General features: G+C 42.1%; 52 protein-coding genes and 4 tRNA genes (1 of these 56 running past the window's edge). 27 read left to right on the top strand and 29 right to left on the bottom strand.

The annotated features are described in order from the left end of the window. The 8 genes from L3V41_RS17725 to L3V41_RS17690 form a co-directional block, all read right to left on the bottom strand. Positions 1–832, bottom strand: partial view of a HAMP domain-containing sensor histidine kinase gene (locus L3V41_RS17725; RefSeq protein WP_237128207.1) — the 5' portion only. It extends 446 nt beyond the left edge of the window; the window shows 832 of its 1,278 coding nt (coding positions 1–832); it begins with the start codon at positions 830–832; the stop codon falls past the left edge of the window. Further along, a complete protein-coding gene (locus tag L3V41_RS17720; RefSeq protein ID WP_237128206.1) occupies positions 833–2,209 on the bottom strand; it encodes a sigma-54 dependent transcriptional regulator in 1,377 nt (458 codons plus the stop codon). Positions 2,210–2,271: 62 nt separating this feature from the next. Then, complete coding sequence (locus L3V41_RS17715; RefSeq protein ID WP_237128205.1) at positions 2,272–4,722, bottom strand: ABC transporter permease; 2,451 nt, start codon at positions 4,720–4,722, stop codon at positions 2,272–2,274. Beyond that, complete coding sequence (locus tag L3V41_RS17710) at positions 4,722–5,474, bottom strand: ABC transporter ATP-binding protein (protein WP_237114594.1); 753 nt, start codon at positions 5,472–5,474, stop codon at positions 4,722–4,724. The genes L3V41_RS17715 and L3V41_RS17710 overlap by 1 nt, the downstream gene beginning before the upstream one ends. Beyond that, positions 5,471–6,748 (bottom strand): HlyD family efflux transporter periplasmic adaptor subunit, encoded by a 1,278-nt coding sequence (locus L3V41_RS17705; protein ID WP_237128204.1) that lies wholly within the window; start codon positions 6,746–6,748, stop codon positions 5,471–5,473. Before L3V41_RS17705 ends, L3V41_RS17710 begins: the two co-directional genes overlap by 4 nt. A gap of 161 nt (positions 6,749–6,909) precedes the next feature. Next, positions 6,910–8,394: a beta-lactamase family protein gene (locus L3V41_RS17700; protein ID WP_237128203.1), complete on the bottom strand. Its 1,485-nt coding sequence runs from the start codon at positions 8,392–8,394 to the stop codon at positions 6,910–6,912. Between the two features lie 183 nt (positions 8,395–8,577). Beyond that, positions 8,578–9,240: a response regulator transcription factor gene (locus tag L3V41_RS17695; protein WP_054562939.1), complete on the bottom strand. Its 663-nt coding sequence runs from the start codon at positions 9,238–9,240 to the stop codon at positions 8,578–8,580. A gap of 112 nt (positions 9,241–9,352) precedes the next feature. After that, the gene (locus L3V41_RS17690; protein WP_237128202.1) at positions 9,353–11,644 is read right to left on the bottom strand and encodes a TonB-dependent receptor; all 2,292 of its coding nucleotides are present in this window, start codon (positions 11,642–11,644) and stop codon (positions 9,353–9,355) included. 295 nt (positions 11,645–11,939) lie between these two features. Between L3V41_RS17690 and L3V41_RS17685 the strand changes: the two genes are divergently transcribed. The 12 genes from L3V41_RS17685 to fusA all read left to right on the top strand — a co-directional run bounded on the left by L3V41_RS17685 (position 11,940) and on the right by fusA (position 25,757). Continuing rightward, positions 11,940–13,241, top strand: a complete 1,302-nt coding sequence (locus tag L3V41_RS17685) for a GntP family permease (RefSeq protein ID WP_237128201.1) — start codon at positions 11,940–11,942, stop codon at positions 13,239–13,241. Positions 13,242–13,250: 9 nt separating this feature from the next. After that, on the top strand, positions 13,251–14,438 hold the full coding sequence (locus tag L3V41_RS17680; protein WP_237114590.1) for a homoserine O-acetyltransferase: 1,188 nt from the start codon (positions 13,251–13,253) through the stop codon (positions 14,436–14,438). Positions 14,439–14,442: 4 nt separating this feature from the next. Next, positions 14,443–15,204, top strand: coding sequence for a 3-hydroxybutyrate dehydrogenase (locus tag L3V41_RS17675; RefSeq protein ID WP_062567505.1), 762 nt, complete (start codon positions 14,443–14,445; stop codon positions 15,202–15,204). Between the two features lie 9 nt (positions 15,205–15,213). After that, positions 15,214–15,921, top strand: a complete 708-nt coding sequence (locus tag L3V41_RS17670; RefSeq protein ID WP_119853699.1) for a CoA transferase subunit A — start codon at positions 15,214–15,216, stop codon at positions 15,919–15,921. An 11-nt stretch (positions 15,922–15,932) separates the two neighbouring features. Next, positions 15,933–16,592 (top strand): CoA transferase subunit B, encoded by a 660-nt coding sequence (locus L3V41_RS17665; RefSeq protein ID WP_193987998.1) that lies wholly within the window; start codon positions 15,933–15,935, stop codon positions 16,590–16,592. A gap of 219 nt (positions 16,593–16,811) precedes the next feature. Then, positions 16,812–18,053: a porin gene (locus L3V41_RS17660; protein ID WP_237128200.1), complete on the top strand. Its 1,242-nt coding sequence runs from the start codon at positions 16,812–16,814 to the stop codon at positions 18,051–18,053. A gap of 18 nt (positions 18,054–18,071) precedes the next feature. Further along, positions 18,072–19,037, top strand: coding sequence for a tripartite tricarboxylate transporter substrate-binding protein (locus tag L3V41_RS17655; RefSeq protein WP_062567551.1), 966 nt, complete (start codon positions 18,072–18,074; stop codon positions 19,035–19,037). 13 nt (positions 19,038–19,050) lie between these two features. Continuing rightward, on the top strand, positions 19,051–19,515 hold the full coding sequence (locus tag L3V41_RS17650; RefSeq protein WP_062567509.1) for a tripartite tricarboxylate transporter TctB family protein: 465 nt from the start codon (positions 19,051–19,053) through the stop codon (positions 19,513–19,515). Between the two features lie 3 nt (positions 19,516–19,518). Further along, entirely contained in the window at positions 19,519–21,057 is a 1,539-nt protein-coding gene (locus L3V41_RS17645) for a tripartite tricarboxylate transporter permease (RefSeq protein WP_062567510.1), read from the top strand. Between the two features lie 14 nt (positions 21,058–21,071). Continuing rightward, the gene (locus L3V41_RS17640) at positions 21,072–22,694 is read left to right on the top strand and encodes a sensor histidine kinase (protein WP_237128199.1); all 1,623 of its coding nucleotides are present in this window, start codon (positions 21,072–21,074) and stop codon (positions 22,692–22,694) included. Between the two features lie 36 nt (positions 22,695–22,730). Continuing rightward, complete coding sequence (locus tag L3V41_RS17635; protein WP_237128198.1) at positions 22,731–23,459, top strand: response regulator; 729 nt, start codon at positions 22,731–22,733, stop codon at positions 23,457–23,459. A gap of 210 nt (positions 23,460–23,669) precedes the next feature. Next, positions 23,670–25,757: an elongation factor G gene (gene fusA, locus L3V41_RS17630; RefSeq protein ID WP_062567513.1), complete on the top strand. Its 2,088-nt coding sequence runs from the start codon at positions 23,670–23,672 to the stop codon at positions 25,755–25,757. A gap of 76 nt (positions 25,758–25,833) precedes the next feature. Here the strand turns inward: fusA and hemB are convergent, their stop codons facing one another. The 11 genes from hemB to L3V41_RS17575 all read right to left on the bottom strand — a co-directional run bounded on the left by hemB (position 25,834) and on the right by L3V41_RS17575 (position 35,572). Continuing rightward, positions 25,834–26,847, bottom strand: coding sequence for a porphobilinogen synthase (gene hemB, locus L3V41_RS17625; RefSeq protein WP_062567514.1), 1,014 nt, complete (start codon positions 26,845–26,847; stop codon positions 25,834–25,836). 12 nt (positions 26,848–26,859) lie between these two features. Continuing rightward, a complete protein-coding gene (locus L3V41_RS17620) occupies positions 26,860–28,707 on the bottom strand; it encodes a diguanylate cyclase (protein ID WP_237128197.1) in 1,848 nt (615 codons plus the stop codon). 1 nt (position 28,708) lies between these two features. Next, positions 28,709–29,491: a TatD family hydrolase gene (locus L3V41_RS17615; protein WP_062567516.1), complete on the bottom strand. Its 783-nt coding sequence runs from the start codon at positions 29,489–29,491 to the stop codon at positions 28,709–28,711. Next, the gene (locus tag L3V41_RS17610; protein WP_062567517.1) at positions 29,491–30,027 is read right to left on the bottom strand and encodes a hypothetical protein; all 537 of its coding nucleotides are present in this window, start codon (positions 30,025–30,027) and stop codon (positions 29,491–29,493) included. Before L3V41_RS17610 ends, L3V41_RS17615 begins: the two co-directional genes overlap by 1 nt. A gap of 1 nt (position 30,028) precedes the next feature. Then, entirely contained in the window at positions 30,029–30,769 is a 741-nt protein-coding gene (tatC, locus tag L3V41_RS17605) for a twin-arginine translocase subunit TatC (RefSeq protein ID WP_062567518.1), read from the bottom strand. 50 nt (positions 30,770–30,819) lie between these two features. Continuing rightward, entirely contained in the window at positions 30,820–31,152 is a 333-nt protein-coding gene (gene tatB, locus L3V41_RS17600; protein WP_062567519.1) for a Sec-independent protein translocase protein TatB, read from the bottom strand. Positions 31,153–31,157: 5 nt separating this feature from the next. Further along, positions 31,158–31,400, bottom strand: a complete 243-nt coding sequence (tatA, locus tag L3V41_RS17595) for a Sec-independent protein translocase subunit TatA (protein ID WP_062567520.1) — start codon at positions 31,398–31,400, stop codon at positions 31,158–31,160. Between the two features lie 78 nt (positions 31,401–31,478). Further along, on the bottom strand, positions 31,479–33,080 hold the full coding sequence (gene ubiB, locus L3V41_RS17590) for a ubiquinone biosynthesis regulatory protein kinase UbiB (protein ID WP_062567521.1): 1,602 nt from the start codon (positions 33,078–33,080) through the stop codon (positions 31,479–31,481). Positions 33,081–33,097: 17 nt separating this feature from the next. Next, positions 33,098–33,703 carry an SCP2 sterol-binding domain-containing protein gene (locus L3V41_RS17585; protein ID WP_062567522.1) on the bottom strand — a complete coding sequence of 202 codons (606 nt, stop codon included), beginning with the start codon at positions 33,701–33,703 and terminating at the stop codon, positions 33,098–33,100. 12 nt (positions 33,704–33,715) lie between these two features. Continuing rightward, positions 33,716–34,471 carry a bifunctional demethylmenaquinone methyltransferase/2-methoxy-6-polyprenyl-1,4-benzoquinol methylase UbiE gene (gene ubiE / locus L3V41_RS17580; protein WP_062567523.1) on the bottom strand — a complete coding sequence of 252 codons (756 nt, stop codon included), beginning with the start codon at positions 34,469–34,471 and terminating at the stop codon, positions 33,716–33,718. Positions 34,472–34,585: 114 nt separating this feature from the next. After that, positions 34,586–35,572 carry a GGDEF domain-containing protein gene (locus L3V41_RS17575; RefSeq protein WP_062567552.1) on the bottom strand — a complete coding sequence of 329 codons (987 nt, stop codon included), beginning with the start codon at positions 35,570–35,572 and terminating at the stop codon, positions 34,586–34,588. A gap of 401 nt (positions 35,573–35,973) precedes the next feature. On the opposite strand from L3V41_RS17575, the gene L3V41_RS17570 reads away from it, so the two are divergent. Together L3V41_RS17570 and L3V41_RS17565 are read left to right on the top strand one after the other, a co-directional pair. Further along, positions 35,974–37,749: a DUF885 domain-containing protein gene (locus tag L3V41_RS17570; protein WP_062567524.1), complete on the top strand. Its 1,776-nt coding sequence runs from the start codon at positions 35,974–35,976 to the stop codon at positions 37,747–37,749. Positions 37,750–37,860: 111 nt separating this feature from the next. After that, the gene (locus tag L3V41_RS17565; RefSeq protein ID WP_062567525.1) at positions 37,861–39,342 is read left to right on the top strand and encodes an FMN-binding glutamate synthase family protein; all 1,482 of its coding nucleotides are present in this window, start codon (positions 37,861–37,863) and stop codon (positions 39,340–39,342) included. Between the two features lie 28 nt (positions 39,343–39,370). Here the strand turns inward: L3V41_RS17565 and mtnK are convergent, their stop codons facing one another. Further along, positions 39,371–40,588, bottom strand: coding sequence for an S-methyl-5-thioribose kinase (gene mtnK, locus L3V41_RS17560; protein ID WP_062567526.1), 1,218 nt, complete (start codon positions 40,586–40,588; stop codon positions 39,371–39,373). A gap of 132 nt (positions 40,589–40,720) precedes the next feature. On the opposite strand from mtnK, the gene mtnA reads away from it, so the two are divergent. Next, on the top strand, positions 40,721–41,746 hold the full coding sequence (gene mtnA / locus L3V41_RS17555) for an S-methyl-5-thioribose-1-phosphate isomerase (RefSeq protein WP_237128195.1): 1,026 nt from the start codon (positions 40,721–40,723) through the stop codon (positions 41,744–41,746). Positions 41,747–41,777: 31 nt separating this feature from the next. Here the strand turns inward: mtnA and L3V41_RS17550 are convergent, their stop codons facing one another. Genes L3V41_RS17550 through L3V41_RS17535 form a run of 4 tightly spaced genes read right to left on the bottom strand, consistent with a single transcriptional unit; the run spans position 41,778 to position 43,981 of the window. Then, on the bottom strand, positions 41,778–42,128 hold the full coding sequence (locus L3V41_RS17550; RefSeq protein WP_193987986.1) for a gamma-glutamylcyclotransferase family protein: 351 nt from the start codon (positions 42,126–42,128) through the stop codon (positions 41,778–41,780). 1 nt (position 42,129) lies between these two features. Continuing rightward, a complete protein-coding gene (locus L3V41_RS17545; RefSeq protein WP_062567529.1) occupies positions 42,130–42,672 on the bottom strand; it encodes an acireductone dioxygenase in 543 nt (180 codons plus the stop codon). Further along, positions 42,669–43,355: an acireductone synthase gene (gene mtnC / locus L3V41_RS17540; protein WP_062567530.1), complete on the bottom strand. Its 687-nt coding sequence runs from the start codon at positions 43,353–43,355 to the stop codon at positions 42,669–42,671. The genes L3V41_RS17545 and mtnC overlap by 4 nt, the downstream gene beginning before the upstream one ends. Next, the gene (locus tag L3V41_RS17535; RefSeq protein ID WP_062567531.1) at positions 43,352–43,981 is read right to left on the bottom strand and encodes a methylthioribulose 1-phosphate dehydratase; all 630 of its coding nucleotides are present in this window, start codon (positions 43,979–43,981) and stop codon (positions 43,352–43,354) included. Before L3V41_RS17535 ends, mtnC begins: the two co-directional genes overlap by 4 nt. 99 nt (positions 43,982–44,080) lie before the next feature. On the opposite strand from L3V41_RS17535, the gene L3V41_RS17530 reads away from it, so the two are divergent. From L3V41_RS17530 to L3V41_RS17520, 3 genes are read left to right on the top strand one after another with little or no spacing between them, the layout of a single operon-like run. After that, on the top strand, positions 44,081–45,223 hold the full coding sequence (locus L3V41_RS17530; RefSeq protein WP_193987985.1) for a methionine aminotransferase: 1,143 nt from the start codon (positions 44,081–44,083) through the stop codon (positions 45,221–45,223). Further along, positions 45,211–45,984: an amidohydrolase gene (locus L3V41_RS17525; protein ID WP_237128194.1), complete on the top strand. Its 774-nt coding sequence runs from the start codon at positions 45,211–45,213 to the stop codon at positions 45,982–45,984. The genes L3V41_RS17530 and L3V41_RS17525 overlap by 13 nt, the downstream gene beginning before the upstream one ends. A gap of 56 nt (positions 45,985–46,040) precedes the next feature. After that, complete coding sequence (locus L3V41_RS17520; protein WP_237128193.1) at positions 46,041–47,468, top strand: mannose-1-phosphate guanylyltransferase/mannose-6-phosphate isomerase; 1,428 nt, start codon at positions 46,041–46,043, stop codon at positions 47,466–47,468. 58 nt (positions 47,469–47,526) lie between these two features. Here the strand turns inward: L3V41_RS17520 and L3V41_RS17515 are convergent, their stop codons facing one another. The 4 genes from L3V41_RS17515 to L3V41_RS17500 all read right to left on the bottom strand — a co-directional run bounded on the left by L3V41_RS17515 (position 47,527) and on the right by L3V41_RS17500 (position 51,411). Next, entirely contained in the window at positions 47,527–47,790 is a 264-nt protein-coding gene (locus L3V41_RS17515) for a hypothetical protein (protein ID WP_237114582.1), read from the bottom strand. Positions 47,791–47,886: 96 nt separating this feature from the next. Next, positions 47,887–50,043 (bottom strand): ATP-binding protein, encoded by a 2,157-nt coding sequence (locus L3V41_RS17510; RefSeq protein WP_237128192.1) that lies wholly within the window; start codon positions 50,041–50,043, stop codon positions 47,887–47,889. A 109-nt stretch (positions 50,044–50,152) separates the two neighbouring features. After that, entirely contained in the window at positions 50,153–50,809 is a 657-nt protein-coding gene (locus L3V41_RS17505) for a response regulator transcription factor (protein ID WP_062567537.1), read from the bottom strand. Between the two features lie 230 nt (positions 50,810–51,039). Beyond that, a complete protein-coding gene (locus L3V41_RS17500; RefSeq protein ID WP_062567538.1) occupies positions 51,040–51,411 on the bottom strand; it encodes a histidine triad nucleotide-binding protein in 372 nt (123 codons plus the stop codon). A 104-nt stretch (positions 51,412–51,515) separates the two neighbouring features. On the opposite strand from L3V41_RS17500, the gene L3V41_RS17495 reads away from it, so the two are divergent. Continuing rightward, entirely contained in the window at positions 51,516–52,145 is a 630-nt protein-coding gene (locus L3V41_RS17495; protein ID WP_237128191.1) for a DUF2057 domain-containing protein, read from the top strand. A 54-nt stretch (positions 52,146–52,199) separates the two neighbouring features. On the opposite strand, the gene L3V41_RS17490 is transcribed toward L3V41_RS17495, so the two are convergent. Further along, positions 52,200–54,044 (bottom strand): M1 family metallopeptidase, encoded by a 1,845-nt coding sequence (locus tag L3V41_RS17490; RefSeq protein ID WP_237128190.1) that lies wholly within the window; start codon positions 54,042–54,044, stop codon positions 52,200–52,202. 144 nt (positions 54,045–54,188) lie between these two features. Between L3V41_RS17490 and murB the strand changes: the two genes are divergently transcribed. The 8 genes from murB to L3V41_RS17450 all read left to right on the top strand — a co-directional run. Next, on the top strand, positions 54,189–55,199 hold the full coding sequence (murB, locus tag L3V41_RS17485) for a UDP-N-acetylmuramate dehydrogenase (protein WP_237128189.1): 1,011 nt from the start codon (positions 54,189–54,191) through the stop codon (positions 55,197–55,199). Then, positions 55,196–56,188 carry a bifunctional biotin--[acetyl-CoA-carboxylase] ligase/biotin operon repressor BirA gene (gene birA, locus L3V41_RS17480; RefSeq protein ID WP_062567542.1) on the top strand — a complete coding sequence of 331 codons (993 nt, stop codon included), beginning with the start codon at positions 55,196–55,198 and terminating at the stop codon, positions 56,186–56,188. Before murB ends, birA begins: the two co-directional genes overlap by 4 nt. Beyond that, positions 56,185–56,883: a type III pantothenate kinase gene (locus L3V41_RS17475; RefSeq protein ID WP_237128188.1), complete on the top strand. Its 699-nt coding sequence runs from the start codon at positions 56,185–56,187 to the stop codon at positions 56,881–56,883. The genes birA and L3V41_RS17475 overlap by 4 nt, the downstream gene beginning before the upstream one ends. A 117-nt stretch (positions 56,884–57,000) precedes the next feature. After that, a tRNA-Thr gene (locus L3V41_RS17470) sits at positions 57,001–57,076 on the top strand. 40 nt (positions 57,077–57,116) lie between these two features. Then, a tRNA-Tyr gene (locus tag L3V41_RS17465) sits at positions 57,117–57,201 on the top strand. A 44-nt stretch (positions 57,202–57,245) separates the two neighbouring features. Continuing rightward, positions 57,246–57,320: transfer RNA gene (locus tag L3V41_RS17460), tRNA-Gly, on the top strand. Between the two features lie 12 nt (positions 57,321–57,332). Further along, positions 57,333–57,408, top strand: a tRNA-Thr gene (locus L3V41_RS17455). A gap of 136 nt (positions 57,409–57,544) precedes the next feature. After that, the coding region (locus L3V41_RS17450) for a GTP-binding protein (RefSeq protein ID WP_033023824.1) at positions 57,545–57,671 on the top strand (127 nt) is incomplete at its 3' end.

Here is a 57,671-nt window from a genome sequence, read left to right as displayed (position 1 = left end):
CAAGTAAATGCTGAGCGCGTTTTTCTATTACTTGCAGCATATCTTGGGCGAGATCATCGTGACTGCTAATTTGTCCTTGGCGCTTAAGGGTTTGCAATGACTGACTCATGGAATAAATCGGCGTGAGTGAATTACGCACTTCATGATTTAACACGCGAATTAAACGTTGCCAAACAAGTTGTTCGTTATCGCGAAGCTGTTGCTCAATTGAAAAGAAGGTTAGTAATTCAAAGTTTCTGCCAGTCCGCCAAAAAGTCTGCGATGAGATTTGAAAGCGTTGTTTAAACAGGGAGTCACTGTTTTGTTGCCATTCGCCATCATGCAGTGCAATGCCTAAGTCGCTGGCCGATTTACCTTCAATCTGGCGATGGCTAATACTGTTTTTAAACGCCTTATTACTAAAGTAAATCAAGCCATGGGGGTCTAGTATAACGATGGGTAAGTCCAGCATGCTGGCAAACTCAAACACAAACTCTTCTGTTTGCATGTAATGGCGTTTGTTCTTGGCTATTTTATTGCTGAGCTTGGCAAAATCTTGCTTAAGCGCTGCGACTCGTCCACTTTGATAAGACGCTAAATGCCAACTATTACTTTCGTCATTTGCCAGTGCATCTAGTTGCAGACCAAAGCGTTCAACCACATCGGTGATCACTCGGTAGCTTTTAATTAAAGCAAAAGCGCTTATTCCGATGAACGGCAATAATAGACTGATACTGGCAAACCAATCTAGTTTTAAGCTGAGCGAAAGGGCAATACCAAGCGTTAATAGCACCGCTATAACCAGATAAAAATAGCGTCGAACACGCTGCTCTAACGACAACTTGCTACTCATTTAGCGTTCAACTTCTTTTAAATCGAGCTGATGTTTATCAATGCGACGATAAATCGCCGATTTACTTAATCCTAAAAATTCTCCTGCGGCGATAACATTACCATTAAATTGCAGCAGCGCTTTTTGAATCATTTGTTTTTCAAGTTCTTCAAGGGGCAATAGTGGCAAAGCTTGTTCTGCATTACTATTCGTTTGCTCGCAACTTGGTTGATCTAAAATGAGGTCATTGGCTTGAATATTGTTGTTATCGCTCATGATCACCGCACGTTCAATGCAGTGGCTTAGCTCACGAATATTACCAGGCCAGCAATAATTTTTTAGCGCGTTTAGGGCATCATCACTGAGCGCCATATTCGCTCGTTGGTATTTTTTACCATGCACCAATAATAAGTGTTCTGCTAAAGGAGCGATGTCGTCTTTTCTGTCACGAAGCGGTGGAATGTGCAGTTCAATGGTATTGAGTCTAAATAATAAATCACGGCGGAACTCACCCTGCTCAATGGCCGTAGCTAATTCACTATTGGTGGCAGAAATAATGCGAACATCGGCGGTCTTGGTTTGGCTTGAGCCTAGCACTTCAAATTCTTTGCTTTCTAGCACGCGGAGCATTTTACTTTGCAGCTCGAGGCTTAAAGTCGCAATTTCATCTAAAAATAAGGTGCCGCCTTCGGCAATTTCAAAACGCCCTAAGCGGTCTTCTTTGGCATCAGTGAAAGCGCCTTTTTTATGGCCAAATAGTTCACTTTCGAATAGCGTTGGCGCAATAGCGCCAATATTCACGCTTACATAGCGTTTATCACATCTGAGAGAATGCTTATGAATATAATGTGCTAATAAGCTTTTGCCTGTACCATTTTCGCCGGTAATTAAGATGCTGGCATCGGTTTTTGCTGCGCGCTCAGCTTTGGCAAGCAACAGTTGCATGATTTCTGATTTAGCTATGTAATGTGCTTGTGTGTCACTGGTAAGCGCCTTTAAGCACGCGTTGTCGTGATTACTTTGCTTGAGCTTGAGTTGTTGTTGCACAACGGCGGTTAAGCGTAAGTTATTCCATGGCTTTTCAACAAAGTCGACAGCCCCTAATTGCATGGCTTTAACGGCAACATCAATGCTAGCCCATGCGGTCATCACAATGACAGGTATGGTCGATCCTAATTGATTTAGTTGCTTTAAAAAGCGTAACCCTTCTTCACCTGAGGTGGTGTCGAGCTTGTAGTTCATATCGAGCAAAATCAGGCTAATGTGCTCTGATTTTAATAACTCAAGGGCATGTTCAGGGCCTTCGGCCTCAAGGCAATGTAAGCCAAGTTGTTGTAATGCAACAGTAGCAGCCAGACGTACATCAGCTTGATCGTCTATGACTAAGATTTTATCCATGATTCTTCTTATTATCCTGTTGAGGTAGCTTAAGCCAAAACTTAAGCCACCATTTTGTGCTGTTAATCGTTACGCAGAGCGGCCATAGGTTTTGCTTTAAGCAGTAAAACCAAAGGTCTAAAGCAAGCGAATAGCGCAATACATAAGGTAATACTCCAAGCGAGTAATTGCAGTCTTACATCAAGTATCAGCCAAGACATTAGCTGGCCTTGTAACATGTAAAAACCCATCGTTACCACAGCGAGTGCAACCGCAAAGCCAACGAGCACAGGGATAATAGCTTCAACACTCATCAGCTTGAATAAGCGTGCTTTTTTCGCACCTAATGCCATACGAATACCAAACTCATAACGGCGTAGACCAAGGTTATAGCTCAGTACCCCAAAAATACCGATTGCTGCTAATAATAGAGTAAATAACGCTAAGGTACTACACAGAACCACGGTCAGACGGCTCATATACAGTAAATTGTCGTACTCTTGCTGTAAGTCGTTAAACTGCCACATGGTTAAGTCGCTGTTCTTTTCTTTTAGCGTATTAAGTATTTGTTTATTAGTCAGCTTAACGCCTTCAGAAGCTTTAATAGTAAACATGTAGCTATACGGTGTCGCTGGCCACCAAATGTGACGACCAAACGACTCGTCGTAGTATTTAGGGTGATTAAAATCTTCGGTTACACCCACCACTTCATACATCTTTTCTTCTAAGCCTTGGTAGCTCTTGCCGATAATATTTCGATAATCTTGGCCTGGTAATAAGTTTTCTGCAACGCTGACTGATACCAGTATCTCGTTGGTTTCACCACGTATTGCTTGCTCGGTAAAGGTGCGGCCAGCGAGAATTTTGGTATTAACTAACGCAAAGTAATCAGGTCCTACCCACTGACTAGGGAAGAAAACTGAGCTTTTACCGTTTACATCTGTCAGGGTGTTGGCGTTTTGTCTTTGCGAAACAGGGCTGTGACCTAGGGCAACATCATCAATGCCTTGGCTATCAAGTAAAACCTGCTTGTATTGCAGCATATGTTCGTAGCGCTCAGCCAACGACATTTGATTATTTGGCTGGAAAAGGTTGGCAAAATATAGGTTTTCGGTATCACTACCGAGTGGGCGGTTAATCGTGCCCATGGCTTTACTGACTACCATCACAGAAAAACTAACAAGCAGCGCGGCAACAAACATTTGTGAGCCAATTAAAATACGCACTGTGCGGCCTGATACCTGCGAAACCCCGCCTTTACCACTGTTTTGCATTTGCGTATTTAGGGTTTTGTAATTTACCAAACGTGCTGTAATTACAGAGAAAATATAAGCAAGAGCAATACACAGTATAATGGCAACAATAACTAACGTGGTATCAACGGCTAAGCTATTCACCAGTGGTAAACGCCCTTCTGCCAATACTTTAAATAAACGTATGCCCCATACCGATAAAAACAGCGCAATGCTGACCGATAAGGTCATTAAAATCAGTGACTGTAAAAAGATACTTTTAAATAACGTGCTGCGTTTTGCACCTAACACCGCCTGCAAGGCGAGGGTTTTATGTTGGGCAAGAGCGCGAGAGAAGAATAAAGTGCTTACATTAAGTACCGCAATAATCAGTAGCCCTACTGCACCAGCTAACATCATCAAGCTTAAGTCATCGTTATTACCCAGCTCAACGTCGCGATACGGGGTTACTTCAGGTTTTACATCGGTGATCCCCCCGTTGTTGAGCCACTCTGATTTAACCGTATCAATTTGTTGTTTTAAATCGACTTTAACTTGATCTATGGTGACCCCAGGCTTTAAAACTGCAATGAGTTTTAGGTTTTTGAACGTGTTTGTCCATGGGCTTTGCCAATCGTCATTGTGAAAGAAACGGCGGTCAGCACTTGATGGAAACCACACTTCAACATCACTTGCTTTAAACATGTAAGGTGGGCTAAATGAGTCATCAACAACACCGACGATACGGTGAACGTAATCGGTTTCACCCGCCATAACTGAAAGTGTTTTACCAATAATGTTCGGGTCGCTGTTGTAATGTTTGCGCCAGAAGTTAGCAGATATAACAACCCGATCATCAGGAGTTTCTAGCGTTTCTCCAAGGTCAAAACCTTGTCCCATTAAAAATGCTGTATTTAATAAGTCAAAATAGTTGCCGCCAACATACAGCACTGGCTCTTTCGGTTCGCCATCTAGGTTTGCAAAGATTTGTTCACCCGCATTGATCATCATACTTTGTTCAAAGCTTTGACTATGTTTAAGCCAATGCACCATCGATTGATAGCTTTGAAAGCCGGTGGCATCGTAGTCATCATAAGTAAGTGATTGCTCAACCACCACCATGCGGCTTTCATCGTATACATCAAGGGGCTTTAAAAAGTAGCTGTTAACAAGGCTAAGCACCACAAACAAGGTTGCCAGTGTTAAAGCAAGCGTTGCGATAACCGCAGTGACAAAGCCCGGTGCATTCATTAATGATGCCCACGCTAAGCTCAGTTGGGCGCGTGTTTTGGTTAATTTCATTACATCACCTCGGCGCTTTCGAGTGCATGCTCAGCAGTGTCGCTGCTAGGTGCTTGGCGAGCTTCAGAGTAGGAAACAATTTCACCATCTAGCAATTTAAGTTGCGTTTTTGCACGTCCGGCATAACGTAAATCATGGGTTACCATACAAATCGTGGTGCCTTTTTTATTCAGCTCATCAAGCAAGTCCATAACTGCATCACCATTTTTTGAATCTAAGTTACCAGTTGGCTCATCCACCAATAAAATGCTTGGCTTGCCAGCCAATGCACGGGCAATGGCAATACGCTGTTGTTGACCACCGGATAATTGGTTTGGTTTATGCTGAGCACGGTGACCCATTTCAACTTCATCAAGGGCCTGCTTTACCGCAAGCTCAATTTCGCTTGGGCTCATGGCTGGCTCTCGGTACGTGAGCGGCAGTGCCACGTTGTCAAATACCGATAATTCATCAATTAGGTTAAACGACTGAAATATAAAACCAATGTGACGGTTTCTAAGTTCAGCTTGCTGATCCATATCGAGGGTTTTTGTGTCGACTTCTTTAATGAAATAGTCGCCAGCAGTTGGGCTATCGAGTAAGCCTAATAATGACAGCAGCGTCGATTTACCACAGCCTGAAGGGCCGCTAATGCAAATATAGTCACCTTGGTTAATGTTTAGGCTGATGTCTTTTAATGCATAGGTTTCAACATTTTGGCCGCGATAAACTTTGGCGATTTTGTTTAATGAGATAAGCGTGTTGGTTTTCATAAACTGTCCTGTTCGATTTTTATTGTTGCCAAATGCTGCCATTTAGAAAGGTCTGAAATGATCAGCTGTTCGCCCACGGTGGCACCGCTCAAAAGTTGAATTTGATTGTCACTGAGTGTACCAAATTCGATATTGGTTGGCGTTGCTAACTGGGTATTTGGATTAAGTTTAAACAGCGTGGCTTCGCTGTATGCTTGTGCTTTTTGTGGCACGTTAATGGTTAACGCATTGGGAATAATGTTGCTAATTACATAGCCTTCAATGCTTAAATCTGGGCGGGCATTAGCAGGCAGTGTGCCTTGTAAATCAAGTTCGATAATAACTCGACCATCGGTAACGATAGGATCAATTCGGGTGACTTTGGCATCAACTTCACTGTGGCTTGCTTGGCTAAAGGTGTTTACTTTCGCTGCCATATTGAGTGCTACTTTTTCGGCATCAGCTTGCTTAACGCTTAGCTCTGCTTTTAGTGCTTTGTTTGAGCCAACCACGGCAAGGCGAGAACCCGGCACGAGATTTTGGCCAAGTTCAACATTCAACTCTTGCAACATGCCATCGATGCCTGCTGTTATTTGTAGCTGATCAAAAGCGTGTTGCTCAACTTGATAATTAAGCTCAAATTGGCTTAATAGTTCTTGCTGTATTTTGCTACGTTGTAAGTGCATTTCTTTAAGTTGTGCAAGGCGTTGCTGCTCGATACTTACGCGTTCTGTAAGCTGTGCAACGTTTAGCACGCTTCGTTTGTAATCGAGGCTTGAAACAATTCCTTGTTCGATCAGTTTACTTTCGGCATCGACTCTGAGCTCTGCGCTTTGCAGCTCACTTTTTAAAATGGCGAGATTTGCTTGGCGTTCAAGTAGCTCGCTTTGCTGGTTAATTTTTTGCTCATTAACACTGGCTTTTTGGCGAGCAAGTTCTAGCCGAGCGACCGATAGACGCTGTGCTTGCTGCGGGTTTACTAGGCTTAAAATTACCGTGTCTTTTTTAACGATAGTGCCAGGGTAAACATGGATAGCTTCGACCATTGCGGTGTCGGTATTGGTTAAATAGCGTTGATACTTTGGCTTTAAACGGCCAAAACCACGTATTTTTACCACAAAATCGGCTTGTTCTACGGTTGCTATTTGCAATTGGCTTGCCGCAACCACAGTGGGTGTCGCCCATTGATACATCATTAAAGCGCCAAGAGCAGATACGCCAATAGCTGCACCAATCAGCCATTTTTTAGCTTTTGATTGTTGAGGTTTGCGTTTTAGTGTGCTGTCTAAATCCATTGGCTATATTTCATTATGTTGTAGGTTTAGCAACACAAAAGCGAGGAACGTGCCAAGGTTTAATTTATTGATTTTAAAAGTGTTATATTTTTGTGGTTAGGTGGGTTTTCCCACTTTTGGGATTAATAAAATCAAAAGTGGGACAAATTATAATGTGCTGTTTACTGCATCAGCTTTGCAAGTTTAGCCAGTTGCTTTTTAGCATGTGCGTTATCAGGTTTAAGCTTTAATACATGGTTATAATTGGTGGTTGCTTGCTTGAGATCACCGAGGTACCAATATGCCTCTGCTAAGCTATCAAAGGTATTGTAACTATGTGGGTAAAGGTGCGTATTAAGTTTAAAAATCGCTAACGCTTCATTGAGTTTATCTTGGTTAATAAGCGAGTAACCCCATAAGTTAATATCGTTTTCAGTAAATTGAATCTGCTCGTCTTTAGTTAATTGATCCGCAGCTGTAATCGCATTTTCATAGCCTTGTACTTCAAGAACTTGCCATAAGCGTTTAATATTTTTCGGTAAACCAAAGCCATTCTCTTGTTTCATTTGTGGAATATAAAAGCCCGCAATTTCATCTACAAATTGCGATGGCATTGCGCCAATTAAGTTGGTTAAGATCACAATCGACATATTATCTTCAGGGTAAACAAAGATACCAGCCCTGTTACCGCCCACAGCGGCTAATGCAGGATGCTCTTCTCGTCCCATAACTGGCCAGCCAAGACTGTAGCCATTTAAGCGTTGATTGAAGCCTTGAGTACGACCGTTTTTTAGTCGAGCCGGAGTCCACATTTGCTGCATACTGTCTTCACTAATAAATTGATTTGTTTGTAAAGCGATTAGCCAATTTGCCAATTCTGTTGCTGTTGAGGCCATACCTGCGGCGGTTTGTAACATTTCAGAAAAAATGGCTTCTCTTGAATTGAACAGTTCGTTGCCTTGCTTTTCATATCGTCTAGCTGAATGTTTTACAACATTGTTGAGATTACCAAAGCCCGCTTCAAGTGTTCTGCTCATTTCAGCCTGCTGTAATTGGTTTTTTTCGATAAATTGCTGAAATGGCATCCCCGATAGTTTGTTAATTAACTTACCAATAATAACGTAATTTGTTTGGTTGTATTTAAAGCGAGTGCCTGTTTCGAATTCTAATGGCTTGGTTTGAACTAATTGCCATGCATCATCGGGTCCTTGATCTGAGATTAAATCAGCAACTTCACCTTTTATTATGTCAGGTAAGCCTGATGTATGGCTCATTAACTCTCTGGTTGTTATAGCGTGCCACTCAGTTGGCAATTCTGGCAGATAAGTGCCAATAGGCGCATTAAGATCTAATTTCTTTTGCTCAACAAGCTGCATCAGCGCCACACCAACAAAAGCTTTTGTTGCAGAATTAATGGCAAATAAAGTGTTGCCATCAACGGCGATATTATCTTCAATATTTGCAACTCCGTAGCTGGCAACTTTAGTTACTTTATTATCTCGAACGACGGCGAGTTGTAGCCCTGGAATATTTCTTTTTTGCATTAACTCAACCACCCATTGGTCAAGCTCATCTGCATGTGCAGAAAAGGCGCAGAAACTGGCTGATAGCAGTGTTATGGTCGGAAGAATTAATTTTTTTGCTAGTTTTTTGCAAGCTGTGTACACGATGTTGTCCTTAGTGTTCATTTTTATCTATTATTTTTTACTTAGATAGTTTTGATGTGAGCACTATAGCGAGGAGCATGCCAATATTTAACGTTTTGAAATTTATAGTTTTTATTTTTTTTCTTGGTTTAGAAATTCCCATTTATGGGAATTTCAAATTAAAACTGGGAGTAAATGCTTAAATTAGCTTTCTTCGATTTTGCCAACCTGCGAAAGCTGGTTAAACAAAATGCCTGCTTGGGTACGGTTATAGACATTAAGCTTCCGTAAAATCGCTGACACATGTTGTTTGATTGTGGTTTCTTGAATTGACATTTCAAAGGCGATTTGTTTATTCAATAAGCCGTCGGCAATCATTGCAAGTACGCGGTATTGCTGCGGAGTTAGTTTTTCAAGGTTACGAGCAAATTCGCTTTGTTCGTCGTTGATTACTACATCGGTTAAATCAACTTCGGGTGGTAACCACGTATCGCCGTTGAGTACATGGCTAATTGCTTCACTAATAACATCTAAAGAAGATGACTTCGGAATATAGCCTGCAGCGCCAAGGCTCATAGCTTGTTTGATTATGGCAGGTGTCTCATTGGCAGAGACCATAATGACTAGAATATCAGGGTAGTGGTTACGCAGTTGCGAAAGGGCTTGTAGACCATTTGCACCTGGGATGGTGAGGTCTAAAAATATTAGTTCAATCTCAGGGTGAGCGCTTAACAGTGTAAACAAACCATCAATGTCACTGGTTTCTTTAATATGTTCTTCTGGCACTGATGTCGCGGCAGCTTGACGCAGCGCACTTCTAAATAACGGGTGATCATCGGCGATTATGGTGTTCACAGCTAAAGACATTCCCTCTATTCTCCAATGCGTTATGTTATAAGTGATTTTGCCTTTTGAAACAAGGTTTGCCTGAGGGGAAGTTTCAGACAAACCTTTCTCACACAAGGATTTAGATTCTATTTTAGAAACGGTAACCAACAGTGAAGGCGACAGTGCGAGGGTCGCCGTAGTAACCAATTAGCGTATTATCACCACCTAAACCTGGGGTATATTTGCTGGTATCTGTTGGGTCTGTTGGATCAGGTGCCACGAACTGGTAACCACCAATCATGTACTCTTCATCCATTAAGTTTTTACCGTAAAGACCGGCAGTCCAGTGACCATCTGTGCTGTACCAAGTAATACCCATATTAAAAATACCGTAAGCATCTTGCGTTAATAGGCTATCTTCTTCGAATAACGCGTAGTCGCCTCTGTGGTAATAGCTACCATTAATTACAAAGTCGCCCATTTCTGTGTACATACGGTATGTTGCACCCAGATTAAAGGTTAAATCAGGTGTGTTTGATACCGTAAAACGGTCTGATTTATCGAACTGCTCACCTGTTACAGGGTCAAAATCAATCACGTTATCGAAGTTACTGTCAATATAACCTATTGATGCATCAAAGCTGAGCGATTCAGATGCTACATAGTTAAGCTCAAGCTCAATACCATCAGATGTTGACTCCCCAATGTTACCTAAGCGTTGGTTTAGATCTGCATCTGTTTCACCGGGTAACACAGAAATATATTGACGATCTTTATGGTCGAGTGAGAATAGGGTGACGTTTGCACGTAAGTTATTGTTCCACTCACTCTTCATGCCGATTTCGAATGAGTCAACGATTTCTGGTTTTGCAGCAGGCTCTGCTGTACTTGCTCGTGGGTTGAACGTACCTGACTTAAAGCCTTGCGCGTAACTTGCAAAGAACATGATGTCGTTTGAGTACTGATATTCAACACCTGCACGCGGTGTGAAGCGTGACCATTCTTCTTCATCATCGAGTACCGTTGGTACAAGCTGACCTTCTGGGCGAGTGTAACCTGGCACCCAGTCTGATTCAGGGTAGACTGTATCAAAAATTAAACCGTTATAAACATTCGCTTCTTTTTTGTCTTTGGTGTAACGCGCGCCCAATGTCATTGACCATTGTTCGTTAAAGTCATAACTACCTTGAATATAAGCTGCCTTACTTGTTGAGTTACTACAGCCACCGGTTTCACGGGTTAAGCTTGGGCCACCTAATGCCTGACCTAATACTTTCAAGATAGCTTGGAATTGACCACATGATTCACCGTCATAGTAATAAAGACCCGAAACCAGTTTGTAGTTATCGCCTTGATGGTTTAGCTGTAATTCATGAGTGGTTTGCTCATCATCGTAAATTGCAGGAACATCGAAAATTTGAATTGAAGTATTATCAAAGTCGATGTTGGTTGGTGAGTAGCTCTCACGGCTTGAACCTACATATTTAATGCTGGTGTAGTCAGTCATATCCCAACGAGCAGTCAGGCTGTAGCCTTCAAGTTCAACTTTGTTCCATGTTGGTAAGCTGGTGTATGAGTCATACACACTATCTGGAACCGGTGCATCGGTTAGTAGGCTTGGTAGTAAACGGTAGCCACCTTTTGCGTTTGACTTGTCTTCTGTTTTATCCCACGCTAAGCGAAAGAATAAATCATCAGTCGGTGTGTATTCCAGTGTAACACGTGCTGCGGTCACGTCTTTGTTGTAGTTTTCGCGGTCTTGGTTATCAAGAGCCGATGTTAAAAACTCACCAAAGCCATCACGGTTAAGCGTTGCAAACCCAAAGCCTACGTAAAGTTTTTCGTCAACAATCGGTAATTGGCCGGTAATCTTTAAATCTTTCTGGTTATAGCTGCCCACAGTCCCCTGTACATTTAACGTGGCATCACCGCTCATTTCTTTGGTGACGTATTTAATTGCACCACCAATGGTGTTTTTACCGTAAAGCGTTCCTTGTGGGCCGCGTAATACTTCGATTTGTTGCACATCAAGTAGGTCAAGCACGGCACCTTGTGGACGAGCAAGATAAACATCATCAATATAAATACCTACGCCTGGCTCATAACCCCAAAGAGGATCTTGCTGACCTACACCACGAATAAACGCAGTAATGGTAGAGTTAGTACCACGACTGGCTTGCAAGGTAGTATTTGGCGAGAACTGCTGAACTTCGGTCATGACGACAATGCCATTTTCTGCCAGTTCTTCAGCACCAATTGAAGTGACAGCAACAGGCACTTCTTGCAGATTTTCAACGGTTTTACGTGCTGTTACCTGAATACGTTCAAGTTCACCTTTTTTTGCTGCAGGTTCGGCTTGTTCTGCCGCTTGAGCACTGACACCTGCCAAAGCAAGTGATACAGCCAGAGTAAGTGGCGCGACTTTTGGGTTAAGCTTTATCATGTTGTATTCCTTGTTATTGTTGTCATTAGTCTTATGGCCACTCACATCGATGTTGCCGAAGACTGAATAAGATTTGCCCGTGTCACCTGTCAGTTAATGTAGAAGATAGTTGCAAAAATTGAATTAGTACCATAGTGCTATACCCACCACAGCCCTTTATTTATCAAGCAATTAAGCTATTTTTAAAGCAGATAGTACCTTAGTGTTATGTATTTTTTGAACGCTTAAGGTAAGACTAAAAGCATTATTCCGATGTCACCTCATCTGTGTAATAACAATAATTATAGGAATGTCTATGCTGAGCATGATAGGACTGTTAGGCGGCTTAATACTGCTGATCATTTTAACGCTGCGTGGGGTAAATTTATTTATCGCTGCGCCAATCTGTGCACTGTTAGTTGCACTTAGTAGTGGCATGGCCATTTTCCCTGTATCGGCAGATACAAACTTTATTAACGCCTATATGGATGGCTTTGCAGGCTTCTTAAGTGCGTGGTTCTTTATGTTCTTACTGGGTTCGTTATTCGGTAAGTTTATGGAAGACACCGGTGCTGCAGACAGTGTTGCAAGCTACATTGTGGGTAAATTAGGTATGAAACACGCTGTTCTTGCAGTTGTGATTGCCTGTGCTGTTTTAACCTATGGTGGCGTGAGCGTCTTTATCGTTGCGTTTTCTGTTTACCCAATGGCATTAAGTCTGTTTAAAGATGCAAACTTACCACGCCGTTTTATTCCAGCAACGCTAGCATTTGGTTCGGTGACCTTTACCATGACCTCAGCTGGCTCGCCAGAAATTCAAAACTGGATCCCCGTTAAGCACCTTGGTACGTCACCCTATGCGGCATGGGAAGTCAGCTTAGTGGTGGCTATTTTCATGGCGACAGCAGGCTATTTTTGGTTAAACAAGATGATCAAAAAGGCCGTTGCTAACGGCGAAACCTTTGAAGCGCGTGATGATGATCCTGTCATTATTGAACGTCGTCGTCCGCATCCAATCACGGGTGTGATCCCGCTAATCGTGGTGCTACTTTTATCATTTACACTACATGATGTACTGCAGCAAACAGCGCTGATTGTCGCTTTACTTGGTGGTGTACTGAGTATTGTGATTATCAACTTTAAGCATTTTCACGATATGGGTAATGCTATTAATGTGGGTACAACCGGTGCTTTAGTAGCAATCGGTAATACCGCTGCCGTGGTTGGTTTTGGCGCCGTGGCGAAAGTGTCACCAGCATTTATCGCCGCTGTCGATGTGATGACCCATATGCCAGGGAATGAACTACTTGGCGCAGCCGTGGCAGTGAGTGTCATTGCAGGTTTAACAGGCTCTGCTTCTGGTGGACAAGCCATCGCATTACCACTTGTCGCACCGGGTTATTTAGATATGGGTGTGAATCCAGAACAACTACACCGTGTGGTGGCGATTAGTTCTGGAGCACTCGATACCTTGCCGCATAATGGCTATGTGGTCACAACGATACGTGCTATCTGTAAAGAAACGCATCAACGAGCGTATTGGTCAATGGCAGCACTCACCGCGGTCATTCCGCTTATCGGTGTCGCATTGGCACTCGGACTCTTTATTTTCTTTTAAGGAACAGCAATGAAAACCAAATTAATAATTTTGCTATGGCTGGTTGTATTTAGTAGCACTGCGTTTGGCGCCGAAAACAAAGCCGACACCATGCTGGTGGAAAAACAGCATTTTACAACAAAAGATTTTACCACTGTGTCTGGTGTGACTTTAGAGCAAGTGGATATTGGCTGGGAAAGTTACGGAAAACTAAATGCCAATAAAGATAACGTGATTTTAATCACTCATTACTTCTCTGGTACGTCTCATGCCGCAGGTAAATATAAAGCGGATGATGCCTTACCAGGTTATTGGGATGCGATTATCGGCCCAGGTAAAGCGATTGATACGAATAAATACTTTGTGATTAGCTCAGACACCTTAGTGAATGCCAACTGGCATGATGAAAATGTAATCACCACAGGTCCTGCGTCAACCAATCCCAAAACAGGTCAACCTTATGGCTTGGACTTCCCTGTAGTCACAATTACTGACTTTGTGAATGTGCAAAAACGTTTACTAGAAAGCCTAGGTATCACTAAATTACATGCTGTGATGGGCGCATCAATGGGTTCGTTTCAAGCTCTTGAGTGGGCAACGCGTTACCCAGATAAAGTAGAGCGTTTAATTCATGTGATTGGCGCTGCAACGATGGATGCATGGACAGTCGCTGCACTTGAAAAATGGGCGTTACCAATTCGTTTAGATAAAAACTGGCAGCAAGGTAATTACTACGGCAAAGAGCGTCCGTTAGATGGCTTAGCGGCAACCATGCTTAATATTACGCAAGATGCGATGCATCCAATTATTTATAACGCGAGCTTCCCTGACTTTAACGTATTGGATGAAGGCGCGTTAAAAGACATTCGTACCTTGCCTAAGTTAAATCAAGTATTGGCTGGGCGGGCAATGGCGCGTGCGAAAACGCAAGATGCAAACCATGTACTTTATTTGGTCCGGGCATCACAACTATTTACCGCTGGCATGCAAAGCGATTTAACAACGGCACTTAAAAATATCTCTGCAAAAACCTTACTGCTTCCTGCGAGTAACGACTTATTGCTACGCCCCGAAAACATGCGCGCTGTGTATGAAACCATGAATGCACAAGGTAAAGATGTTGCGATTTCAGAAATTGAAGGGGGCTGGGGACACCTTGATGGCATCTTCTCAATCGCCCCTAAAGCGCAGCTTATCAGTGAGTTTTTAGAGGAGTAGCCCGATGAGCAGGACAGTTTTAATTACCGGTGCAGCCAGTGGTATTGGTTTATATGTTGCAAAGCAGCTGGCGATGCAAGGTCACACTATTATTGTCACTGATTTAAATCAGCAAGCAGCACAACAAGCGGCAGCAGACATTGTTGAGCAAGGTGGCAGCGCCGAAGGGTATGCACTCAATGTGGCAGAAAGCACCGCAATAGAGCAGTTTTTCACTGAGCTTAATCAGCCAATAGATGTACTTATTAATAATGCAGGTATTCAGCACGTTGCAAGGCTTGAAGATTTTCCGGCAGATAAATGGCAGTTTTTACAACAAGTCATGCTTGTTGGCCCTGCGATGATGACCAAGGCTGTACTCCCTCGCATGCGTGAGCAAGATTTTGGTCGCATCATTAATATTGGCTCAATCCATGCCATGGTGGCGTCTAAGTATAAGTCGGCTTATATCGCAGCAAAACATGGTTTAATCGGGTTTGCAAAAACCATGGCCTTAGAAACGGGTGATGCCAATATTACAATCAACACGGTGTGTCCGGCGTATGTGAAAACCCCGCTTGTGGAGCAACAAATTGCCTCGCAAGCAAAAGAGCATGGCATTTCTGAGCAACAAGTGATCGACACGATTATGCTGGCACCAATGCCGAAAAAAGCATTTATCGGCTTAGATGAAATACTGCATACCGTTAGCTTTTTAATGGCCGATGCAGCACGCAATATTACCGCCCAAGCAATCGCCATTGATGGCGGTTGGACTGCACAATAGGAGGAGCCAATGGCAGGTTTTGATAAAGTAGTTACAAGTTACAGCGAAGCGATGGCTGGCCTTGAAGATGGCATGACAGTGATAGCGGGTGGTTTTGGTTTATGCGGTATTCCTGAAGGCTTGATTGCGCAAATTAAACATCAAGGCACCCGTGGTTTAACTGTGGTATCGAATAACTGTGGTGTTGATGGTTTTGGTTTAGGTGTGCTGCTTGAAGACAAACAAATTAGCAAGATGGTTGCCTCTTACGTCGGTGAAAACGCGTTATTTGAGCAGCAGCTATTAAATGGTGAGCTTGAAGTTGAGCTAACACCGCAAGGCACTTTAGCGGAAAAAATGCGTGCTGGCGGTGCGGGCATTCCTGCATTTTATACCGCAACGGGTGTCGGTACACCGGTGGCTGACGGTAAAGAAACCCGCAATATTAATGGTCGCGATTATTTATTAGAGCCAAGTATTACCGGCGACTTTGCGATTGTTAAAGCGTGGAAAGCAGATCGCTACGGTAACTGTATTTATCGTCATACGGCGATGAACTTTAACCCGATGGCAGCAACCGCAGGCAAAATTACGGTTCTTGAAGTTGAAGAAATTGTTGAGCCAGGGGAGCTGGAGCCAAGCCAAATTCACACGCCGGGTATCTATATTGACCGAGTGATTAAAGGTGAATTTGAAAAACGCATCGAGAAAGTTACCACCAAGCAAGAGAATCAATAAGGAGCACGCTGATGGCATTATCACGAGAACAAATCGCTAAACGCGTGGCGATGGAACTACAGGATGGTTACTACGTTAACTTGGGCATAGGTATTCCAACCTTGGTCGCTAATTATATCCCTGATGGCATCGAAGTGATGCTGCAATCAGAAAATGGCTTACTCGGTATGGGACCTTACCCAAGTGCAGACCAAGTTGATGCCGATATGATCAACGCAGGCAAAGAAACGGTCACCGCAGCAACAGGCGCAGCTATTTTTAGCTCCGCAGAAAGCTTTGCCATGATCCGCGGTGGACATGTAGATTTAACCGTTCTGGGTGCGTTTGAAGTGGACCAAAACGGCAACATTGCCAGTTGGATGATCCCGAAAAAGTTGGTTAAAGGGATGGGTGGTGCGATGGATTTAGTGGCCGGTGCTAAAAACATTATTTGTACTATGACCCATGCCAACAAGCATGGCGAGTCAAAACTGCTGACTGAATGTAGTTTACCGCTAACTGGGGTTGGTTGTATCAATAAAGTGATCACCGATTTGGCATTGTTAGAAATTAAAGACGGTGCATTTCATTTATTAGAGCGTGCCCCAGGAGTCTCAGTCGATGAGATTATAGCGAAGACACAAGGTAAGCTTATTGTCTCTGAAGATGTACCTGAAATGACCTTTAGTTAGCAATTAAGCTCCTAATTTGACTGAATTTTATACTAAACCCTAGTAATGTGCTTTTTGTTCATGAATTTTATGAGCAAAAAGCCATTTATTATCATCAATGCAACTTACCTCCTAAACATTTCGTTAATCTATCGTTAACACTAAGCTCCAAACCAGATCGCCATTTGCAGTCGGCCGATCAACGACAACAAATAATTATAATCTGGTGTGGAGTAATTCATGAAAGCAAGTAACACACAGCTCGCTTTAGCCGTTGCAGCGGCGTTAGCAAGTACATCAGCGTTCGCACAAAGCGACACTGAACAACTACAGCAACAACTCGATGCACTTCAAAAAGAAGTGGACTCATTAAAAATATCTAGCGGCTTTAACCTAGAATTTGGTGGTCGCGTACAGCTTGATTACAACTATTTCGACGGCGCTTACAATGCCGACAATGATGGCGCTGGAGGCAGCGACTTCTTTCCTCGACGTATCCGTACTTATGTTGAAAGTGAACATGGTAACTGGGATCACAAACTATTACTCGAATTTGCAGAAGGCACAGCTGAAATTGTTCTAGCCCGTGTTCGTTATGCATTCGACAACGGCTTAAAAGTAAAAGCCGGTAAAATTCGTGAAGACATGTCGCTCAATGCGCTAACCAGTTCTAAGCACATTAACACTATTGAGCGCAGCACCCTTGCTAATACCTTCTCACCTTTCTTTCGTTGGGGTATTTCAGCTTATCAATACTTTAAGGACTCAGGCTTACGTTATGCCGTAGGTGTTTACAAAAATGATGCGTTTGGTGCATCAGGCCATGACGAAGACGACAAACTCACATTGGCTGTAACAGGTCGCTTAACGTGGTCAAGTGCGGCGCCTGGTGATGTGATTCATTTAGGTGCTTGGCACTCCTATCGCGATATGGGCGGTAATGATTTAAGCGCTCGTTTTGCCCGCGGTGAAGTGCGTGAAACCAATGTGCGCTTAGTGGATTACGCAGTAGGCGGTGAAACGGCTGCACTCGATAGTATGTCGCAAACAGGTCTTGAATTTGCCTACCAAGCAAATGCTTTCACTCTAGAGGCTGAATATGCCAGCCGTTACCTCGATACGATTGATAGTAGCAATGCATTAGATGGTGAGCGCTTTGATGGTTTTCATGTTTCTGCCAGTTACTTCTTAGGTGGTCAGCAGCGCAATTACAAAGCGGGCTCTGCGTTATTTGTTCAGCCAAAAGGGATTAAAGACGCATGGGAATTGGTTGCCCGTGTTTCACAAATGAATGCCAGTAGTAAAGACCAAGGCACTGACGTAACCACTTATACGTTAGGCACATCCTATTACCTAAGCAGCGATATTAAGTTTATGGGCAACCTGATTTACAGCGATGTTGATGGTGCAGGCGCTTCTTCGCTGGTAGGTGATGAAGATTCAGGTATGGGCATCAGCGCTCGTATGCAGTACTTATTTTAGGAGTCGTGCATTATGACTATGTTTAAATCAATTAAGAGCTCTTTATTAGCAGCCTCGTTATTAGTAACCAGCCCGTTGGCGTTAGCTGACTTACACTTTTTAGTACCCGGTGGTCCAGGTGGCGGTTGGGATACCACAGCCCGTGGTGTGGGTGAAGCCATGGTAAAAGCGGGGATTGAAGATAATGCGTCGTTTCAAAATATGTCGGGTGGCGGCGGTGGCCGTGCGATAGCTTATTTGATTGAGTCGGGTACTAAAAAAGGCGATATGTTGATGGTGAACTCAACGCCTATCGTACTACGCGCATTATCAGGCAAAATTCCTTACAGCTATCGTGATTTAACGCCAGTTGCCAGCATGATTGCCGATTACGGCGCGTTTGTTGTACGTAATGATTCGCCTTATAAAACATGGCAAGACGTTATTGATGCTATGAAAAAAGATCCAAGCTCAGTCAAAGTGGCGGGAGGGTCAGCGCGCGGCAGTATGGATCACTTAGTGGCAGCACAAGCTGTAAAGGCGGCGGGTATTGATGGTCGTCGATTACGTTACATTCCCTATGATGCGGGTGGTAAAGCGAAAGCAGGTTTGTTGTCGGGTGAGGTCAACTTACTTTCAACGGGCTTAAGTGAAGCACTCGAAGTCGCCAATGGCGGTCAAGCGCGTATTTTAGCAGTGACTTCAGCAGATGCTTTACCGGATTATCCTGAAATTCCAACCTTAAAGTCGCTAGGTTACGACATGGAATTCGTAAACTGGCGCGGCTTTTTTGCAACCCCAGATTTACCCGCGGACAAACTAGCTCAGTACACAGAAAAGTTGCGTAAATTACAAGCAACACCTGAGTGGGAAGCGGTTCGTGCGCGTAATGGTTGGTTAAACCTGTTTCAAGAGAAAGAAGCGTTTATTAAAGCGCTTGAGCAGCAGGAAGCACAGCTAAAAGTGGTCATGGAAGAGCTTGGTTTTATTCGTAGACTAGGTTAGTTGGGACTTTTTAATGTTAAACCGTGAACTAATTGGACCAAGTTTATTCTTGGTCCTCTTTACCCTTTACGCCCTTGTGGCTTGGCAAATTCCACTCATGCCATTTGAAGAGTATGAAAGCGTTACTTCTGCAACCTTACCAAAAGTGTATGCCGTATTTGGTATTGTGGTGTGTGTACTATCGATTGGTGCCAACTTATTAAAGCAAGCGCCAACAGAAAAAGCAGAGCTACTCAGTAAGGGCAACTTACTACGTACCTTTGCACTGTTAGTGCTAATGGTTGCCTATAGCGCCATGCTCGAGCCGTTTGGTTTTTTAATTGCCACCAGTGCCTTTTTAATTGCTGGCTTTTTTATTATGGGCGAACGCCGTAAAACGGTGTTGTTGTTTGCCTCTGTGCCTGTCGCTGTGGTTTTTTGGTTTTTAATGACACAAGTACTGGGCATTTACTTAGTACCTGGCAACCTGTGGAGTTAAGTTATGCTTGATGGAATTATGTTAGGTTTGTCGACCGTACTCGACTGGAACAACTTGTTATATGTGATTGTTGGCTGCTTTGTCGGCACCTTCATCGGTATGCTACCTGGACTTGGTCCAATTACTGCGATTGCATTGATGATCCCGATCACTTACAGCATTGGTGCTGATTCGGGCATGATTTTAATGGCGGGTGTTTACTACGGCGCTATATTTGGTGGCTCTACGTCTTCTATTTTGATTAATGCGCCAGGGGTTGCAGGGACAGTTGCTTCTTCATTCGATGGTTATCCTTTAGCTAAGCAAGGCAAGGCAGGTAAAGCCCTTGCCATTGCAGCCTATGCGTCCTTTATTGGTGGAACAATTGGTGCCATTTTACTGATGGTGGCTGCGCCATTATTAGCGAAAGTATCGTTAAGTTTTCAATCCCCTGATTATGTTGTACTAATGTTTTTAGGCTTAACGGCCATTGCCGCGTTCTCTAATAAAGGGCAATTTTTAAAAGCGATGATGATGACGGTATTTGGTTTAATGCTGGCAACGGTAGGGATTGATCCCTCTTCAGGTACTGAACGTTTTACCTTTGGCCAAGCCGATTTATTAGATGGCATTAGCTTTTTATTAGTGGCAATGGCAACGTTTGCGTTGGCTGAGGCACTGATTAATGTGGCGCGCCCTGAGGCTGAGCCAGATAACAAGTTGGATGATCCTAATACGCCAAAAATTGGTTCAACAAAATTAACCAAAGAAGAAGTAAAAGACATGGCTCCTGTGGTTGGCCGTTCCTCTTTACTTGGTTTTATTGTCGGTGTTTTACCAGGGGCAGGGGCGACGATTGCCAGCTTTATGGCCTATGCCACGGAACGTAACCTTGCTCCAAAGGCACTGAAAGATAAATTTGGTAAGGGCTCGATGCGTGGCTTAGCAGCCCCTGAATCGGCTAATAATGCAGCCTGTACGGGTTCATTTGTACCGCTACTGACGTTAGGTATTCCTGGCTCTGGCACGACAGCGATTATGTTAGGCGCCTTAATCGCCTACGGCATTCAACCAGGTCCTATGTTAATGCAAGAAAACCCAAGCGTGTTTTGGGCTGTCATTGTCAGTATGTATTTTGGCAATATCGTACTGCTTATTCTGAACCTGCCGTTGATCCCATATTTTGCTAAAGTGCTGGCTATGCCTAAATCGGTGCTAACCGTGATGATTTTGTTCTTTAGCTTAATTGGCGTGTATTTAGTGTCATTTAACACCTTTGATTTATTTATGATGGTGGGCTTTGCATTGGTGGCATTAGTCCTTAGGTTGCTAGCTTTCCCAATGGCACCTTTGTTACTTGGCTTTATACTTGGCGATATGATTGAGCGAAATTTCCGTCGTGCGATGATGATTTCAGATGGCTCATTGAGCTTTTTATGGGACCGCCCATTAACACTCAGTATTTTCGTAATTTCAATCTTAGTGTTGTTGTTCCCATTGAAAGACTATATTGTCCAACGTCGAAAAGAAAAAGCAGCCACGCAAGCAGAGCAGCATGCGTAGTACAAGGCGATAAGATGAGATACACCAATAAGCTAAACCCATTTCAGCATATGGTTAAAAAGCCAAAGCGCTTAGAAACGCGACTCATTATTTGGGTTACCGGTCTATGTGTTTTACAAGCTGTGTTGTTTGGCGCTTTGGTGTATCAGATCACAGCGCAGAGTCTACATAGTCACATGGGTGACAAGGCACTGGCGTTAGCAACGAGCATCGCATCGCGAGATGATGTACAAAAAGCGTTACTCACACAAAAAGACCACGCAAAGCTTAATATTGAAATAGAGCAAATTCGTGAATTAACGGAAGCAAGTTTTATCGTTATTGGCGATAGCCAAACAACACGTATTGTTCATCCTGATGCTAATAAGCTGGGTAAGCACATGGTTGGGGGTGATAGCCAAGCGGCACTAAGAGGTGAGCGCTACGTATCTATTGCGAAAGGCAGCTTAGGTGAGTCAATTCGCGGAAAAGTGCCAGTCTATTCTGAATCAGGTGAGATAATAGGGCTTGTTTCAGTGGGGTTTTTGGTGCAATCGATTGAGCCGCTCATTCGTGCTCGAAGCGCCGAAATCATGCTTTGGGGCTTATTGTTAGTGGGGTTGAGCATTTTGGCTGCGGTGTATATTGGTCAACGGGTTCGTAATGCTATTTTTGGCTTGCAACCAGATGAAATAGCACGATTGTTCTCTGAGCAAGATGCTATTTTGAATACGGTTCGTAGCGGTATTATCGCCCTTGATCCAGAAGGCAATGTGCGTAACTTAAACCAACGTGCCTGCGAAATCCTTGGCAAACCGACTAGCTGTATCCATCAGCCACTTAAGCTTGAAGACTTACTTCCTGAACATACCGAGTTTTTAATGCATAACCAACAGCGACCGATTGTTGGTTTTGAATTGTTTGCTGCCGATAAGCGTATTGTGTTGTCGCGATATTCATTGCAAGTGCAAGGTCAGGCGGATGGTATTTTGTTGAGTATGCGCCCTGCTGATGAGCTTGAATATTTATCGCAGCAATTAACCAAAGTGCAAGCCTTTGCTGAGTTATTGCGGGTGCAAACGCATGATTACTCAAACAAGCTAAACTTAATTGGTGCGTTAATTCAAATGGGGCAAACGGATCAAGCTATTGAATTAATAGGCCAAGAAAGCAAAGGCTCACAAGCGCAGATCCATCATTTACTCGAAAGGATCCAAGATCCGGTACTTGCTGGGTTACTGGTCGGTAAATACCATAAAGCCCGTGAACTTAATGTAATCCTTGAGCTCAACCCTGATAGTTTACTGGGATCGATCACCCGTAAAGATATGCTGGAACGGGTTGTCTCTATACTCGGCAATTTGATTGATAACGCAATTGAAGCTGCGATTAGAGCCAGCGATACACGTACACCCAAGGTGCGAGTTACGGTCGATGAAACCAGTAAAACCTTGCTGTTCGATGTTGAAGACAGCGGCTTTGGTTTGGGCGATGACAAGGATGTGATTTTTACACCACAATACAGTTCTAAGTCAGGGGCAGAGCATGGCATAGGTCTTTATTTAGTTAAAACCAACTTAGATTCGTGTCGTGGTAGTTTAGAAATAGGTGAGTCTGATCTGATGGGGGCACGCTTAAGTGTCTACATTCCAAAATAATAAAAATGATCAGCCTATAAATAAAAGGTAAAGAAGATGACTTATTCGGTTGTCATAGTTGAAGATGAAGTCGAGGTTGCACAGCTGTTAGCGCAATATCTATTACTTCCTCATGGTATTGCAGGTCAACAAGGAGCGCGTCAAACATTACGCCAAGGGCAATATCAAGTGGTGGGTATTGCCGGTAATTTAGCGACAGCCAAAGCATTATTACAAGCAGTTGATGCAGATTTAATTCTGCTTGATATCCACCTTCCTGACGGTAATGGTCTTGAGCTGTTAAATGAGTTGCGTCGTAATGAGCTTAAAAGTGAAGTGATGCTGTTAACTGCGGCAAAAGAAGTCGAAACATTGGAAAAAGCCATGCAACTTGGTGCATGCGATTTTTTAGTTAAACCACTTATGCTTAATCGTTTAGATCAAGCTTTAGCGCGCTTTGAAGCAAGACAGCAATGTTTGTCAGATGCAAATGAAGTCACACAATCTATGGTTGATACCCTTTTTGGTTCACAAGAGCAGCAAAAAGCGCCTGTTAGATTACCTAAAGGTGTCGATCAGCTTACTTTGCAAAAAATTCTAAAAGCATTTGAAGCGAACCTAGGAACGGATTTTACTGCCCAGCAGATGGGTGATTTAGTTGGGGTAAGTCGCTCAACGGCTCGTCGATACCTTGAATATTTACTGGAAGCAGAAAAAGTCAGTGCTGATCAAAGCTATGGCAGCATTGGTAGACCTGAACGCTGTTATAAAATGCTTACCAGTTAGATAGCGGTGTTTTATTAGTGTGTTCGCGGATTTTATGTGATTTTTACAGCGTAAAATTATTTCAAGCTACTTTAAAAAGTACCACTTATCTTTAGCATAGAAAAATTTTATAAAATTGATTGCATTTTAAGCGACTTCGATGGTGATGTTCGCTTTAAGTAATGCTATACTCCCGCCGAATAATTTTTCGACTTTATTAAGAGTAAAATAATGGCAGATTTATCGAAGTACAGAAATATTGGTATTTTCGCCCACGTTGACGCGGGTAAAACTACCACCACTGAGCGTATCCTTAAGCTTACGGGTAAAATTCATAAGACTGGTGAGGTACACGACGGTGAGTCTACTACTGACTTCATGGAACAAGAAGCTGAGCGTGGTATTACAATCCAATCAGCAGCTGTAACTTGTGAGTGGAAAGGCCACCGCTTAAACGTTATCGATACTCCGGGACACGTTGACTTCACAGTAGAAGTATACCGTTCACTTAAAGTACTAGACGGTGGTATCGGTGTATTCTGTGGTTCTGGTGGTGTTGAGCCGCAGTCAGAAACTAACTGGCGTTATGCGAACGAATCAGAAGTTGCACGTGTTATCTTCGTAAACAAACTAGACCGTATGGGTGCTGACTTCTACCGCGTTGTAGGTCAAGTTGAGAAAGTACTTGGTGCTAACCCACTAGTGATGACTTTACCAATCGGTATCGAAGACCAATTCTGCGGCGTTGTAGACGTACTTGAGAAAAAAGCATACGTTTGGGATGACACTGGTCTTCCTGAAAACTATGAAGTACAAGACGTTCCTGCTGACATGGTAGACAAAGTTGATGAATACCATGAAATGCTTGTTGAGTCTGCTGTTGAGCAAGACGAAGACCTAATGATGGCGTACATGGAAGGTGAAGAGCCTTCTTTAGAAGACATCAAACGTTGTATTCGTAAAGGTACTCGTGACCTTGCGTTCTTCCCAACGTTCTGTGGTTCTGCATTCAAAAACAAAGGTATGCAATTAGTACTTGATGCTGTTGTAGATTACCTACCTTCGCCTACAGAAGTTGATCCACAGCCTCTAACTGATCCTGAAACAGGTGAGCCTACTGGTGAAGTTGCTACAGTTTCTGCTGATGAGCCACTTAAAGCGCTTGCGTTCAAAATCATGGACGACCGTTTCGGTGCACTTACGTTCATCCGTATCTACGCTGGTCGCATGAAAAAAGGTGACACAGTACTTAACTCAGCAACAGGTAAAACTGAGCGTATCGGCCGTATGGTTGAGATGCAAGCTGATGACCGCAACGAGATCTCTGAAGCACAAGCGGGTGATATCATCGCTGTTGTTGGTATGAAGAACGTTCAAACTGGTCACACTCTTTGTGATCCTAAGCACGAATGTACACTTGAAGCGATGATCTTCCCTGATCCAGTAATCTCAATCGCTGTTGCACCTAAAGATAAAGGTGGTAACGAGAAGATGGGTATTGCGATCGGTAAGATGGTTGCAGAAGATCCTTCATTCCAAGTTGAAACTGACGAAGATTCAGGCGAAACCATCCTTAAAGGTATGGGTGAGCTTCACTTAGATATCAAAGTAGATATCCTTAAGCGTACTTACGGTGTTGAGCTAGTTGTTGGTCAACCTCAGGTTGCTTACCGTGAAACTATCACGAAAGAAATCGAAGATAGCTACACGCATAAGAAACAATCAGGTGGTTCTGGTCAATTCGGTAAGATTGATTACCGCATCAAGCCAGGTGAGCCTAACTCAGGTTTCACATTCACATCTTCAGTTGTTGGTGGTAACGTTCCTAAGGAATTCTGGCCTGCAGTTGAGAAAGGCTTCAAGTCTATGATGGAAGAAGGTGTTCTAGCTGGCTTCCCAGTATTAGACGTTGAAGTTGAGCTTTTCGATGGTGCTTTCCACGCAGTTGACTCATCAGCAATCGCGTTCGAAATCGCTGCTAAAGGCGCGTTCCGTCAGTCTATCCCTAAAGCGGGTGCACAACTTCTTGAGCCAATCATGAAAGTTGACGTATTCACTCCGGAAGACAACGTGGGTGACGTAATCGGTGACCTTAACCGTCGTCGTGGTATGATCAAAGACCAAGAAGCAGGCGCAATGGGCGTTCGCATCAAGGGTGAAGTACCACTTTCAGAAATGTTCGGTTACATCGGTCACTTACGTACTATCACGTCTGGTCGTGGTCAGTTCTCTATGGAGTTCTCACACTATGCACCATGTCCACAGAACGTAGCTGAAACTGTAATCGCTGCAGAAAAAGAGAAAAAAGCTGCTAAATAATTAGCCTTTTGACCTTTATAAAAAAACCCGCACTCGTTGCGGGTTTTTTGTTTATTAGGTTGCTGATATAAATAACTTACTGGTTATTCTTTAACCATGTTGCTGCTTGCTTGGCAAAGTAAGTCAGAATACCGTCTGCACCCGCTCGTTTAAATGCAAGTAACGATTCCATGATGATTGCCTCTTCAGCAAGCCAGCCGTTGTCGATAGCCGCTTTATGCATCGCATATTCACCACTAACTTGATAAGCAAATGTCGGAACACCGAATTCATCTTTGACGCGGCGAACTACGTCTAAATATGGCATTCCTGGTTTTACCATAACCATGTCTGCACCTTCTTGAAGGTCTAGTGCAACTTCGCGAATTGCTTCGTCTGAGTTGGCAGGGTCCATTTGGTATGTTTTCTTATCTGCACCTTTTAAATTACCCGCAGAACCAACAGCGTCACGGAATGGGCCATAGTAGCTTGAAGCGTATTTCGCAGAGTAAGCCATAATACGTGTGTGGATATGACCTTCAGCTTCGAGTGCTTCACGAATCGCACCAATACGACCATCCATCATGTCTGATGGAGCAACTACATCAGCACCTGCTTCGGCGTGAGATAAGGCTTGTTTTACTAAAATCTCAGTCGTGACATCATTAATGACATAGCCATTTTCATCAATAATCCCGTCTTGTCCATGCACCGTGAAAGGGTCAAGCGCAGCATCGGTGATAACGCCGAGCTCTGGGAATGCTTCTTTGAGTGCGCGTACAGTTCGTTGCGCAAGTGCATCAGGGTTGTAAGCTTCTTCAGCGAGCAGAGATTTTTTATCGCTTGGAGTCACAGGGAAAATAGCAACCGCGGGAATACCTAAATCCACTAGTTCTTTGGCTTCTTCTAGTAATAGGTCAATTGAGAGGCGATCAACACCAGGCATCGATTCAACCGCTTCACGACGGTTTTTACCCTCTAATACAAATACAGGGAAAATAAGGTCATTGACGGTAAGTTGGTTTTCAGCCATTAGGCGACGAGAGAAATCATCACGGCGCATACGGCGCATGCGGGTATAAGGAAAGAGGTCGAGTCCTGATTGGGCCATTCTTTAATGCTCCTAGTCTGGTAGAGGATAACTAACTACACGATTTCGGCCTGATTGCTTGGCATGATAAAGGGCTTTATCGGCATAGTCAGTGAATAAATTTGGGTTATTTATATCTTCAGCAATGGCGCTGTAAACGCCTGCACTTAATGTAAATTTAATCGTTGTTCCGGCGACTATTATATCAGTGTTCTGAGCCGCTTTGCGTATTTGCTCAGCAATTTCTAATGCGCCTCGATGAGGGGTGTTGGGCAACAGCACAACAAATTCTTCCCCACCATATCTTGCTACATCATCAAGAGGACGTTTTAGGTGGTTTTTTATAATATTTGCAGCAGCCTGAATTGTTTGATCCCCTGTTAAATGTCCATAGTTGTCATTAATCGCTTTAAAGTGATCAATATCGAACATTATAATACTTAAGGGGGTTTGCTCGCGTCTCGAGCGGCGTATATCCATCAATAGCTTTTTATCAAAGTAACGACGGTTTTTTGTTTTTGTTAATGCATCTTCCATATTGAGCTGTTCGAGGGCTCGGTTTTTCTCTTCAAGCTCTCTTAATGTTACTTGCAGCTCAAATGTACGTTCTTCAATGTTGCTTTCTAAGTCTTGCCTCGCTTGCTCTTGTATCGCTAAACGCTCACGCATGAGGGTGTCTTGGGCTTTACTTTCGGCAAGGGCATTTTGTTGAGCACTTACTTCAGCGTCTCGCTGCATTAAAAACATTTTTATCACGGCGTAACTCAAACTAAGGCTACATATTAAGAAGCACACAAAGGTGAGTGATAACACGCCAATGTTTAAATCAAAGGGATTAAATACACCTAAGGCACTGTAAATAATGGCACAGAAAAAAGCGCTGATTGCAATCAAGTAAGCGATAGAAGGCTGCGTGTACTGATAATTATAGTGTTTAACTGATATGGCAGCAATTAAGCTAAGAAAAATGGGTAAACTTAATAAACATAGCGACAGAGCGATATGAACGGGTACAAACCACGTGAACAGGGTGAGTAGCATTATTGCATACCCTAACCCATGTATAAGCCGACGCTTAGCTGGACCAAAAATAGCCTGTTGCAGTGGTGCAAATAAAGCGCTACTTATAAACAGCAAGCTAGGAATAGCGAGTTGCTGGAATGAGATGCCATCAGGCTGTAAGTAGCGATAACCATAGCCGTATAAGTAAGCGAGTGTGAGCCAAAGCAAAGTGAGTAATATGCCTGTATAAGCAAAATAATGTCGCCTAGAAAACCCATATAAAACAAAGCTTGTTATGGCGAGCGACAAGATAAAACCAACCAGCAAACCATACAGTAAGTTAAACTTCGTTTTATGTTTTAGATACTCGTTTGGTGACCATAAACTTAAAGGGATACGCAGTCCTGCATCATTCTTTACTTGTAAATAGACCGTAGTATGACTTGCTTTAGGGAGTGTGAGCGATACTAGCAAAGACTCACTCTTTATTTGCCGATTAGCAAGCGGTAATGCATCGCCTATCTTTGTGACAAAAATAGTTTTAGTGCCTTGAGTATGCAGTACATTAACTTCATCTAAGAGGGGGTTATCAATAGATAAAATAACGGGTATATCTGTAAGGGAAGTATTATTTATTGCGAGTTTTACCCAGACAGGAGTTAAGTTCATACCTAAATTAAGGGATGTTCCATCACTGTCTAGCCACTCTATTTGATTGTTATTAAGAATCTGTTGTTCAGTGCTAGGCGCAAGGGTGTACTCAACATTTAAAAGCTGCTGAGACTTGAAATCAATGCCAACATTAATAGGATTAGCCACTAAATAGGGACTGAATAAAACAACAAAGAGTACGCTACACAGTGACCATAGGCGTGTCATTTTAGCCCCTAATGGAAAATAATTGCTGAAAGTTGAGTGTAGTTTGTTTTGCCACCTCAGTAAATTCGCAGCCTTTTAAATCAGCAATTTGCTGACAGATATAGGTTAAATAACTAGGTTCATTACGACGCGATTTTGGTTTCGGTTTTATTGTTCTTGGAAGTAAAAAAGGTGCGTCTGTTTCAATCAACAAGCGCTCTAAAGGTATGCTAGGTATTAATGATTGTAATTGCTCTCCTCTGCGCTCATCACACACCCAGCCAGTAACGCCAATATAAAGACCTTTCTCTAAGTAACGTTGTAGTGCAAACTCATCACCAGTAAAGCAGTGAAGCACTCCTTTTACACTATACTCACTAAGTATTGCGAGCATATCCTTGCTTGCATCGCGCTCGTGTAAATAGACTGGCATATTAAGTGTTTCAGCAAGAGCGAGTTGTCTTCTGAATACAGTACGTTGTACATCGCGAGGTGAAAAATCACGGTTATAATCGAGTCCACACTCACCAATAGCAACGACTTCTGGGTGACTTGCTAGTAAGGTTAGCTGCTGTTCTAAAGCTGTATCAGCCGTTTTTGCATCATGGGGATGAATACCTGAGGTGCACAGCAGGGAGTGGCGTTTTGCAAGTTCTAATGATGCTTGGCTGCTCTGTAAATCACAGCCAATCAATAGCATCTGTTTTACTCCGGCTTGAGCTGCACGTTGTAACACTTCATCATGATGCTCATCAAATTGATGATTGCTTAAGTTGACGCCAGCATCAACAAGCTCAATAGTCATTAGTTAGTACGTTTTACGCGAATAGAGCGATTTTGGCCTTTGATTTTCAATAAGAAAGAGTTGAAAACACCACGTTCAATTATCACTGTGTCATTTGCTTTTAAGCGCATACGATCAGAGCCTACTTGACGCCATTGCTGACCGTTATCAAGCTCAATAATGAGTTCACCATAAGCAGCCTGTTCAACACTTTTAACAACCGCGCTGATTTCGTCATCGTTCTCTTTTGTGACTTCTTTGTGCTCTAAACCAAAGTTGTCATTTTTCGCTTGGATAGGTTGTTGAGTAGGTGCTGCCGCTACAACCGCTTTAGTATCCGTAGCAGAAGAGCTGGTTGCGGCAGGTTTTTCTAGCTGTTTTTTGGCTGCAGGCTTTGTTAGTGATTTACCTGCCATGATGTTGTCGTAGCAAAGTAAACGATTAAAATCATTTTCAACGAAAGTGCAGGCTTGAAGTGCTTGGATATTTACTTCGTTAGCGTGCGCAGTGCCAGTAATCGTGAAAAGTGCAACGATGGGAATGAGTTGTTTTTTCATTTTATTCCTCTGATTCCTGTTGAGGCTTAGCAGTGTAAAATGCAGCCAAAATTAAGCCTAGTTCGAATAATAGCAGCATAGGTAATGCTAGTAATGTTTGTGACAGTACGTCTGGCGGTGTTAAGAACATGGCAATCACGAATACACCAACCACAATATAAGGCCGTTTTTCTTTTAAACTTTTTGTTGTTGTTGCGCCACTCCAACATAACAGCATAATAGCCACCGGTATTTCAAACGCAATGCCGAATGCAAAAAACAGTTTTAAAGCAAAGCCTAAATAGCTACTAATATCAGGCGCTAATGTCATCATATCAGGGCCCGTGCTAGTAAAAAATCCTAAAATAATAGGCAACACCACAAAGTAACAAAATGCGATTCCACTATAAAATAGCAAAATGCTAGAGGCTAGAATAGGCATGAGCATACGCTTTTCATGTTGATATAAGCCCGGTGCTATAAAACTCCAAACTTGATGCAATATCATTGGGATAGCAGCAAATAACGCAACAAATAAAGTGAGTTTAAACGGTGCAAAAAACGGTGATGTTACATCCGTTGCGATCATGGTGGCTGTGCTAGGCAAATTTGCGATTAATGGTGCTGCAATAAAATCATAAATATCGTTGGCAAAATACACCAAGCCGATAAATATTAGCAAAATGCTTAACAACGCTTTCATGAGTCGATTTCGTAACTCAATTAAGTGGCCAACAAAGCCTGTATGAGCTTGCTCGGTCATAGTTTATTATTCATCTTCATTATCATTGACCACAAAAGCAGAAATTAAATTCACTTTTTTTCATCATTATTCTTCGTTTCTAGTTGTTCGGATGTACGTTTCTTGTAACTGTGAGTTACTGATTGGGCTGCTTTTTGAAGCTCGTCCACAGAGCTTTTCAATTCAGGAGAAAGCTCCTGTAGGTTTTGTTGCTCTGCTTTTTTCAAGTCTTCATGAAGTTCATGGATACGAAGCTCTTCATTCACCTCAGCTTTGACTGAGTTAGCCACTGACTTTAGTGTTTTTATCCAGCGGTTTACCGTACGAATCGCCACAGGCAAGCGCTCAGGCCCTAAAACAATTAGACCTACTATCATTACAACAACGAGTTCCCACATCCCCATGCTGATTAAACCTTATGGTCGTCTTTGCTTTTCTCTGTGGTTTCTTTGTTTTGCGTAGTATTCGACGTTTGCTCTATTTTTTCGTTTTTTGAATTTGCTTGTTCATCATCAGATACTGCTTTTTTGAAGCCTTTAACAGCACTGCCTAAATCACCGCCGATGCCACGTAATTTTTTTGTGCCAAATAATAAAACGATGATTGCTAAAATGATGACTAATTGCCAAATACTGATACCACCAAAACCCATGGGTTACTCCAATTATTGTCAAATTTAATGAATTTACTTGTTTAGATTATACTCGCCAAAACATAAATAGCACTTAGTTTATGCGCTTCGCCATGCAGCAATAAAACCAATAACTGCAAGTGCTGTTGTGATACCAGCAGCAATTAGGTCATCCTGCAAATAACACAGGCCTGATACAATAAAGCAACTCCCCGCAAAAATACTTAAAAGTAAAGGTTTTGACGATGGCTGTGGCGGCAATTGTACAGGTTGTTGATGACGCTTTAAGTTTTGATAGATTAAATCCGGTAACTCGGGCATTTTTTCAGCCCAAAATGGTAGGTTTGCGTACATTTTTTTCATGACAGCCAGCGGGCCCACTTGTTCTTTGACCCAGTCTTCTAAAAATGGTTTAGCGGTTTTCCACAAATCGAGTTGAGGATAAAGTTGCCTACCAAGCCCTTCAACATACAACAGGGTTTTTTGTAGTAACACTAATTGTGGTTGAACCTGCATATTAAAGCGACGAGCTGTGTTGAACAAATTGACCAACACATGGCCAAATGAAATTTCAGCCAATGGTTTATTAAAAATAGGCTCACAGACAGTACGAATTGCAAATTCAAACTCTTCAATACAGGTATCGGCGGGCACCCAGCCTGAATCAACATGCAGCTGTGCAACTTGGCGGTAATCGCGGTTAAAAAAGGCGATAAAGTTTTCTGCAAGATAGCGTTTATCTTCGCGGTTTAAAGTACCCACGATGCCACAGTCAATGCCAATATATTGTGGGTTGTGCGGGTTTTCTCGCGAGACAAAAATATTACCTGGGTGCATATCTGCATGGAAAAAACTGTCACGGAACACTTGTGTAAAAAATACTTCAACGCCTCGCTCAGCGAGTAATTTCATGTTGGTATTTTGTGCAAGTAGTGCCTCTGTATCAGATACAGGAATACCATATATGCGTTCCATAACCAGCACATTACTGCGACTATAGTCACTGTAAACAAAAGGGATATAGAGTGAGTCAGATTCTTCGAAATTACGGCGCAGCTGAATCGCATTTGCACCTTCACGCATTAAATCAAGTTCATCAAGCAGTGTTTTTTTGTATTCGTTTACGACTTCGATAGGACGTAAGCGTTTTGCTTCTTTGAGTAGCTTGGCAACCAGTCTTGCCACTTTTTGCATGAGCATTAAGTCGGCATCAATTTGCTCTTTGATGTTAGGACGGATCACTTTGATCACCACATCTTGTGGCGCACCTTGCTCATCAATTAAGGTGGCAGTATGTACTTGTGCAATGGAAGCGGATGCCAGTGGTGTTTGCGAGAAATCGCTAAATAATTCACTAATATCGTTAATGCCAAGTGCTTTTTCAATCAGCTGTTGAGCAAGCTCACCTTCAAATGGTTCGACTTGATCTTGTAATAACGCTAATTCTAGAGCGACGTCGTGAGGGAGTAAGTCACGACGGGTTGAAAGCATTTGTCCAAATTTAATCCATACAGGGCCAAGTTTTTGTAAGGCTAAACGCAAACGCATCCCTGCAGGTTTATCTTTATGTTGGTTACGCAACCAAAATAAACTGCCGCGGGCTAGTTTGGCAAACCAAGGTACTTTTTTTTGTGGGATGAGCTCATCAAGGCCGTAGCAAAGTAATGTTTTGGTGATGAAGTATAGACGTGTAGTAGACACACAATATCCTTAGCAAACTAGCATGATTTCAATAGAGCATTGACTCGCATCTCCAGTTGAGATACTTGGCTTTTTAATTGACGGTTTTGTTGTTTAAATTCTGCTAATTCAAGCGGGTGGATTGTAACTGCTAGCTCATCTTGGCATAACGTTGTGAGTGTTTTTTCAAGTTTGCCTTTCATTTGCGCGCCACGTGTTTTGAGCGTTTGTAATGAAAGCCATAGTTGTTGAGCCGGCGCGTCGCCAATATAACGTGAGAAATGCTCTGGCCAATCAATATCAAGCTCTGCAAACGCATTACTGAATCCTTGCGCTATATTTAAATCGCCCTGTAAATCTAATTTATCTTGGCGAATTAGCTGAGTCAGCATTGCGGGATTTTTGAGTGTTAAAAGCGTATTTATATCAGCACTGATCATACAATCAAAACTCAGCTCTTCAGTGCTGTATAAATGGATTTGCTCGTTGCTGTAAACGCACAAAATGCGCTGTTGCCAGTCGCGGATCTCTATGAGTAATTGCTTATCGGCAATAGCAGCTAATCTATCCTTTAAAGAGTTATCTAGCTGCAAGACATGATTAACAACTCGTTCTACCAGTGATAATAGAGCATTTGCTAACATAATTTATGCCTTTTAGTACTTAAAGCCGCGGTGCAGGGCGACAATGCCACCGGTTAGGTTTTGGTAACTCGTTTGCTCAAAGCCTGCGTCTTCCATCATATCTTTGAGTGTTTCTTGATCTGGATGCATGCGAATAGATTCTGCAAGATATTGATATGACTCACTATCATTAGCAACAAGTTGACCCATTTTAGGGAGGATGTTAAACGAGTAGAAGTCGTAAGCTTTGCTGAGAATTTCTTGTTCAGGCTTTGAAAACTCAAGCACTAATAAACGGCCACCAGGCTTAAGAATTCTATACATTGAACGTAGTGCTTTATCTTTATCGGTCACATTACGAAGGCCGAATGCGATAGTGATTAAATCAAAGCTATTGTCAGGGAATGGCAGTGCTTCGGCATTCATTTGCACATATTCAATATTGCCAACGTGGCCTAGGTTTCTTAGCTTTTCACGGCCAACTTTAAGCATTGAAGAGTTAATATCACCAAGAACGACTTGTCCTGTGTCACCAACAAGCTGGCTAAATTTAGCTGTTAAATCACCCGTGCCACCGGCTAGGTCTAATACACGATGACCCTTGCGAACACCTGAACTTGCTATAGTTTGACGTTTCCATAAACGATGAATACCAAACGACATGAGATCATTCATTACATCATATTTTGCTGCAACTGAGTGGAATACATCTGCAACCATCGATGCTTTATCGTTTTCAGCAACGGTTTTATAGCCAAAATGCGTGGTCTTTTCTTGATTCTCGTTCATGATTAATCTCTATCGTGGCAATAAAGTCTAGTGTACTTGATTGTGGCTGTAGGGTGCAATTTGATTATAACTAAATCACCAGATTAGCGATTATTTTTATCATTAAGCGCAGGGTTACTGGCCTGCGATGAAACTGCTTTGGCCCAGAGATTTAGCTTTCGCCGCTGCATGAGATGCTTTGCGGGCAAGGTTGGTAAAGTCACCCTCGTTTTCATATTTGGCAATACCAAGGGCTAAGTGGATTGGAGGTAATTTAGTGCCATTTTTTGAACTAACAAAGCGAAGTTTCTCAACGCCATTACGGACTTTTTCAGCAATGACATTGGCCGTTTCAGGCTCTATGTCGGCAAGTAAGATGGTAAATTCATCTTTGCCTGTACGGCCAGGTAAACCACTTTCAAGTACATATTTTTGTACTTGCTTGGCGACCTTATTCAAAATAACCTCGCCAATGACATCACCGTAATTATCAATAAAATGGTCAAGGTTTTCGATATGAATCGCAATTGCACATATCGCTTTGTTTTGGCCGAGCCATAACTGTGTCTGTTGGTTTAAATAATGACGCTTGTATAAACCTGTTTGCTGATCAGTTATGTGTTGCTTACGTAATTGCGTGAGTTGTTTTTGTGTTTTCTCTTGTAACGACTTGGCTTTGGCTATTTCTTGTTTAAATTGACGATGCTGAGCAAGTAGTTGCTCAGATTGCTTGCTCAGCATTTTTAACGCGTGGCGTGTTTGTTCTTTGTTGTTCTCATCAATTGCATGAACACAATCATTTATATGCTCGGCAAAACGAACAATGTGTTGTTCATTATTATTTGCGCCGCGAGATAAGGAATTAATAACAGAGTCAACGTTGCGAACAATGGCCGTTTTCATTTTGTGGCCTTGCTCAATGAAATCAAAATAAAGCTGTTCTATATAAACTGAATCGATAGAGACTTTTTGGGCTATTGCACGGTCGAGAGTGGCATTGAGTTTAGGATTTACTTGGCTGACGTAAGTGTAAACTACTTGGTAATTTAGCGGCGACGGCGGTAATGCGTGATGTTCTAAAAAGATACACACCTTCGTCATTTTTTCTTGGGCAATTACCATGGAATCATGGAACATCATTTTCAATACCACTAAATACGCATAACAACCATAAAATCATCTCCTCCGTAAGGTTTCTTTTGCTTCCAAGCAATAATCCGCAAATTATATTGATAATTTGTGTTCAATTAATTTGGGTATATCAGTCTACAGTAATCTGTAATGAGTCTATTTAAAAGCAAAATCGCTAACTTTGGAACATAAATTTGTTTCGTTTGGGTTCATTAGTTGATTTTATCGGCAACTTTAACAAGTGTAACTGAAAGCTGTATAAACACTGTGCATTGTTGATTCTGCAATGGTGTTTATTTGACCGTACTTTAGGTGAGCTTGGTCGCATTTGTTTGGGTTTTTTTACATGCTACGTTACTTTATCGATAAAGATTAAAATGAATAAGAAGCCCATGAGACAAACCCTATCTAGAACATTAAATCATTCACTGATTGCTGTTGCACTCGCCTGTACCTTAAGCGCATGTCAAATAACAAAAGTGGATGCTGATCAGCAGTTTACTCAAGTTGCGCAACACATTGTTGATTATCGAGCGAGTATTAATCCATATGGTAAGGCCGAAGGTGTTGATGGTTATTTATTAGAGAACCTTTCAGCCTCATTTCTTGAGAAAAAATATCAAAAAAATACTGAATTTCTTGCTGAGCTAGATGCAATTGACCGCGATAAGCTGTCGGAAGAAAATCGCATAAATTTAACGATTTTACGTGGGCAAGTACAAAATAGTGTCGATGAATATGTCTTTAATACGCATTATATGCCACTGACATCTGAGTATGGTTTTCACTCAAGCTTGTCGTTTATGATTTCAAGCTCAGACTACACAAAAGCAAGTGATTACGAGCTATATCTAGCAAAATTACAGCAAATACCACGCTTTTTTGAACAAAACATTGGTTGGATGCGTAAAGGCCTTGAAGTAGGGTTAACACAGCCCAAGGCGGTTTTAGAAGGGTATCAAGATTCAATTACTGCTTATATTGTTGATGATGCCACTCAGTCTGAGTTCTACAAACCATTTTTAAAAAATACTGCTGGTGTGAGTCATAGCAAATTCGTGAACTTACAACAGCAAGCAAAAAAAATTATCAAACAGCAAGTTATTCCTGCTTATAAAGATTATCTCACCTTCTTTAATGATGAATACCAACCAGGTGCACGCACTGATATTGGTATTTCTAGTACGCCAAACGGTAAAGCATTTTACGAAAACCGTGCAAAGTACTACACCACGACTGATATGACGCCAAAAGAAATCCATGAGTTGGGCCTTAAGGAAGTGGCGCGTATTCGTGCTGAAATGGATGAAATAATCAAAGAGGTAGGCTTTGAAGGTAGTTTTGCTGAATTTGTACATTTCTTGCGTACCGATCCGCAGTTTTATGCAAAAACACCAAAAGAATTATTGAAAGAAGCATCTTATATTGCGAAAAAAATGGATGCACAATTGCCTAAGTTATTCCATACCTTACCAAGAATGCCTTATGGCGTTGCGCCAGTGCCTGAAAGTATTGCTCCTAAGTATACGACCGGACGATACTCGGGTTCGCGTCGTGATGATCAAGCCGGCTACTATTGGGTCAATACGTATGCACTGGATAAGCGTCCACTCTATGTACTCGAAGCGTTAACACTTCATGAAGCTGTGCCTGGTCATCATTTACAAATATCACTCAATGCTGAGCTTGAGTCATTACCAAGTTATCGTCGCAATGCATATTTATCGGCATTTGGTGAAGGTTGGGGGCTTTATTCAGAATTTTTAGGCATAGAAGCTGGCTTTTACCAAGACCCTTACAGTGACTTTGGTCGCCTAACTTACGAAATGTGGCGAGCTGCGCGTTTAGTGGTTGATACTGGCATGCACATGTATGGTTGGAGTCGTGAGCGGGCTATGAAGTTTATGAGTGAAAATACTGCACTGTCATTACATAACGTTAAAACGGAAACCGATCGTTATATTTCTTGGCCAGCGCAGGCGCTCTCTTACAAAATTGGTGAGCTAACAATTAAGCGCTTGCGTCATGAAGCGGAACAAGCACTGGGACAAGATTTTGATGTGCGAGAGTTCCATCATCAAATTTTGCGTCATGGCTCGGTTCCTATGTCTGTACTTGAAGAGCAAATTCAGCTTTATATTAACGCTGAACTTGCAAAAAAAGCGTAACAGACAGAGAGTTTAAAAAAGGCGTGTTTAAAACACGCCTTTTTGTTTATTGCGTGTATTTTAAACTACTTATATGATTTGCAGGAAATCGTCACTACAAAGGGGCCTTGAATGAGTGATTTTATAATTTTCAGTATTGATGTATTTGCCAGCTTATTTATCTTTTTACTTGGAGTTGGATTGCTGGTGATAATCTGTTTTTACATCAGTGATGTAACCCAGTCTAAACATGCTATTCGTCGCAATTATCCTGTGATAGGACGGTTTCGTTATTTTTTTGAGCGCCAAGGCGAGTTCTTTCGTCAGTACTTTTTTGCAATGGACAGGGAAGAGCTTCCTTTTAACCGTGCAGAGCGTAGCTGGGTGTACCGAGCAGCCAAAAATGTGGATCGCACGACCGCATTTGGATCAACACAAAGTTTAGAAACAACAGGCACAGTAATGTTTATGAACTGTGCATTTCCAACGTTGGATGAAGAAGCGCTTGAACCTAGTCATGTCACTTTAGGCCCATATTGTGAGCAGCCCTATTCGACTAATTCGTTATTTAACATTTCGGGCATGAGCTTTGGTGCATTGTCTAAACCTGCTGTGCGAGCATTATCGCGAGGCGCTAAACTGGCTGGTTGTTGGATGAATACGGGGGAGGGGGGATTAAGCCCATATCACCTTGAAGGAGGGGCTGACATTGTATTTCAGATTGGCACAGCTAAATACGGTGTGCGAGATGAACAAGGCAAGCTTAGTCTCGAAAAGCTAAAGTCCATCGCTGAACACGAACAAGTTAAGATGTTTGAAATAAAGATGAGTCAGGGCGCTAAACCAGGTAAAGGTGGCATGTTGCCAGGTCGTAAAGTTACAGCTGAAATTGCCAAAATTCGAGGGATCCCAGAGGGGCATGACTCTATTAGCCCTAATGGTCATCCCGAAATTAAAACACCCGCTCATTTGCTCGATATGATCGCAACCGTGCGCTCTACAACAGGTAAACCTACCGGTTTTAAGGCTGTGATTGGTGAATATGCGTGGCTGGAAACTTTATTTAGTGAAATTAATAATCGCGGGATTGAGTCTGCACCCGACTTCATAACAATCGATAGCGCGGATGGTGGTACAGGTGCGGCACCACAACCTTTAATGGATTCTGTTGGTTTGCCGCTTAAGGAAAGCCTGCCTTTAGTGGTTGATTTACTGAAAAAACATGGCCTGAGAGAGCGTGTTAAAGTGATTGCTTCTGGAAAGTTAATTGTGCCTTCAAAGGTTGCATGGGCACTTGCACTGGGTGCTGATTTTATTGTTTCGGCGCGCGGACATATGTTTTCATTGGGCTGTATTCAAGCACTGCAATGTAATAAAGATACTTGCCCTACTGGCATAACAACGCACAATGAACGCTTACAACGAGGTTTAGATGTAACGGATAAAGCACAGCGCGTCGCTAACTATAATAAATATATTCACTACGGTGCAGGGCTCATTGCTCATTCCTGTGGCGTATCAAGTGCCAGAGAACTTGCTCGTCATCATGTGCGTGTGGTGCAAGAGAATGGCTTATCAGAGCCGCTCGATAAAATGTACGAACATTATCAGTAAAGAACAAAGGCGCTCAATGCGCCTTTATTTAATTTAGTAAGCTGACAAGCAATGAGTAAAACTCATCTTTAGAGGTGCAACTTGTTGCATTGAGCATGAGTTGTTCACCCAGCACTAACGTTTGTTGTTGTACAGCCAGTCGAGCTTGCTCATCTTCTATACCATCAATATCAGCAACATGTGCGAGGCCAATCGTACGGCGAATAAGCTCAGCACCACAATAACCAATCGCGTCACGCAATACATCGTGTAAATAATCTTCGGTAAATGCGTTACTTGCAAAGCTAACATCCGTTGTTTCGCTATTTGCAAGACGTAGCCAATGTTGTTCAAATTGGTTATAGCAATCTTGTAAGCAGGTTAATAAATGTGTTTGATATTGACGGCGCTTTGCAAGCTCAGTAATACGACCATTTTGAGCACAATAGTTTAGTAACAGATTGCCCATAAAAGAACCAATATCGAAGCCAATAGGGCCAAAAAAGCCAAATTCGGGGTCTATCATTTTGGTGCTGTTTGCATCCACAAAAATGCTGCCACTGTGCATGTCACCGTGTAATAAAGTTTGTGGGCTCGATAGGAACTTAGCTTTTAACTTGGCTGCTGCAAGTTTTAGAGCCTGATTATTACGAATACTCTCTACATGACTTTTAAGTTCGATGGGAAAGTTATTTCGCTCATGCTCGATATAGGGATCGGTAAAAAACAAATCTTCTGTAATTTTGCACAAGTCAGGGTTAATAAATTGACTGACTTTGGCCTTTTTATCTTCTGCAGATAAATAAAAATCAGAGTTATAAAAGCTTGTATAGCTTAGATAAAGTGCGACATGACTTGCCAGCTTTGGAAATTGCTCTGCATTGTTTTGTGCACTACGCAATATTTGTAGATGCCCCAAGTCTTCAAGAACCGTTAATGCTAAATCAGCATTGTGATGCAAAATCGCGACGGTATGCTCGGGGCATAATTGACCATGATTGATAAGTACTTCGGCTTCAATACGTGCTCTATCTAATGATAATGGCCACGACTCACCAACACAGCGGGCGTAGGGTAAAGCCTGTTTGAGAATTACGCTGTTACCATCTTGATCTGCGATACGAAAAACAAGGTTTAAATTACCATCACCAAACTCATACGCGTTGAGCTCTGCATTATCAGCGAAAACAGTAATCAACTCTTTTTTGATGATCTCTTTAATATAATCAATAGCATGCTCTGCAGTGAAGGCTATGTAGTTCGCCATGGTTTCATCTCATTGAAAAGTAACTTCAAGCATTCTATACCTTCATGCGTTTAGATGTCCATACATCTAGCTTGTTAGTTGTGAAAACTGCTGTAGAATAGCAATCTGCTAATTAAGTAACTTGGACTTACTATGAAAGACCTCATCGCAAATAGCATCAAATACAAAAGTGGTACTTTAACAGTGCTTGACCAGTATTTACTGCCTCATCAACAACATTGGCATGTATGTCACGATGTTGCAGCAATGAAAGATCTGATTTTAACGTTGAAAATACGTGGAGCACCTTTGATTGGTCTAGGAGCCTGCTTGCTTGTAGCTCATTTGGCTGAGCAAGGCATGAGTAAAGAAGCGCTTGCAGATGCGATTGATGAGTTAGAGTCTACCAGACCAACGGCTGTGAATCTGATGCATTGCATGACCAAGCTGCGAGAGGCTTTAGCAAAAAGTGACTTTGTTGAAGAGATGGTTAAAACAGCAGAGCAGTTATTTAATGAGGATATAGCGCTTTGCGATAGCATGGCTGAACATGGTGCAAACCTTGTATTAAAAGGCGATAACATTCTTACCCATTGTAATACAGGTGCATTAGCTACTGCGGGCATTGGTACTGCACTAGGTGTGATATATAAAGCACAACAACGCCACGGTGATATTCATGTATGGGTTGATGAAACAAGACCTTTATTACAAGGTGGCCGACTTACCGCATTCGAGCTTGAATGTTGGCAAATACCGTACACATTAATTTGCGATAATATGGCTGCAAGTCTAATGGCAGCGGGTAAAGTCGATAAAATCTTTGTTGGGGCAGACCGTATTGCCGCTAATGGGGATTTTGCCAATAAAGTAGGCACCTACAATCTTGCTGTTTTAGCTCACTTTCATAATATCCCATTTTATGTTGTTGCGCCTCTCACTACGTTAGATACAAAAACAGCCTGCGGTGATGATATTGAAATCGAACAGCGCAGCCCCATTGAGGTACGTGGTGTGAGTGGCAGCTTTGGCGAAGCCTTGTGGGCTCCTAATAACGCACAGGTTTATAATCCCGCTTTTGACGTCACGCCGGCTAAGCTAGTAACAGGGTGGGTACTTGATACGGGCGTTTATAATCAAGCAGACATTGCCCGTGGGGCATTAAGGGAGTTAAAATAGCGATTTGGGAAAGCGCTTACTTATAAGCGCTTTACTGGTTTTGAAGGGGGCTTTTCACCACATAAACCCACGCATTTGCTCCACACTGAAACTGCTGTGCAATCCGTTGATAATCATCAACCTCATACTCATCAGCTTGGGCAAGCTCTTGCTTTGTAATTGCGTAAATTGTGCCATTAACTGTGTCGTTTTGATTCCCAGTGTAAAATAGGGCAGGATGAAAACGCTGCCCACTACTTTTTAAAACAGCCGCATCAGTAATTTCAATTTCGCCAATGACATAACCTAATAAGGTAGCTGACTGACCTTCGAGTAAGCGCCCAAAAGTGTCTAGCTGAACTTGCGGGTATTGCAACGTCCCATATGAAAACAACTTTTCCATGTTAATCCAGTAACGGGAAACGTTTAGCGATGGCTGATTCTGTACTTTTAGCAACCCATCCTTCGGTATTATTAAATAAGCGAATTGCTGTAAATTCAGGATTACTGCCCATATCAAACCAATGGGGGGTAAGCTCTGGCACAGAAATCAAGTCACCTTGCTCGCAAAGCACTTGATAGACCTTATCGTTTAAATGTAAGCAAAATAACCCTTGGCCTTTTACAAAAAAGCGCACTTCATCTTCGCTGTGAGTATGTTCAAATAAAAACTTGCTACGTAATTCCGCTGCATTCGGGTTACCTTTAGCCAGTGAAATAACATCGACAGTTTGATAGCCCCCTTCGCTCTTAAGCTGTTCTATATCGTTATCATAGGCAGCTAAAATTGCGTCATGACTGGTGCTTTCATCAATATGCTGAGTTGCTTTCCATTGCTCGAAACGTACCCCTACTGCTTTAAGTTCTTTTGCTATGGCGCTTAAGTCTTCACTATAAAACAATACATCGTCAGCGTTGTTATCATTAAAAATCGTTAATTGACTCATGCTAAAAGCTCCGCGCTAAATGTCGTAAAATCATTAATATATGGGTGCGCGTCACTCACTTGTTGGCCATCACGAACAAGGTGCAAGGTACGAAGACCCGCAGCTTTTGCAGCATTAAGCTCTGCTTCCACATCGCTTAAGAACAACACCTCTGCGGCGTCAAATGGCAACTCTGCAATAATATTCTCGTAAGAGTGCTGCTGTTGCTTAGCGCCAACTTTAGTGTCAAAGTAGTTGCTGAACAAAGGTCTAATATCGCCGTAATCAGAAAACTCAAAAATAAGGTGCTGCGCTTTTACTGAGCCAGAAGAGTACACATACAGGTTTTTTCCTGCTTGTTTTTGAGCTTGCAAGAAATCATAAGCATCAGGGTAAATATGACCTGTAAAATCGCCATTTTCATAACCTGTTTGCCAAATTAAACCCTGTAATTGTTTTAATGGTGTGACTTTTTGGTCTGTTGCAATCCAATGTAGCAAGGTATTTATTACTGTTTCTAAGTCAGCTTCTGGCTGCTCAATGTGCGCTTTGACTGCGCTTATCTGCTCTACAACGTCAGGGTCGTTCTTGTGTGTTTTAATAAACTCAGGGAGTTGCCCTGCAGCATAAGGAAATAACACATCTTTGACAAATGAGATGCGTGTAATCGTTCCTTCAATATCGGTTAAAATTGCTTTGATCATAATTGCACTCCAGCTTGAATGCCCTCTAGTTTTAGACGTTCGAGCTCACAACTGAATAAAAATTCTAGCCCTTCTAAGTGGCGTAAAACTTCTTTAATGTCTCTGCCTACAACGTATAAACCATGACCACGAATAAGCACCGCATGTTCAATTGGTGTGTGCAAGTGATGATCGCTGACTAATAAGCTAAGACGGTCAATATCTTGGTCATTATCAAAAATAGGAATACTAAGTGTATCTAGATGTGATTTTACCCCACTCAAGGCTTTTTGCATTTCGTAGCCATGTAAATGAATGGCATGACCTTTGATTACGCGAGATAATACCGTTGCAGCTACTGAGTGGGTGTGAAGAACAAACTTTGCTGACGGGATCAGCTTATACATGTTCAAGTGAAGCTCTGTTTCTGCGGATGGTTTACCTGAGCCCTTAGTGCGGTTTCCGTTATGATCAAACTCAATAAATGCATGGGTACCAAGTTGGCCTTTATCAAAACCACTGGCGGTGACCACATAACCACTTTCTGTACGAGCTGAGAAGTTACCACCAGTAGCAGGAACCCAACCACGTTGGCTTACCCACTTACCAGCTTCAATTAGTTCTGAAATAGCGGTATTGTTATGCATACATTCCTCGACATTCTAAAAGTTTTTTAGACGGCTATACATCTGTTTTAAGCAATGATAGCATCGCTTCGGGCGCAAAACCATCTTTAAGGAATCTCTGTGTTTGAAAGTAAATTACCAAACTTAGGCATCAGTATTTTTAGTCAAATGACAGCTTTGGCAAATCAGCATCAAGCTATTAATTTATCTCAGGGTTTTCCTGAATTCGATGCGCCTGAATTGCTAAAAAAACAGCTCAACCATTATGTGTTAGAAGGCTTTAATCAATACGCACCTTCTAGTGGCATTGTGCGCCTGCAACAGCAAATTGCGGCACTGATAGCTAGAAAATACCATAACAACATAGATTATGAGCAACAAGTAACGGTGACATCAGGCGCAACCGAAGCATTATTTGTTGCCATTCAAACGCTTGTAAAAGAGGGTGATGAAGTAGTGGTGTTTGATCCCGCTTATGACTCATACCAACCAGCGATTGAGCTGGCTGGTGGGCGATCGGTTCATGTGGCATTACAGGCTCCTGATTATCGTATTGATTGGCAAGTCGTTGCGAATACTATTAGTGAAAAAACCCGTGCTATTATTATCAATACACCACACAACCCGAGTAGCAAAACGCTTAAAGCTGAAGACTTTTCAGCACTTAAGGATCTTGTTAAAAAACATGATTTATATGTCATCAGTGATGAAGTTTATGAGCATATTATTTTCGATAAAGAAGCTCATTTAAGTGTACTCACTGACGCAGAATTGTTTGCTCGCAGCTTTGTCATTTCAAGCTTTGGTAAAACCTTCCACAGTACGGGGTGGAAAATGGGTTACTGTGTGGCACCGAGTGAGTTAATGGAGGAGTTTCGTAAAATTCATCAATACGTGACATTTTCTAGTTTTACTCCTGCACAGCATGCACTCGCTGATATGTTAGAGTTAAAACCTGAGCATGTTGAGCAGTTAAATGAATTTTATCAGCAAAAGCGTGACTTACTAAGTGAAGCATTAAAAGAAAGCCGTTTCACTATTTTGCCAAGTGAAGGAACCTATTTTTTATTGCTTGATTACAGTGACGTGTCTGATTTAGATGATGTTGAGTTTTGTCATTGGTTAGTTGAGCAAGCAGGTGTGGCGGCAATTCCATTGAGTGTGTTTTACAGCACTCAGAGTCACGATAAAGTGATACGGTTATGTTTTGCCAAAAATGATGACACGTTAAAACGTGCCGCGGAGGTTTTATGTCAACTTTAACCTTAGCCTTAATACAGTCATCACTGCATTGGCTTGATAAAAGCGCTAACCTTGCACACTTTACTGAGCAACTTAATAGCTTTAATGAGCAAGTTGATTTAATCGTATTACCAGAAACCTTTGCCACTGGTTTTGCGATTAATCTTGATTGCAGTGAGCCAGAGCAAGGTGAAGTACTAAATTGGTTACAAGCCACAGCAAAGCAAAAGAATGCCGTGATTGCTGGCTCTGTGCTGGTTGCGCAAGGAGACAAAAAGGCAAACCGCTTTTATTGGGTTTGGCCAAATGGTGAAGTGAGATTTTACGATAAACGCCATTTATTCTGCTTAGGTAACGAAGGCGATTATGTTATTGCAGGTAAACAGCGTGAGGTGTTCACCATCAATGATTTTCGTATTCTCCCACAAGTGTGTTATGACTTACGCTTTCCCGTGTTTCAGCGTAATAGTGATGATTATGATGTTATGATTAATATCGCAAACTGGCCAGCAGCCAGACGCCATGTATGGGACACATTATTAAAAGCACGAGCGATGGAAAATCTTTGTTATGTTGCAGGTGTCAATCGTGTCGGTGAAGATGGCAATAATGTTGCCCACAGTGGTGGCACAGCAATTTATGATTTTAAAGGGGATACGCTTGCTAAGCTAGATGATAATCAGTCGGGTATTATTATTCAGCATATAGAAAAATCGCCGCTGAAGGATTTTCGTCGTACTTTTCCTGCCCACTTAGATGCTGATCAATTTCAGTTACTCTAAGCCGAACCCTTAAAAATTTGTTAAACTCATGGTTGGTTTTTTTACTGTAAGCAATCATGAGTTACAAAATCACGCCTGTTATTCTTGCTGGTGGCATCGGCTCTCGGCTATGGCCATTGTCGCGTAAAGCAATGCCTAAACAATTTTTATCTTTGCTTAGTGATGAGTCACTACTACAAAGTACTTTGAAACGGGTGATAAGCTCACGCTTCAATCCGCCTATTTTGGTATGCAATGAAGAGCACCGCTTTATTGCGAAGTCACAGGTATCAGAGGTCGTTGATGACTTTACTTTGCTACTTGAGCCAGAAGGTAAAAACACGGCGCCAGCTATCGCACTAGCCGCTGAATATGCAGTGCAAAATGGTTTAATGGATCCGTTATTAGTCATGCCCGCTGATCATCATATTAGTGATTTTGAAAAGTTAATAGCGCGCTTAGATGACGCTATTGCTCTTTGCGAACAACAGCAATTAATAACATTTGCAATTAAACCGACCGCACCACATACCGGTTATGGTTACATCCGCCAAGGTGAAGAGCTAAGCCGTGAAGGGTGTTTTAAGGTTGTAGAGTTTAAAGAAAAGCCAGCTCAAACGCTGGCAGAGCAATACGTACTTAGTGGTGACTATAACTGGAATAGTGGCATGTTTTTGTTTCTACCTAATGTGTATTTAAACGAGCTTAACCGCTTTGCACCAAAAATAGCGGAAAGTGTCACTAAGGCTGCTGAATTTAAAGAAGATCTAGGTTTTCTCAGGCCGAATAACACAGTACTTAGTACATGCCCAAGTGACTCAATTGATTACGCTATTTTAGAGCGTAGTGACAAGGTCGCAGTGATCCCGATTGATTTAAATTGGAGTGATATAGGGAGCTTTTCTGCGCTTTCGAAACTTGCTGATAAAGACCCGTTTGGTAATTACTTAAGCTCACAAGGGGTGAGCGTTGATAGCGATAATAATCTACTAATAAGCGAAGCCGATCATACAATTGCCGCGTTAGGGGTGACTAATAAAGCAATTATACATACCCATGATGCGACTTTAGTCGCTGATAAAAATGCCCTTAATAAACTCCCCGAGTTACTCAAACAACTTACTGTATCAGCAAGTGATAAACTAACGCACCATCAAGTCGTATTTAGGCCATGGGGTAACTATCGCACATTGGTAGAAAGCGTTGGTTTTAAAGTAAAAAAAATTAGCGTCAATTGTGGCGCTACGCTGTCTACACAACGGCATCAACATCGAGCAGAGCATTGGGTTGTGGTTTCAGGTATTGCAAGTGTACGTGTGGGCGATGATGAATTTGAACTAAGTGCCGATCAGTCTTGCTACATTGCAGCAAAGCAAATACATCGCTTAGCTAACTATTATCATGAGCCACTTGTTGTTATTGAGGTGCAAACCGGTGCTGTTTTAGATGAATGCGATATTGAACGTTTTGAAGATGAGTATGGCCGAAATGGCCACAACTCTTGACGCTTAAGTAAGTTGCGCTTACTGAAAACGCTATTATGCTCTTTACTCAAGAGGCAAGCTAAACTAAACCAATAGCGAGCCCTAAAATGAGTACCAGCCAGAAAATAGCGGTCTCTCTGAAATGGTTCAACAGCCAAAAATAAATTAACGCGAGTACCCCAGAAATGGCAGCGCTAACAATGGATGCAATGAAACCAAGGCCGAACATTAGGTTAAACAACAACACAATAGCTGTGTAAATACCCGCACATAAACTGGGTCGTTCGGTATTTATTAACAGCTTTAATAATGCAACTAAAATTAAAATTTTAAAAATCAGCATAAGTCCTATCCTTGGTTCTGTAGTGCGTTAATTATCATTACTTGAGTAACGGTACTTTGTATATTTAATTTGTTTGGCCTTATAACTACATCTAATTTAGCTCAACTCACTTCTTACATGTGCCAAATATGCTTGCAAGCTTTCTTGCCAAAGGCCTAGCGCACCGGTGAGGGATTCCTTTAGGGGCTTATTATCGAGTAATTTACGTTCTACTTTTTTTAATTCTAAGCCATAGCGGTTAAAGCCAAGCTGTAAAGCAGTACTTGCTTGGCGGTGCAAGAGCTTTATACATTGCTCTTTATCATCTTCAACGAGTTGCTGGCAGCGAATTAGTTTATTACGAGCTGATAAAACAAATTCATTATAAATAGAGGATACTTCATCTTCATTGAATGAACTAATAAGTGCTGCGGCAGCTGTTTCATCGTAAAGGGTATCTCGAAGCTCGACTGCGATGCTCGCCGCTTGATTTGATTGTGAATCACTAAGCGCTTGGCGCAGCTTTTGCTGTTTAATTGGTTTGCCAACGATGTCTTTGATACCTAGAGCCAAATATTCTTTTATTTCATCAGGACTGAGGCTTGCAGTAAAAGCAAGCACAGGAGTACGTTGGTTTAGATGGTCCATCGCCTTGAGCCTTTTAAGCACTTCTTGGCCTGTCAGATCCGGTAAATTCATGTCGAGAAGTACGACATCAAAGTGGTGCTTTTGCATCAGCTCAATAGCGCTATTTCCGTCTTTTGCCAGCTTAATTTTATGCTCGTCATCAGCCATAAATTCAATTGCAATCTTTTGGTTTAAGTCGAGATCTTCCACTAATAGAACATCTAGGCCTGTGACATAATCTTTAGATTGATGGCGTTGTTCTACAAGGCTTAATTCACCAACAGCAAGGTTAATATCAAAGCTAAACGTACTACCTTTTGCCAGCTCACTTTTTATATTTAACTTACTGCCGAGCTTTTCAAGCAAGCGACTAGTAATCGCCAAGCCGAGGCCTGTACCGCCTTTTTCTTTTCCTGCGCTACTTTGTACATAGGGTTCTGTTAGATATGCTATTTCTTCATCTTCAATGCCTGGGCCTGAGTCAATAACACTGATGCGAAGGAGGTTTTCAAACTGACCTTCTTTAAGTAGTTTTACATGAATTTTGACTGAGCCGTGATCTGTAAATTTAATCGCATTTCCGACAAGATTGATGATTACTTGTCTGAGCTTTTGTTGATCACAGTAGTAACATGCTTGCTCAGGAAGGTCATAAATAAGTTCAAACTTTAAGTGCTTTTGTTCAGCCAGAGGACTCAGCAATAGACACAAATTATTAAGCCATGTTTTAAGCTCAACATCTTCTTCGTAGAGGGCTTCGTCTCGCTGGTCGAGACTTGCATAATCAAGTACCTTATCGACCAGTAAATTAAGGGATTCAGCTGAGTTAATAATCGCTTCGCAATAAGGTTTATCACGGGGATCGCTAGATTGGTTCATAATAAGCTGCGCACTGCCTAAAATACCGTTTAAAGGAGTGCGAATTTCATGGCTGATAGTCGATAAAAATAATCCTCTAATTTCGAGGTCTTTATGTGCTTTCTCGGTAAGCTGATTTAAATTTTGCTCGCGTCTTTCATTACAAAGTAAAGCCATACCTGTGGCGTAAAACATAGGTGCAATGACACCATTGATAAACAGCGTGATACTAAACCAGTTCTCAGATAATAAATTGGCTGTACTGACATCACCCATCATTAAGGTGCGACCAGTGAATACTGCAAGAATAATTACTAAGATCATAATGTATACAATGCTGCCATTCGGATAGCTTTTCCGACCGTTACGGATAAATAGAGCCAGCAAAAATAATGATTCAATAATGTGCTGTAAATCTGAGACGAGGATTCGGCTACGTAGCTCGGTATTGTCTGTGGCAAGGTAAATCATTGTCAGTGCCAGCACGATAGTTATGCCAATAAAGGCTCTTAAACCAATACATTTCGCGTTAAAAAATTGGCAAATTGCGAGAACGTGAATGATTGATGCGCTAAACATAAATGAGTTAGCGATGGAAATACTCGCGATGTTATTGATATGACCATGCAGTGCAAAGCTCATAACTGAAATAAACATCACCAATGGGTAAAAAATATAAAGTAAGGTGCCTGGAGTATTTTTGTTGGTTCGCCACGTGAGATAACTAAGTAATGTCATCACAGCCATCATGGCTGCGCTTGCATAGTAGAGGGTCGCTGAGTCGAGCATTGTATTTCCGAGGCATTAATTAACAGCTTGAGAATAAAGTCTATTGTTATGTTTAGCAACCAGAAACAAAAACAGACGCAATGTGCGTCTGTTTTTTAGAGAATAAATCTTAACGAATTTCGTCAGGAATATTTTGCTGTGCCCAAGATAAAAGCTCAATACGGTTACGGCATTTAGTTTTTCTAAATGCACTGTATAGATGAGTTTTCACCGTGTGCGGACTAATACTTAAGTCCTCAGCAATCTCTTTGTTTTTAGAACCTTTGCTCATTAGCGAAATGATCGCTTTTTCGCGTTTAGTTAGTTTAACAGGTTCAATATCACCATCAGTCAATTTATGTAATGCATCTTTGTTGAACTGCAACATGCGATTTAATGCGTTACACATTATTTCACGGCGATACCAAAGTTGGTCTTCTAACAATAGACGAATGCCTTTCATTAACACGTCGGCATTATCTGTTGTGTAGAACACACCACGAATACCCGTTAATAAAGCGCGATTCGCAAGTTCTGGGTTTTCATCAAGATTAAACAATACAATGTCGCATTTAATACGAAGATTCACCAGTTGCTCTTTAAGTTTTCCCCACGCGTCGGTGCTTGATGTTTCAATGAATAACAAGCGTGTACCTTCCGGAACTTCAGAAATATCAGTACCAGATGTAACCGCAAGGCCTTGAGTCTTCAATAAAGGTTCTAAGACATTAATGCCAATTGTGTTAACCGGTTCTGAATCTAATAGTAAAAAGGCTGAACTACTCATATTTATACACTCTTGAATAAAGTTGACTCTTGCATCCTACCACGCCATCCACCCCTTTCGTATTAGAAATTTCTGAGTCTTGCGCAGGAAAAGTACAGTTTGTGTCTATTTTGTTTCAAAAAATACCGTTAGTTAACCTTAATATTTATGTTAACTAACTGATATCTATTTATAATAGACAGTATTAGTTAGTTTGTATTGTTTTTTACAATTATTAACATTAAAACGTATTAGATTTGTTGTTTCTTCTTATCTTGATAAGGAGGCCAACCCATCTCTTTACCTGCAAGCATGTGTAGGTGGATATGGTACACGGTTTGGCCGCCATGGTCATTGCAATTCATAACAACGCGAAAACCATCATCACTAAAACCAAATTGCTTCGCGAGTTTTGCAGCCACTACATATAGGTGACCAACAAGAGGTGCATGCTCCTGTGTGATGTCATTAATCGTTGCGATAGGCGTTTTTGGAATAATTAAAACGTGAAACGGTGCTTGTGGATTTATATCTTTAAAAGCGAGTGCTAAATCATCTTCATACACGATATCAGAGGGGATTTCGCGGTTAATTATCTTTGTAAAAATAGTCTCTTGGCTCATACTTAGCTCTCTTAATTCGTAGTTAATTGACCGCCCACTAATGACAAACTTTATTTGCAGTGTCAAACTGAAACTGCCGCAAGTTAAACAACCAAGGAGTGATCATGCGTAAGTCAGTATTACTAACTAGTATGTTTGCACTATTTTACAGTGCCAGCAGCCTAGCTGAAACTATCCACTTTCCAGAAGAGTTTGTGCCTTTGCAGGTGGGTGAACGTTTAATAGAACAATCGTTTTTTAGTCGAGTTGACGATGTTGAGCTTGCACCTGGTACTTATCAGTTAAAATTAAAATACACCGATCTTTATGAACAAGGTTATGACGATCATCAAGTTGTTGAATCGGAGCCATTTTGGGTTGAAGTAACGGTTGAAAGCGGCAAAAACTATGATTTAGTGTTTAATCGTGCCAGCAATGCCGTGGCAGCAGAAGTGTTTGCTGAATCACCGCAAGTAAGTTTAAAAGCAAAAGGTAGCGAGCTTGCTATGCCATTATCAACCATAGGCTATCGTACAGCACCAGCACCAGCACCTGCTCAAGCCGTGGCGAGGGCGCCTGTTGCTGCATCAAGTCCTAAACCGGCAACGGCAGCCCCTGTTACTTTGCCAGCAAAAGTACCCGGCGGACAGGCGGGCTTGAAAAATATGCCAAACGCAGCGTCCATGCTTGAGTTTTGGTGGCAACAAGCAAGCCCTGAAGAGCGTCGTGCATTTTTAGATAAAGTGACAAAATAAGAATTGGAAAATTAAAAGGCGCTGATTTTCAGCGCCTTTTTTGTGCTTGACTTATTATTTTGCGAATAAGTCGTCAACGGTACCTTGTGCAAGTGGGTGATAACCCGCACGGGCTTTTAAGTACACATCATGCGCCCAGTCTTTTTTACCGTTGTTAATAAGTGCTCTATAAAGTGGCACAATTAACTTACGGCGACCAATACCAGATAAGTGCTTATCAAGTGCAGGGTAGATAGGTTGATAACCATTACCGACTGCTAACATAAACCATGCGAAAGCACGCTCCGCATTAGTTGACTGCGTTAGATTGAACTGGTTATCAAGCTCAGTCATTTTCTCAATGCTTAAATCACGAGGTAGGTTATTTAAAAAGTGTAGCCACTCATGAACAGACCAATCCGCGGTTGGTAAGTCAGCTGCGCTAATCTCACCGTTTAGCCATGTTTTTGTAACTGCGTCGACTTTATCGAATGCATCAGACGTTGGGTTTGGTGCATCACTTGGTAAACCAGGCTCAAAAATCCACTCATTTACTTTATCCATGCTGACAATGCCTGGATATTTTTCGATTAAGTTGGCTTTTAAGTAAGTAACAAACTGAGCTGTTGTTAAAGACTTAAATGAAAACTCATCGAAGTAAGCTTTTACAAATGGATCGAACTTATCACGACCAAACTTGTTTTCTAGGTAGATTAAGAAAAGCTGGCCTTTGGTGTAAGGTACTGAGCTAAATGCGTCGTCAGGATCACGGCCATTAAGTTTTAAGTTAAGGCGTGTATCTGGTGCCGGTAACGTTTTAATGAGTTTACGCAAGCCAGCGGCATCAAGCGCTTGTTCCATCACAGCACGGTCACGACCAAATACTTCTTCCATGATGCGGTTTTCAACATAAGACGTGAAGCCTTCGTTTAACCATAAATCTTCCCACGTAGCATTCGTCACTAAGTTACCCGACCAAGAGTGAGCAAGCTCGTGAGCAATTAGATTTACTAAGCTTTTATCGCCAGCAACAACAGTTGGAGTGATGAAGGATAAACGCGGGTTTTCCATGCCACCAAATGGGAAGCTTGGTGGTAGCATCAATAAGTCATAGCGCCCCCATGCATATTCGCCATACATCGCGTTCGTTTTATCAATCATCGCTTGCGTGTCGTTAAACTCAGCCACAGATGCATCTAAAATGGTTGGCTCAGCAAAAATACCGGTTTGCTTAGACATGGCTTTAAATTCTAGATTACCCGCACCAATTGCGATTAAGTATGGTGAGATGGGTTGTGGCATATTGAATAAATAGTCACCATCTTTATAGAGTGCATCTTTGTTATCTGCACTCATTACCGCACGAATATCTTTTGGTGTGTGAATACGAGCAGAGTACGTCACGCGCATTGCTGGCGTATCTTGTACTGGGATCCAACTACGAGCGTGAATTGCTTGTGATTGGCTGTACATAAAGGGGTGTGACTTACTGGCTGTTTGCTCTGGTGTTAACCACTGTAAACCTGAAGCTTCTGGACGGCTGTTGTAGTAAATACGCGCTTTAACCGCTTGGCTTTTAAATTTAATTGTTAATTTTGAGCCCTTTACGTCATCACGTGCAGCAAGGGTAAAGTCAGCGTTGTGCCAGCTGCCTTTGTCATCTTGATACATGACTTTGTCGATATCTAAATCGCGGGTATCAAGAACAAGCGTTTTGCTGGTTGCATTATGCCAATCTAGCGTATGCTCAACAAAACCTTCTAATTGCTTATCATCAAAATCAACATCTAAATCTAGTAATAGGTGAGTGGTTGTTACGTCATCTAAGTTTGCGTAAGTGTGCTGGCTGATTGCGTCAGCAGTTGCTTGAGAGCAAGCACCGGCCATAGCAAGACTTAAAAGTAATGGTTTAAACTTCATAATAACCCTAGAACGGTAATGAAAAGAGCCTGTTTTATAACATGATTAGTGCAGTGGGTTGAGTGATTTTTACAATCTAATGCGTATTTTGCGACGATAGGTTACACTAATGCGATTAGTTACCGGTAACCTTTGAGGCGTTTTGTGGCTCAGTCCCTGCAATCTTTTCATACCTTTTCTTTGCCAAGCCAATGCCAGCACTTCTATCAAATCGATGATGTGAATCAGCTTATAACTACAGACTTTTCTGTCCCTTTTTGTATTTTAGGCGAAGGCAGTAATACGGTATTTTTATCTGACTACCAAGGCTCAGTGATTCACATGACAACCAAAGGGGTAGCAATTCAAGAACAAAGTGATGCTTTCTTATTTCATGTGGCGGCTGGAGAGAACTGGCATCAATTAGTTGCTATGACTATTGCTAATGGCATGCCTGGGCTTGAAAATCTAGCCCTGATCCCCGGTACTGTGGGAGCCGCGCCTGTGCAAAATATTGGTGCATATGGTGTAGAACTGGAAAAGTTTGTTAGCTATGTTGAATACTTTGATATTGCGACAAAGACGATTAAACGTTTAGCCAAAGACGAGTGCCAATTTAGCTATCGCGACTCTATTTTTAAACATGCACTTAAAAATAAAGCGGTGATCACTCATGTAGGATTACTCTTACCTAAAAAATGGCAGCCAGTACTAAGTTATGGGCCATTGCAAAAACTTACACAACCTTCTCCACAACAAGTGTTTGAGCAAATCATTGCGACTAGAAACAGTAAATTACCTAACCCAAGCGAACTTGCGAATGCGGGCAGTTTTTTCAAAAACCCAGTGATCAGTAATGAGCAGCTAGCATTATTGTTACAACAATACCCAAACTTGCCTCATTATTTTGTCGATTCTGAGCATCATAAAGTTGCGGCAGGCTGGTTGATTGAGCAGGCTGGCTTAAAAGGCTATAAAATTGCAGGGGTAGAGGTTCATCAGCAGCAAGCATTGGTGTTAGTGAATCACGGTAATAGTAATGGTGATGACTTAATTAAAATGGTGAAACATATTCAGCAGCAGGTCTGGCAAAAATATCAAATTGCTCTGCAACACGAAGTGCGACTGATTAACGCCGAATGTGAATGCCATATTGAATTGGGAGCTTCATCATGAAAGCACCAGACGGCAATAAACTGGCAATTTTACAGGCTCTGAATACCGGTGGTTTTATTTCTGGTCAGCAATTGGGTGAGCAGCTCGGTATCAGCCGCGCAGCAGTGGGTAAACATATTCACTCTTTGCAGGAAATGGGGCTCGATATTTTCAAGGTCACGGGTAAAGGGTATTGCCTTAATAATAGTGCGGGCTTACTGAACAAAGATAAAATTGGCAAGCATTATAATGAGTTGGGTGGCACCACAGCTAATGTCGAAGTACAGCCAATTATAGATTCTACCAATAGTGAGCTAATGCGTCGCTTACAAAGCGATATTCCACTCACGTCCGGCACCGTACTCGTTGCAGAAATGCAGCAAGCAGGAAGAGGTCGCCGTGGGCGTGTTTGGCAGTCTCCGTTTGGTGCAAATTTATATTTTAGCTATTTTTGGCGTTTAGATGATGGCTTGCAAGCGGCTATGGGTGTATCTATTGCTGTTGGGCTTGCTGTTTACGACACGCTTAAGGCCTTATATCAATTGGATATAGCGCTAAAATGGCCTAATGATATTTACTTAAACCGTGAAAAACTGGCTGGCGTATTAGTTGAGCTTGATGGCCAGCCACAGGGGCCTTGCCAGCTTGTGATAGGCATAGGTATTAATTTGCATATGCCAGAAAGTGCCAGTCAGCATATCGACCAAGCATGGACAGACTTAAGTCAACATGTTCAGGAACTTGATAAAAATAAGCTGGTGGCTTACTTATGTTTTTATTTAGAAAAACGTTTAGCGCAGTATCAACAAACAGGCTTAAATGATATGTATCTGACGTGGAATCAGTTAAACGCATTTGCAAATGAATACGTTGAGCTTAATACAGGGCATCGGAGTTGGCGTGGTATTTGTGAAGGGATTGACAGCCAAGGTGGCGTTCGTATTCGTCAAGATGGCGAAGTAAAAAGCTATTATGGTGGAGAAATTTCATTGCGTAAGGCTGAGTTATGAAACTGTTAGTTGATGTAGGTAATACCGCAATTAAAGCGGTTTTGTTTGATGGTAACCATTATCAGGCATGCGAACTTAACGCGATACCTTGGTCACAAATACAAGAACTGGTTTATGCGTGTGTGGGGAGCGCAGAGTTACTCAGGCCTTTATTAGCACAAGCACAACAACATTCCATTCCTAACTTTGAAGCGGTGGTCACGGCTGAGCTTGCCACCTTAAGCTGCGCCTATCAGCAGTATCAAAATTTAGGGATCGATCGTTGGTTAGCAGTGATTGCTGCTTTTGTAGAGTATCCTCAGCAAAACTGCATTATTACCGATGCCGGTACAGCTACAACGATTGATGTACTTAACTCTGAAGGTACGCATTTGGGGGGATGGATATTACCAGGCCTTGATTTAATGACGACCTCGTTGACCCAAAACACTAAGCGGGTGTTTGATGATGCACAAATACCTTTTAGTCCTGAATTAGGCTGTAATACACCGAATGGTTTAAAAAATGGTGCGCTGGTGGCCACGCTAGGTGCTATTGAACAAGCTAAGCAGCACATAAGTGGTGCATCAGTTACCTTGTTGTTTGCCGGTGGCTATGGAAAATTGCTAGCTGATTCATTTTCTCACAGTCAATTTGATAGCTTATTGGTTTTTAAGGGCCTTAATTATTGGCGAGAACTGACAGCAAAACCGTAAAAAAGCGCTAATTTGCCTGAATAGTGAGCGTTTAACACACAAAATCACACTTTTTTTAATTTTATTGTTGCATCACAATAAACCTTACCTTAGAATCTCGCCCCGTACTAAAGCAGTGCCGACTTAGCTCAGTTGGTAGAGCAACTGACTTGTAATCAGTAGGTCATCCGTTCAACTCGGATAGTCGGCACCACTTTCCTTTTACCGGAAGTGACTTAGTAAAGAATTTTCGTGGAGGGGTTCCCGAGCGGCCAAAGGGATCAGACTGTAAATCTGACGGCTCAGCCTTCGCTGGTTCGAATCCAGCTCCCTCCACCACTTTATTCTTGACGGTTAGAGGTAGTTTAAGAACAGGTTTCTATGCGGGCATCGTATAATGGCTATTACCTCAGCCTTCCAAGCTGATGATGCGGGTTCGATTCCCGCTGCCCGCTCCAGACTCTGGTGTTGCTGATATAGCTCAGTTGGTAGAGCGCACCCTTGGTAAGGGTGAGGTCGGCAGTTCAAATCTGCCTATCAGCACCAGTATCGAGAACTCATCTTAATTTCTTCCTTTATCTGTCAGAAAAAACTATTTGAAATTTGAAAAAATTAAATTAATCTACCCTCGGTGGATTATTTTCATATGTAATCTAGATACACAAAACTGATAGGTTCCGTCATGGCAAAAGAAAAGTTTGAACGCGTAAAACCGCACGTAAACGTAGGTACAATCGGCCACGTTGACCACGGTAAAACTACCCTAACTGCAGCAATCACTAACGTACTTGCAAAAGTATACGGTGGTG

The sequence above is a fragment of the Pseudoalteromonas sp. L21 genome (assembly GCF_021728035.1).
GTDB classification, from domain to species: domain Bacteria; phylum Pseudomonadota; class Gammaproteobacteria; order Enterobacterales; family Alteromonadaceae; genus Pseudoalteromonas; species Pseudoalteromonas arabiensis.
Note: the sequence above shows the minus strand (reverse complement) of the source record. Positions and strands in the feature narration are given on the sequence as shown.

Coding starts and splice junctions, on each gene's coding strand:
- L3V41_RS17620 (WP_237128197.1), bottom strand. CDS start 28,707: ATGACACGCCTATGGTCACTGTGTAGCGTACTCTTTGTTGTTTTATTC.
- L3V41_RS17520 (WP_237128193.1), top strand. CDS start 46,041: ATGAGTTACAAAATCACGCCTGTTATTCTTGCTGGTGGCATCGGCTCT.
- L3V41_RS17615 (WP_062567516.1), bottom strand. CDS start 29,491: ATGACTATTGAGCTTGTTGATGCTGGCGTCAACTTAAGCAATCATCAA.
- L3V41_RS17690 (WP_237128202.1), bottom strand. CDS start 11,644: ATGATAAAGCTTAACCCAAAAGTCGCGCCACTTACTCTGGCTGTATCA.
- L3V41_RS17635 (WP_237128198.1), top strand. CDS start 22,731: ATGACTTATTCGGTTGTCATAGTTGAAGATGAAGTCGAGGTTGCACAG.
- L3V41_RS17550 (WP_193987986.1), bottom strand. CDS start 42,128: ATGGAAAAGTTGTTTTCATATGGGACGTTGCAATACCCGCAAGTTCAG.
- fusA (WP_062567513.1), top strand. CDS start 23,670: ATGGCAGATTTATCGAAGTACAGAAATATTGGTATTTTCGCCCACGTT.
- L3V41_RS17565 (WP_062567525.1), top strand. CDS start 37,861: ATGAGTGATTTTATAATTTTCAGTATTGATGTATTTGCCAGCTTATTT.
- L3V41_RS17705 (WP_237128204.1), bottom strand. CDS start 6,748: ATGGATTTAGACAGCACACTAAAACGCAAACCTCAACAATCAAAAGCT.
- L3V41_RS17715 (WP_237128205.1), bottom strand. CDS start 4,722: ATGAAATTAACCAAAACACGCGCCCAACTGAGCTTAGCGTGGGCATCA.
- L3V41_RS17610 (WP_062567517.1), bottom strand. CDS start 30,027: ATGAAAAAACAACTCATTCCCATCGTTGCACTTTTCACGATTACTGGC.
- L3V41_RS17575 (WP_062567552.1), bottom strand. CDS start 35,572: ATGGTAATTGCCCAAGAAAAAATGACGAAGGTGTGTATCTTTTTAGAA.
- L3V41_RS17670 (WP_119853699.1), top strand. CDS start 15,214: ATGGCAGGTTTTGATAAAGTAGTTACAAGTTACAGCGAAGCGATGGCT.
- mtnC (WP_062567530.1), bottom strand. CDS start 43,355: ATGATCAAAGCAATTTTAACCGATATTGAAGGAACGATTACACGCATC.
- L3V41_RS17720 (WP_237128206.1), bottom strand. CDS start 2,209: ATGGATAAAATCTTAGTCATAGACGATCAAGCTGATGTACGTCTGGCT.
- L3V41_RS17495 (WP_237128191.1), top strand. CDS start 51,516: ATGCGTAAGTCAGTATTACTAACTAGTATGTTTGCACTATTTTACAGT.
- L3V41_RS17710 (WP_237114594.1), bottom strand. CDS start 5,474: ATGAAAACCAACACGCTTATCTCATTAAACAAAATCGCCAAAGTTTAT.
- L3V41_RS17500 (WP_062567538.1), bottom strand. CDS start 51,411: ATGAGCCAAGAGACTATTTTTACAAAGATAATTAACCGCGAAATCCCC.
- mtnA (WP_237128195.1), top strand. CDS start 40,721: ATGAAAGACCTCATCGCAAATAGCATCAAATACAAAAGTGGTACTTTA.
- tatB (WP_062567519.1), bottom strand. CDS start 31,152: ATGGGGATGTGGGAACTCGTTGTTGTAATGATAGTAGGTCTAATTGTT.
- L3V41_RS17660 (WP_237128200.1), top strand. CDS start 16,812: ATGAAAGCAAGTAACACACAGCTCGCTTTAGCCGTTGCAGCGGCGTTA.
- ubiE (WP_062567523.1), bottom strand. CDS start 34,471: ATGAACGAGAATCAAGAAAAGACCACGCATTTTGGCTATAAAACCGTT.
- L3V41_RS17645 (WP_062567510.1), top strand. CDS start 19,519: ATGCTTGATGGAATTATGTTAGGTTTGTCGACCGTACTCGACTGGAAC.
- birA (WP_062567542.1), top strand. CDS start 55,196: ATGAAAGCACCAGACGGCAATAAACTGGCAATTTTACAGGCTCTGAAT.
- L3V41_RS17675 (WP_062567505.1), top strand. CDS start 14,443: ATGAGCAGGACAGTTTTAATTACCGGTGCAGCCAGTGGTATTGGTTTA.
- L3V41_RS17665 (WP_193987998.1), top strand. CDS start 15,933: ATGGCATTATCACGAGAACAAATCGCTAAACGCGTGGCGATGGAACTA.
- tatC (WP_062567518.1), bottom strand. CDS start 30,769: ATGACCGAGCAAGCTCATACAGGCTTTGTTGGCCACTTAATTGAGTTA.
- L3V41_RS17545 (WP_062567529.1), bottom strand. CDS start 42,672: ATGAGTCAATTAACGATTTTTAATGATAACAACGCTGACGATGTATTG.
- L3V41_RS17525 (WP_237128194.1), top strand. CDS start 45,211: ATGTCAACTTTAACCTTAGCCTTAATACAGTCATCACTGCATTGGCTT.
- L3V41_RS17505 (WP_062567537.1), bottom strand. CDS start 50,809: ATGAGTAGTTCAGCCTTTTTACTATTAGATTCAGAACCGGTTAACACA.
- L3V41_RS17640 (WP_237128199.1), top strand. CDS start 21,072: ATGAGATACACCAATAAGCTAAACCCATTTCAGCATATGGTTAAAAAG.
- L3V41_RS17685 (WP_237128201.1), top strand. CDS start 11,940: ATGCTGAGCATGATAGGACTGTTAGGCGGCTTAATACTGCTGATCATT.
- mtnK (WP_062567526.1), bottom strand. CDS start 40,588: ATGGCGAACTACATAGCCTTCACTGCAGAGCATGCTATTGATTATATT.
- L3V41_RS17510 (WP_237128192.1), bottom strand. CDS start 50,043: ATGCTCGACTCAGCGACCCTCTACTATGCAAGCGCAGCCATGATGGCT.
- L3V41_RS17535 (WP_062567531.1), bottom strand. CDS start 43,981: ATGCATAACAATACCGCTATTTCAGAACTAATTGAAGCTGGTAAGTGG.
- L3V41_RS17585 (WP_062567522.1), bottom strand. CDS start 33,703: ATGTTAGCAAATGCTCTATTATCACTGGTAGAACGAGTTGTTAATCAT.
- L3V41_RS17570 (WP_062567524.1), top strand. CDS start 35,974: ATGAGACAAACCCTATCTAGAACATTAAATCATTCACTGATTGCTGTT.
- L3V41_RS17680 (WP_237114590.1), top strand. CDS start 13,251: ATGAAAACCAAATTAATAATTTTGCTATGGCTGGTTGTATTTAGTAGC.
- tatA (WP_062567520.1), bottom strand. CDS start 31,400: ATGGGTTTTGGTGGTATCAGTATTTGGCAATTAGTCATCATTTTAGCA.
- hemB (WP_062567514.1), bottom strand. CDS start 26,847: ATGGCCCAATCAGGACTCGACCTCTTTCCTTATACCCGCATGCGCCGT.
- L3V41_RS17515 (WP_237114582.1), bottom strand. CDS start 47,790: ATGCTGATTTTTAAAATTTTAATTTTAGTTGCATTATTAAAGCTGTTA.
- L3V41_RS17490 (WP_237128190.1), bottom strand. CDS start 54,044: ATGAAGTTTAAACCATTACTTTTAAGTCTTGCTATGGCCGGTGCTTGC.
- L3V41_RS17475 (WP_237128188.1), top strand. CDS start 56,185: ATGAAACTGTTAGTTGATGTAGGTAATACCGCAATTAAAGCGGTTTTG.
- L3V41_RS17695 (WP_054562939.1), bottom strand. CDS start 9,240: ATGTCTTTAGCTGTGAACACCATAATCGCCGATGATCACCCGTTATTT.
- L3V41_RS17655 (WP_062567551.1), top strand. CDS start 18,072: ATGTTTAAATCAATTAAGAGCTCTTTATTAGCAGCCTCGTTATTAGTA.
- L3V41_RS17650 (WP_062567509.1), top strand. CDS start 19,051: ATGTTAAACCGTGAACTAATTGGACCAAGTTTATTCTTGGTCCTCTTT.